The organism is Variovorax sp. CAN15 (assembly GCF_030462475.1).
In the GTDB taxonomy this organism is placed as follows: Bacteria; Pseudomonadota; Gammaproteobacteria; order Burkholderiales; family Burkholderiaceae_C; genus Variovorax.
The window spans coordinates 1-55,679 of record NZ_JASMRZ010000033.1 but is presented as its reverse complement, the minus strand read 5'-3'; the positions used below and the strand labels follow the sequence as shown (position 1 = coordinate 55,679).

The following is a 55,679-nucleotide window of genomic DNA, read 5'->3' as shown; positions in this document are numbered from 1 at the left end:
GGCCGCTCGAAAACGAGCCCTTGCGGGATGGGGACGCCTTTGTCCGGGTTTGGCGGGAGACACCCGCCGTTGGGTGCCGCCTGCCTGAAGGCCTTTGGGGCCTGCAAGACTTTCGCTTGCAAGCGGTGTGCCAGCCTTCGAAAGCCGGGGCTGCTATCAGTAAGGTAGCTGGGAGCGGCCTGCTCTCGCGGTGGCCGGACCTGCGGGGCCGGTCGGCGGGGCGAGCGCGCTCGGCACGGTTGTTGTGCGCTGCACCAAGTTGAACGCCCGCGCTCAGCGCGGCGCCGCGCGGTCGAGCATGGGCAGGTAGTCGGCCATCGCGAGCATCGACTCGGCCACGTCCACCAGCCTGCGCTTCTGGTTCATGGCGGTCTGGCGCAGCATCTTGTGCGCCTCTTCCTCGCTGAGGCGGCGGTGCGCCATCAGGAGGCCCTTGGCGCGTTCGACGATCTTGCGTTCGTTGAGCGAGGCGCGCACGGTCTCGAGCTCGTCGCTCATGGCCTGCAGGCGCTGCGACTGCTCGCGGACCATGTCGAGCACCGAGCGTTCCAGGTGACGTCCGAGCTGGGCGGGAGCCGCGGCCTGTGCATCGGCGTCGTCGAAGAAGAGGGCGCCGGCCTGCGGCGCGAGCGTGTCCAGCAGCTGGCGGTATTCGCGCAGCTCACCGCGGGCCTGCGCGGTCTTGTGCTCGCACAGCGCGCGCAGGTCGCTGGCGAGGCGTTCCTCGACGGTCTTCATGGCGTCGATGCGGCGGGTGCAGCAGTCGAACCAGATCTCGCTGAGCGCCACGTCGGCCGGCGCCGATACCCCGCCGCGCCGGCGAATGCGTTCGAGCTCGGCCACTTCGGCATCGGGCTGGCTGTCGCGCCAGAGCGCAAGCACGGTCTCTCCCGAGAAGTCGGTGAACACCTGGAAGCAGCGTTCCTGCGATTCGATCAGGTGCAGCCATTGCAGGCGCTGCGCCTCGTCGCTGTGGCCCAGCGCGAGCGCGGCTGCGCCGAAGGCGCGCTCCTGGCCGGCGAACTCCTTGCCCTGCATGAAGTTGAACATCGCGACCAGCAGGCGCGATATCTCGGGATCGGTGGCGCCGTCGGCCGCCTCGAACACCACCGAGAGCAAGCCCGCGACCAGCTTGGCGAAGGCGGCGGTGGACTGGGCCGGCTTGAGTTCCAGTGCCTCGATGCGCCGGCGCAGGGCGGGCAGGGCGTCGAGGCCCGGCAGCACCCAGGCGATGTGGCTGAACAGGCGCGCGTTGTTGCCGGCGTCGGCGCCGCGGTGGTAGTTGTCGGCCTCCAGCTGGTCGAAAACGGCGCGCGCCTCCTGCTCCAGAGCCAGGCATTCGGCGATCTGCGGGCCGCGCTGTTCGGCGAAGCGGCTGCCGCGCGAGGTGAGGAACATGTTCGACATGCCCCGCTCGCGCTGCAGCGCATGGACCAGGCGGCCGATCACGCCCACCAGCTCGCTCGTGCGGGCGAGCCTGTCCAGCTCGTCGATTTCGCAGCGGCGGGCGGCGATGAGGAAACTCAGTCCGGATTTCATGGTGGGGTGCGGCTCTGGCTGCATCACTGCAACATCCGTGCCTCTCGGGGCGAGGCGCGGGCGCGAAGAGGCCGCCGCTTGCCCCTTCGCGGGCGCCGGGCGAGGGGCGGCGCCTACACTCGGCGGCATGCTCTTGTTGGGAATCGAATCATCCTGCGATGAAACCGGCGTGGCGCTGGTCGAGTCGCACGGCGACGCGCTGCCGGTGCTGCGTTCGCATGCGCTGCACAGCCAGATCGCCATGCACCAGGCCTACGGCGGCGTGGTGCCCGAGCTGGCCAGCCGCGACCACATCCGCCGCGTGCTGCCGCTGACCGAGACGGTCATGGCCGAAGCCGGCCGCTCCCTCGACGAGATCGACGTGGTTGCCTACACGCGCGGACCGGGGCTGGCGGGCGCACTGCTGGTGGGCGCGGGCGTGGCCTGCGCGCTCGGCGTGGCGCTGGGCAAGCCGGTGCTGGGGGTGCATCACCTCGAAGGGCATCTGCTGTCGCCGTTCCTGAGCGCCGATCCGCCGGAATTTCCGTTCGTCGCGCTGCTGGTGTCGGGCGGCCACACGCAGCTGATGCGGGTGGATGGCGTGGGGCGCTACGAACTGCTCGGCGAAACCATCGACGACGCGGCGGGCGAGGCCTTCGACAAGGGCGCCAAGCTCATGGGCCTGCCATACCCGGGCGGGCCGTGGCTCGCGAAGCTGGCCGAGGGCGGCGATGCGGCGGCCTTCAAGCTGCCGCGGCCGCTGCTGCACAGCGGCGATCTCGACTTCTCCTTTGCCGGCCTGAAGACGGCCGTTCTCACGCAGGCCAGGAAGCTGGGCGGCGAGCTCGAAGCGCGCAAGGCGGACCTGGCTGCGTCCACGCAGGCGGCCATCGTCGAGGTGCTGCTGAAGAAGTCGCTTGCGGCGCTCGAGCAGACCGGGCTGAAGCGGCTGGTGGTGGCCGGGGGCGTGGGCGCCAACAGGAGCCTGCGCGAGCAGCTGAACGCCGCGTGCGCCAAGCGCAAGGTTCGCGTGCATTACCCCGAGCTGCACCTGTGCACCGACAACGGCGCCATGATCGCCATGGCTGCCGCGATGCGGCTGCAATCAGGCCTGTCGCAGGCGAGCGAGCGCTATGCCTTCGACGTCAGGCCGCGATGGCCCATGGCGTCGCTTTCGGTGCCTGAGACGGCGCTACCTGAGACTGCGTAATCGTTTGCTTTGACGGCCGGCCGATGGCCGGCAGCGGCAGCACGTCCAACACGTTGCGCCAGAGCTGGCGCCATTGCGGCCAGTCGTGGCCGCCCTCGATCGTGAAGACCTGTTCCGGCGGCAGGGCGTCCGCCAGCAACTTGTGGTTGCTGGCGAAGCGGTCTTCCAGCCCGAAGCCCAGGTAGAGCCGCGGCAGGTTCTTCGACGGCTTGGCCGACAGGTACTGCTGGAAGAATGGCCACAGCTTGCGGTCGGGCTCCTCGTCGGGCAACGGACCGGTGGGCGCCTGCCAGGCGCGCAGGCCGCCGGCCTTCTTGATCTCCGCGCCGAGCACGCGGCGCCCCAGGTAGGGTGCGAGCGCCACGATGCCGTCCACCGAGCCCGGCCGCGCCAGTTCGTGTATCAGCGCGCCGAAGCCGCCGATGGAAATGCCCACGAGCCAGATCGACTTGTAGCCCTTGGCGCGCTGCGGCTCGATGACCTCGGTGTGCAGGCGGTCGCTGAGCGTCTGTTCGTAGTAGTAGGAGACGTCCGCATCGACCAGCAGCGCATCGGCCGCCAGATGGCGTTCGCGCACCGCGGCGATGAAACCTTCGCGCTCGAACTCGTCGGGCTTCAGGTACGCGCCTGGCAGAAAAATCAGGAGCGTGTCGGATTGTTCGTCGGGATTTGCGGGCTGGAGATGTGTGTTCATGGTGCCTTGAGGGGGCACCCGAACCGCACCGTCCGGAAATCAGTGCGTTTACAAGACGCCCACGAAGAAGAAAGTTCTAAAAAAACGTCACATCATGTGACGTTAATCCAGCTCTATTGTGAATAAGGTGCTCGTTTAATGTCAAAAACCGAGCCTTACTGACATTTTCCTCTTGTGGGCATAGGCCGATTAGTTAATTTGCAGCTGCGTGGCCTGGCTCACCGGCACCAGCTTGCCGAGCTTCAGCGTGAGCACGCCGTTCTCGAGCTTCGCCTCGCTGGCGGCCACGTCGATGTCCTGCGGCAGCTCGTACGCGGCCTTGAACTGGCGCTTGGCTTCGGCCTTGCTCTCGATGCGCAGCACGGCGCCTTCGATGCTGATGGCGAGGTCTTCACGCGCAAAGCCCGGCACGTCGAGCGAGAGGGTCCAGCTCTTGTCGTCCTGCTCCACGAGGGGCGAGCGGCGGGTGCCTGCGAAGGCTTCCGCTGCGAAGCGCTCGAATGCGCGGTCGTAGGCGCGGGGCGCGAAGCGGGCGGTGCGAAGGGTAGGGGCGAAAAACATGGTGAAGAACTCCTGAATGAACACAATGGGGACAAGAAATGTGTGTCCCTTACACTGCGCGGCCGTTCCATCGTGAGTGCCGCTTGAGACCTCATCTAGGCCCAGCGGCACGCGTTTCAAGACAATGAATCCCCCCTTTAATTTGCGCCGCGAGGCCTTGAAATTCGCGGCGCTGGCGCTATGCGCGAAGCCCTTCGCGGCGCTTGCACAGGCTCCGGTTTCCGCACCTCCCGCACCTCCCGCACCCATCCGCCTGGCCCTCATCGAAAGCATGAGCGGGCCCTTCGCCAACACTGGAGAGGCCGTGTTCCGCAACCTGCTGTGGGCGGTGGAGCGCGTGAACGCGCGCGGCGGCGTCAGGCTGCCGGGCGTTCCCGCAGGCGCGCGGCCCCTGCAGCTCGACCGCTACGACAGCAAGGGGCAGAACGAGGAAGCGCTTTCCGCGCTGCGCGCCGCGCTGGACGACGGCGCGCGCATCGTGCTGCAGGGTAACTCGTCGGCCACTGCAGCGGCGCTGATCGATGCCATCGACAAGCACAACGAGCGCGATCCTTCGCGGCGCGCGATCTTCCTCAACTACGCCGCGGTCGACCCGGCGCTCACCAACGAGCGCTGCAGCTTCTGGCACTTCAGGTTCGACGCGCACGCCGACATGCGCATGGCCGCGCTGATGGACGTGATCAAGGACGACGCGGCGCTCAAGCGCGTCTACCTGATCGGGCAGGACTACAGCTTCGGCCAGGCTGTGCTGCGCGAGGCGCGCCGGCAGCTGGGCGCGCAGCGGCCCGACGTGGAGATCGCCGGCGACGAACTGCACCCCATGGGCAAGGTGAAGGACTTCGCGCCCTACGCCACGAAGATCATCGCCAGCGGTGCGCAGGCGGTGGTCACGGGCAACTGGGGCAACGACCTCACGTTGCTGGTGAAGGCTGCGCGCGAGGCGGGCTTCGGCGGCAGTTTCTACACCTTCTACGGCAATGCACTGGGCGCGCCGGCGGCCATCGGCGACGCGGGCATCGGGCGCGTGGTGGCGGTGGCCGACTGGTTGCCCAACGTGCAGACGGCGCAGTCGGAAGCCTTCTACCGGGCCTTCCGCGCGCGCTTTCCGAAGCCCGCAGACGACTACGTGCACATGCGGCTGCAGCTCATGGTCGAGGCGCTCGCACAGGCCATCGAACGCGCGGGCAGTGCCGATGCCTTGCCCGTGGCGCGTGCCCTCGAACAGGCCGACGTGAGCATGTACGGCCAGCGCGGGCGCATGCGCGCGGCGGACCACCAGTTCCAGCAGCAGCTCGTGGTGGGCGTGATGGACAGGCAGGGCAGGCCGGGCGTGCAGTTCGACGTCGAAGGCTCGGGCTACGGGTTCCGCGTGGTCAAGACCATTGCCGCCGAACGCGCCGAGTTGCCGACCTCGTGCAAGATGAAGAGACCTTGAACCCGATGACGAAGAACAGGAACTGCCGACATGCGTGAAGCCATCCACAACCTCGAAGCATCGAAGATCCGCGAAGTCGCCAATGCCGGCATGGGCCGCGACGACGTGCTGGCCTTCTGGTTCGGCGAGAGCGACGAAGTCACCCCCGAGGTGGTCCGCCAGGCGGCCATCGAATCGCTGCAACGCGGCGAGACCTTCTATGCCCACAACCTCGGCCTGCCCGAGCTGCGCGAAGCCATCGCGCGCTATGCCAGCGGGCTGCATCCGACGGTGGATGCCTCGCGCATCGCCGTCACCTCGGGCGGCGTGAGCGCGCTGATGCTGGCGGTGCAGGCGCTGGTCGACGCGGGCGACGAGGTGGTCGCCGTCACGCCGGTGTGGCCCAACCTCACGGCGCAGCCCGCGATCATGGGCGCGCATGTGCGCACGCTGCCGCTGGTGCCGGTGGACGGGCAGTGGACGCTCGACCTGCCGGCGCTGCGCGCTGCGGTCACGTCGAAGACGAAGCTGCTGATCGTCAACGCGCCGAACAACCCCACCGGCTGGACCATGAGCCGCGACGAGCAGCAGGCCGTGCTCGACCACTGCCGCCAGACCGGCACCTGGATCCTGGCCGACGAGGTGTACGAGCGGCTCTACTTCGAGCCCACGCCCAATGCCTGCGCGCCGAGCTTCCTCGACATCTCGAATCCGGACGACCGGCTCGTGGTCACGCACAGCTTCTCCAAGAGCTTCCTGATGACCGGCTGGCGCCTTGGCTGGCTGGTGCTGCCGCCGTCGATGGTGGACGGCATCGGCAAGCTGATCGAGTTCAACACCTCGTGCGCCAGCGTGTTCACGCAGCGCGCAGCCATTGCCGCCATCGAGCATGCAGGCGAGATCACGCCGCGCGTGGTGGCGCACCTGAAGCAATGCCGCGACACGCTGGTGCCGCTGCTGGCCGCGCTGCCGGGCGTCCAGGTGGCTCCGGCCAAGGGCGGGATGTACGCCTTCTTCCGCCTCGAAGGCTTCGGCGATTCGCTCGAAGTGGCCAAGCGGCTGGTGGCCGAGGCCGGCCTGGGGCTTGCGCCGGGCAACGCTTTCGCGCCCGAGGCGCAGGGCTGGCTGCGCTGGTGCTTCGCCTCGAAGGACCCGCAGCGGCTGGTGAAGGGCGTGGAGCGGCTGCGCGACTGGCTGGCGCGGCAGAAGTAACGCCAGCCGCAACAACAGCCGGCTGGGCGGCTGCAATTTCGTTCAATACGCGGCGCTGCCGGGCCGCGAAGCTCGGACCTTCTTTTCGAAGGCGGAAGGTCCGGGATGTCGCAACGGTTCAAGGGCATGGCGCTGTGCGCGCTGGCAATGGTCACGGTCGGGAGCACGGTGGTGGCCAGCAAGGTCATCGCGGCGGGGCTGCCGCCTTTCACCGCGACCGCGCTGCGCTTTGCGCTGGCGCTGCCGGTCTTTCTCGTGCTGCTGCGGCTGACCCGCACGCCATGGCCGTGGCCCGGTCGGCGCGACCTGGCGCTGCTCGTGTGCCAGGCGGGGCTGGGGAGCGTGGGCTACACGGTGCTGCTGATCCTCGGCGTGCGCTGGGCGCCGGCTGCCAGTGCGGGCGTGGTGGCGGGCACCTTGCCGGCGGTGGCTGCGCTGGTGGCGGTGATCGCGCTGCGCGAGCGGCCGGGGCGGTATCTGGTGGGCAGCATTGTGCTGGCGACGACGGGGGTGCTGGCGATCAGTTGGCCCGGGGTCGGCATGGTTGGCGGATCGAGCTCCCCTGCGGCGCTGGCGGGCAACCTGCTGGTGCTGGGCGCGGTGGTCTGCGAGGCGATGTTCATCCTGCTCAACAAGCGGCTACGGGTGCCGGTGCGGCCGCTGGCGCTGTCGACGCTGATGACGGCCTTCGGGCTGCTGCTTTCGCTGGTGCCGGCTCTTTTCGAGCGGGCCTGGGAGCATCCCCTGCCTGCCGAGGCGCTGGCCGGCGTCGCCTACTACGCGCTGGTGCCCACGGTGCTGGGCTTCGTGCTGTGGTTTGCCGGATCTGCCCGGCTGGACGGGGCGGAGGCGGCGTTGTTCACTGCTTTGCTGCCGGTTTCTGCGCTGGTGCTGGCGGCGCTGTGGCTGGGCGAAAGCATCAGCCTGGCACAGATCGGCGGGGCGGCCTGCGTGCTGGGAGCAGTGGGGCTGGCATCGCTCGACGGGAGGCCCACCCGGGCTTCCAAGGGGGTAAAAGGGCCGGGCGGGGCGGTCGGGCTATAATTCCAAGGCTTTGCATGCCGCAAGGCGCACGGCGAGGGCAGTTCCAGTCCTTGCCGCAAGTCAAACATCCCGGAACAAGGAAATCAACATGATCGCAGCCTCCATCAAGGCCGAAGTCGTCAAGGACAACGCCCGCGCCGCCAACGACACCGGCAGCCCCGAAGTGCAAGTCGCACTGCTGACCGCCCGCATCAACGAGCTCACCCCCCACTTCAAGACGCACGCCAAGGATCACCATGGTCGTCGCGGCCTGCTGCGCATGGTGAGCCGCCGTCGCAAGCTCCTCGACTACCTCAAGTCCAAGGACGCCGACCGTTACACCGCGCTGATCGCCAAGCTGGGTCTGCGCAAGTAATCCAAATCGCATGAAGAAACGCCTGGGTTAGTCCGCTAGCTCAGGCGTTTTTTACTTCGCGATCCACTTTCGGAGTGCCCAAACAGAGCGAAGCTGTGTCATTCCAATGAAGTTCCCGTCGAGCTTCGCTGGAATGGCATCGTGTTCTGAGAAGCCTCCGTTACCTGCGGACTCCATGTAGTTCGCTATCAAAACAGGAGCAAAACATGAGCCTCTTCAATAAAGTCACCAAGTCGTTCCAATGGGGCGGCAAGACCGTGGTCATGGAAACGGGCGAAATCGCCCGCCAGGCCAGCGGCGCAGTGCTCGTCGACATCGACGGCACCGTCATTCTCGCGACCGTGGTCGCTTCCAAGTCGGCCAAGCCCGGTCAGGACTTCTTCCCGCTGACCGTCGACTACATCGAGAAGACCTACGCCGCCGGCAAGATCCCCGGCAGCTTCTTCAAGCGCGAAGCCAAACCCAGCGAGCATGAAACGCTGACCAGCCGCCTGATCGACCGCCCGATCCGCCCGCTGTTCCCCGAAGGCTTCCTGAACGAAGTGCATGTGGTCATCCACACGATCTCGCTGAACCCCGAAGTCGATGCCGACATCGCCGCCATGATCGGCGTGAGCGCCGCGCTGTCGATCTCCGGCGTGCCGTTCAACGGCCCGATCGGTGCCGCCCGCGTGGGCTACATCAACGGCCAGTACGTGCTGAACCCGGGGCAGACCGCCCGCAAGGATTCGCAGATGGACCTCGTCGTCGCCGGCACGCAATCCGCCGTGCTGATGGTCGAGTCCGAAGCCCTGCAGCTCAGCGAAGAAATCATGCTGGGTGGCGTGGTGTTCGGCCACGAACAGGCCAACATCGCCATCGACGCGATCCATGAACTCGTGCGCGACGCCGGCAAGCCGGTGTGGGACTGGAAGGCGCCCGCCGAAGACGAAGCCTTCGTCGCCAAGGTCAAGGGCCTGGCCGAAGAAAAGCTGCGCGCCGTCTACCAGATCCGCAGCAAGCAGGCCCGCACCCAGGCCCTGCGCGAGGCCAACGCCAGCGTGCTCGAGGCCCTGAAGGCCGAAGGTACCGAGTTCGACTCCGGCAAGGTCTCCGACCTGCTGTTCGCCATCGAATCGAAGATCGTGCGCAGCCAGATCCTGTCGGGCGAGCCGCGCATCGACGGCCGCGATACGCGCACCGTGCGCCCCATCGAGATTCGCAACTCGGTGCTGCCCCGCACCCACGGCTCGGCCCTGTTCACGCGCGGCGAGACGCAGGCGCTGGTGATCACCACGCTCGGCACCGAACGCGACGCGCAGCGCATCGACGCGCTGGCCGGCGAATACGAAGACCGCTTCCTGTTCCACTACAACATGCCTCCCTTCGCCACCGGCGAAGTGGGCCGCATGGGCTCGACCAAGCGCCGCGAAATCGGCCACGGCCGCCTGGCCAAACGCGCGCTCGTCGCCGTTTTGCCGAACAAGGAAGAGTTCCCCTACACGGTGCGTGTGGTGTCGGAAATCACCGAGTCGAACGGCTCGTCGTCGATGGCATCGGTGTGCGGCGGCTGCCTCTCGATGATGGACGCCGGCGTGCCCATGAAGGCGCACGTGGCTGGTATCGCCATGGGCCTGATCAAGGAAGACAACCGCTTCGCGGTGCTGACCGACATCCTGGGCGACGAAGATCACCTGGGCGACATGGACTTCAAGGTTGCCGGTACGACCAACGGCATCACCGCGCTGCAGATGGACATCAAGATCCAGGGCATCACCAAGGAAATCATGCAGGTTGCACTGGCGCAGGCCAAGGAAGCGCGCATGCACATCCTGGGCAAGATGCAGGAAGCCATGGGCGAGGCCAAGGCCGAAGTCTCCAGCTTCGCTCCGCGCCTGACCACGCTGAAGATCAACCCCGAGAAGATCCGCGACGTGATCGGCAAGGGCGGCTCGGTCATCCGCGGCCTGCAGGAAGAAACCGGCACGACGATCAACATCGACGAAGACGGCACCATCACCATCGCCTCGACCGATCCGGAAAAGGCCGAGCTGGCCAAGAAGCGCATCGAGCAGATCACGGCCGAAGTCGAAATCGGCAAGGTCTACGAAGGCCCGGTCACCAAGATCCTGGACTTCGGCGCGCTCATCAACCTGCTGCCCGGCAAGGACGGCCTGCTGCACATCAGCCAGATCGCGCACGAGCGCGTCGAGAAGGTGACCGACTATCTGAGCGAAGGCCAGATCGTGAAGGTCAAGGTCCTCGAGACCGACGACAAGGGTCGCGTCAAGCTGTCCATGAAGGCCCTGACCGAGCGTCCGGCCGGAATGGAATTCAGCGAGCGCCCCCCGCGCGAAGACCGTGGCGACCGCGGCGAGCGTCGTGAGCGTGGCGGCGACCGAGGTGATCGCGGCGAGCGTGGCGGTGACCGCGGTGAGCGCGCTCCGCGCTTCAACAACGAGCAGCAACCGCGCAACGATGCTCCGGCCGGCGAGCAGCAGCAGCCGCAGCAAGCTCCGCGCGAGCCTCAGGAGTAAGAAGGGCGCAGCGGCGGCTGCTCGTGCGGCCGCCATTGCCATACCTTCATCTTTTGAACGTCAAGCTTCGCCCCATCTGCGGGCGTTGGAGGCCGAAAGACCATGAAAGCCATTGAAATCACTTCGTACGGCGCCCCCGAGGTGCTGCGCGTCGCCGAACGCCCCGACCCCGTCGCGGGCGCTGGCGAACTGCTGATCCGCGTTGCGGCGAGTGGCGTCAATCGCCCTGACGTGCTGCAACGCAAGGGGCACTACCCGGTGCCGCCGGGCGCCTCCGATCTGCCGGGCCTCGAAGTGGCCGGCGAGATCGTGTCGGGCGATGCGGCGGCGCTGGCCGAGGCCGGCTTCAAGGTCGGCGATCGCGTCTGCGCGCTCATTGCCGGCGGCGGCTATGCCGAACTGTGCGTGGCGCCCGTGGCGCAATGCCTGCCGGTACCCAAGGGCTGGAGCGACACGGAGGCGGCTTCGCTGCCCGAGACCTTCTTCACCGTCTGGAGCAACGTGTTCGATCGCGGCCGCCTGCAGAAGGGCGAGACGCTGCTCATTCAGGGCGGCTCCAGCGGCATCGGCGTCACGGCGATCCAGGTCGCCAAGGCGCTCGGCGCGACCGTGATCGTCACGGCCGGCAGCGACGACAAGTGCGAAGCCTGCAGGAAGCTCGGTGCCGACCATGCCATCAACTACCGCACCAGCGACTTCGTCGAAGAGGCGAAGAAGCTCACCGGCGGCAAGGGCGTGGACCTGGTGCTCGACATGGTCGCCGGCGACTACGTGGCACGCGAGATCGAATGCCTGGCCGAGGATGGCCGGCTGGTGATCATCGCGGTGCAGGGCGGCGTGAAGAGCGAGATCAATGCGGGCCTCGTGCTGCGCAGGCGGCTCACGATCACCGGCTCGACGCTGCGTCCGCGGCCCGTGGCGTTCAAGGGTGCCATTGCCAAGGCGCTGCGCGAGAAGGTGTGGCCGCTGCTTGAGAGCGGCGCGATCAAGCCCGTGATCCACAGCACCTTTGCCGCAGCGGGTGAGCCCAGTGGCGCGGCCCAGGCTCATGCGCTGATGGAATCGAACCAGCACATCGGCAAGATCGTGCTGACATGGTGACGAGAAGAACGCGATGACAACGAAGAAGAAACTGATCGCCGGCAACTGGAAGATGAACGGCAGCCTGGATGCCAACGAAGCGCTGGTGAAGGCCCTCCAGCAGGGGCTGGCCGCGAGCCCGGCTGCCTGCGACGTGGCGCTGTGCGCGCCCGCGCCGTATTTCGCGCAGTTGCAGTCGCTGCTGGGGGGCTCGCCGGCTCTGGCGCTCGGTGCACAGGACGTCTCGGCGCACCCGCAAGGTGCGTTCACGGGCGAGCAATCGGCTGCGATGCTGAAGGACTTCGGCGTGCGCTATGCGATCGTCGGTCACTCGGAGCGTCGCCAGTACCACGGCGAGAGCGACGAAGTGGTTGCCGCCAAGACCGCGGCCGCGCTGGCCAACGGCATCACGCCGATCGTCTGCGTGGGTGAGACTCTGGTGCAGCGCGAAGCAGGGCAGACCGAAGAGGTGGTCAAGCGTCAGCTGGCGGCCGTCATTCATGTGAATGGCCATTGCATCAGCGAAATCGTCGTGGCGTACGAACCTGTCTGGGCCATCGGCACGGGCAAGACTGCCACGCCGGAGCAGGCGCAGGCGGTGCACGCGGTGCTGCGCGCGCAGCTGCATCATGCGGCGAGCGAACATGCCGCCGGCATCCGCATTCTTTATGGCGGCAGCATGAACGCGGCGAACGCTGCGGAGTTGCTGGCGCAGGCCGACATCGACGGCGGCCTCATCGGAGGCGCGTCGCTCAAGGCGCCCGACTTTCTGCAGATCATTTCCGCCGCTGCGCGCTGAACGCGCGACGGCTGCATCAAATTAGGAGTAAGAACGAATGAACGTGGTCCTCAATCTTCTGGTCGGCGTGCAGATGCTGGCAGCCCTCGCGATGATCGGCCTCATCCTGATCCAGCACGGCAAGGGCGCCGACATGGGTGCCGCCTTCGGTAGCGGCAGTGCCGGCAGCCTGTTCGGTGCCAGCGGCAGTGCCAACTTCCTGTCGCGCACCACTGCAGTGCTTGCCGCGGTGTTCTTCGCGTGCACGCTGCTGCTGGCCTATTTCAGCCATGCGCGTCCTGCGGGCGGCGGTAGTCTTCTGGAGCGTGCTGCGGTGGGTGCGCCTGCTGCTCCGGCCTCCGGTGCGGCCAGCGAGATTCCCGGTGCGGCAGCTCCGAGTGCTCCTGCTTCGGCTCCTGCAGCCCCTGTTTCGGGTGCGGGGCAGATTCCGAGCAAGTAATCAACTCGTTTTCATGAGTTGCCCGTGAGAAATGGCTTCATTTCAGGGTAAACTCTAAATCTGTTCGGAAAGCCAAATTCCTCTCGCAGGTACCTCATGCCATCCGAACAGCAAAAACCGCGGTCGTGGTGAAATTGGTAGACACGCTATCTTGAGGGGGTAGTGGCGAAAGCTGTGCGAGTTCGAGTCTCGCCGACCGCACCAAATCTCATCGGCAGAAAACCTCATCCAGGGGTTCTTCCTGCCGGTGGCAAGCGGTGAAAAACTCTCGATGAATCTCGACTCCTACCTCCCCGTCCTTTTGTTCATTCTGGTCGGAGTCGGCGTAGGCGTCGCCCCTCAGGTCATCGGATACATTCTCGGCCCCAACAGGCCCGACGCCGCAAAGAATTCCCCCTACGAGTGTGGCTTTGAAGCCTTCGAGGATGCGCGCATGAAGTTCGACGTGCGCTACTACCTCGTCGCGATTCTCTTCATTCTGTTCGACCTCGAAATTGCATTCCTCTTTCCGTGGGCCATTGCGCTCAAGGAAATCGGCGCTGTTGGCTTCTGGGCCATGATGATCTTTCTCGCCATCCTCGTCGTGGGCTTCGCCTACGAGTGGAAAAAAGGCGCGCTCGACTGGGAATGACAAGGAAGAAACACGATGGCCATTGAAGGCGTTCTCAAGGAAGGCTTCGTCACCACGACGTACGACTCGGTCGTCAACTGGGCGAAGACTGGTTCTCTCTGGCCGATGACTTTCGGCCTTGCATGTTGTGCGGTGGAAATGATGCACGCGGGCGCTGCCCGCTACGACATCGACCGCTTCGGCATGCTGTTCCGGCCCAGCCCTCGCCAGTCCGATCTGATGATCGTGGCCGGCACGCTGTGCAACAAGATGGCTCCGGCCCTGCGCAAGGTCTACGACCAGATGCCCGAGCCGCGCTGGGTTCTCTCCATGGGTTCGTGCGCGAATGGCGGTGGCTACTACCACTACAGCTATTCGGTTGTGCGCGGCTGTGACCGCATCGTGCCGGTCGACGTCTATGTTCCGGGTTGCCCGCCCACCGCCGAGGCCTTGCTCTACGGCGTGATCCAGTTGCAGCAGAAGATTCGCCGCACCAACACCATTGCCCGCGCCTGAGAGATTGCCGACGATGACTGACTTTGCAATTTCGCCGGAGGTGCTGCGCGCCACCGTCGCCGAGACGCTCGGCGCCAAGGCCAAGAGTGTGACCGTCGCCCTGAATGAGGTGAATGTCGTGGTGGGCGCCGCCGACTACCTCGAAGCCGCATTGCTGCTGCGTGATGCGCCCGGCTGCCGCTTCGAGCAGCTGATCGACCTCTGCGGCATGGACTACTCCGACTACCGTCATGGCGAGTGGCAAGGCGAGCGCTATGGCGTCGTCTCCCATCTGCTGTCGGTGAGTCTCAATCAGCGCGTGCGCCTGACGGTTTTCGCGCCGAACGACGACTTTCCTGTGGTCGACTCCCTGCAGCCCGTGTGGAATGCCTCCACCTGGTTCGAGCGGGAGGCCTTCGACCTTTATGGCATCGTGTTCGAAGGGCACGACGACCTGCGCCGCCTCCTGACCGACTACGGCTTCATCGGCCATCCGTTCCGCAAGGACTTCCCGGTGTCGGGGCATGTCGAAATGCGCTACGACGAAGAGCAGAAGCGCGTGGTCTACCAGCCGGTTTCCATCGAGCCGCGCGAAATCACGCCGCGCGTGATCCGCGAAGACAACTACGGCGGCGGTTTGCACTGACTGATATGGCCGAAATCAAGAACTACACACTCAACTTCGGTCCCCAGCATCCGGCAGCGCACGGCGTGCTGCGCCTGGTGCTCGAGCTGGACGGCGAAGTCATCCAGCGCGCCGACCCCCACATCGGCCTGCTGCACCGCGCGACCGAGAAGCTCGCCGAATCGCGCACCTTCATCCAGTCGCTGCCGTACATGGATCGCCTCGACTACGTGTCGATGATGAGCAACGAGCACGCCTACTGCCTGGCCATCGAGCGGATGCTGGGCCTCGAAGTGCCTGAGCGCGCGCAGTACATCCGCGTGATGTTCGCCGAGATCACCCGGCTGCTGAACCATCTGCTGTGGCTGGGTGCGCATGGCCTCGATTGCGGTGCGATGAACATGCTCATCTACTGCTTCCGCGAGCGCGAAGACCTGTTCGACATGTACGAAGCCGTCTCCGGCGCGCGCATGCACGCGGCGTATTTCCGTCCGGGCGGCGTGTACCGCGACCTGCCAGACGCCATGCCGCAGTACAAGGTCAGCAAGATCAAGAACGCGAAGGCCATCGAGCGCCTGAACGAAGACCGCCAAGGGTCGTTGCTCGACTTCGTCGACGCCTTCTGCAAGCGCTTCCCGAAGATGGTCGACGAGTACGAGACGCTGCTCACCGACAACCGCATCTGGAAGCAGCGCACCGTGGGCATCGGCGTGGTCTCGCCGGAGCGCGCACTGAACCTTGGTTTCACCGGCCCCATGCTGCGCGGCTCGGGCATCGAATGGGATCTGCGCAAGAAGCAGCCCTACGACGTCTACGGCCGCATGCAGTTCGACGTGCCCGTGGGCAAGACCGGCGACTGCTACGACCGCTATCTGGTTCGCGTCGAGGAGATGCGCCAGGCCAACCGGATCATCCAGCAGTGCTCGGCCTGGCTGCGCGCCAACCCCGGTCCTGTCATCACCGACAACCACAAGGTCGCCGCGCCCGCGCGCGAATCGATGAAGGCGAACATGGAGGAGTTGATCCACCATTTCAAGCTCTTCACCGAAGGCTTCCATGTGCCCGAAGGCGAGGCGTATGCCGCCGTCGAGCATCCGAAGGGCGAGTTCGGCATCTATCTCGTGAGCGACGGCGCCAACAAGCCGTACCGCCTGAAGATCCGCGCCCCTGGTTTCCCGCACCTCGCCGCCCTCGACGAAATGTCGCGCGGTCACATGATCGCCGACGCTGTCGCGGTGATCGGCACGATGGACATCGTGTTCGGCGAGATCGACAGGTGAGAAAGAGCGAATGACTTCCTCGACCCACCACCATGACGCGGCGCCCTCGGCGCCGTTGAAGACTGCGATCCTCGAGCGCTTCGCGCGCGAGGTGGCCAAGTACCCCGAAGCAGGCAAGCAATCCGCAGTGATGGCTTGCCTGGCCATCGTCCAGCAGGACGAGGGCTACGTCAGCCTGCAACGCGAGCGCGAGATTGCCGAATATCTCGGCATGGCGCCCATCGCGGTGCATGAAGTGACGACCTTCTACAACATGTACAACCAGCACCCGGTGGGCAAGTTCAAGCTCAACGTATGCACCAACCTGCCTTGCCAGTTGCGCGACGGCGTCACGGCCCTCGTGCATCTCGAGAAGAAGCTCGGCATCAAGATGGGCGAGACCACGGCCGATGGCCTGTTCACGCTGCAGCAGAGCGAATGCCTGGGCGCCTGCGCCGATTCGCCTGTGATGCTGGTCAACGACCGCACGATGTGCAGCTTCATGAGCAACGAGAAGCTCGACCAGCTGGTCGACGGCCTGCGCAACGCCGCGCCGGCCACCAAGGGGGAGGCTTCCTGATGTCACCCGAACAAGTTCTCCAGCAGTTCCAGGCGACGGGCGTCCAGACCTGTTTCCACGATCGCCACATCGAGCCGCAGATCTACGCAGGCCTCAACGGCACCAACTGGCGCCTGGCCGACTACGAGGCGCGCGGTGGCTACCAGGCCCTGCGCAAGATCCTCACCGAGGGCCTCACGCCCGACCAGGTGATCGCCGAAGTCAAGGCCTCGGGCCTGCGCGGCCGCGGTGGCGCCGGTTTCCCGACGGGCCTGAAGTGGAGCTTCATGCCCCGCCAGTTCCCGGGCCAGAAGTACCTCGTCTGCAATTCGGACGAAGGCGAGCCGGGTACGTGCAAGGACCGCGACATCCTGCAGTTCAATCCGCACATCGTGATCGAAGGCATGGCCATCGCTGCTTACGCGATGGGCATCAGCGTCGGCTACAACTACATCCACGGCGAGATCTTCCAGACCTACGACCGTTTCGAGGAAGCCCTCGAAGAAGCGCGCGCCGCCGGCTACCTCGGCGACAAGATCATGGGCAGCACGTACAACTTCCAGTTGCACGCCGCCCACGGCTTCGGCGCCTACATCTGCGGCGAAGAAACCGCGCTGCTCGAATCGCTCGAAGGCAAGAAGGGCCAGCCGCGCTTCAAGCCGCCGTTCCCGGCGAGCTTCGGCCTGTACGGCAAGCCGACCACCATCAACAACACCGAGACCTTCGCGGCGGTGCCCTGGATCATCCGCAACGGCGGCCAGGCCTACCTCGAGTGCGGCAAGCCGAACAACGGCGGCACCAAGATCTACTCGGTGAGCGGCGACGTCGAGCTGCCCGGCAACTACGAAGTGCCCATGGGCACGCCGTTCTCCAGGCTGCTCGAGCTGGCCGGCGGCGTGCGCAAGGGCCGCACGCTCAAGGCGGTGATTCCCGGCGGTTCGTCGGCTCCGGTGCTGCCGGCCGACATCATGATGGCCTGCACCATGGACTACGACTCCATCTCCAAGGCGGGCTCCATGCTCGGTTCGGGCGCGGTGATCGTCATGGACGACAGCCGCTCGATGGTCGAATCGCTCAAGCGCCTTTCGTACTTCTACATGCACGAGTCCTGCGGCCAGTGCACGCCGTGCCGCGAAGGCACCGGCTGGCTCTACCGCCTCGTGGACCGCATCCACAACGGGCAGGGCAAGCCCAGCGACATGCAGCTGCTCGACTCCGTCGCCGGCGACATCATGGGCCGCACCATCTGCGCCCTCGGCGACGCGGCGGCCATGCCGGTGCGCGCCATGATCAAGCACTTCCGCCACGAGTTCGAAGCCCTGATCCCGGGCCAAGTCCCGACGGCGCCCGCCAAGGCCTGAGCGCGAGAAGAAACACACTCATGATCGAAATCGAACTCGACGGCAAGAAGGTCGAAGTGACCGAGGGCAGCATGGTGATGCATGCTGCCGACAAGGCGGGCACGTACATCCCGCACTTCTGCTATCACAAGAAACTCAGCATCGCGGCCAACTGCCGCATGTGCCTCGTGGACGTGGAAAAGGCGCCCAAGCCCATGCCGGCCTGCGCCACGCCCGTCACGCAGGGCATGATCGTCCGCACCAAGAGCGAGAAGGCCATCAAGGCGCAGCAGTCGGTCATGGAGTTCCTCCTGATCAACCACCCGCTGGATTGCCCGATCTGCGACCAGGGCGGCGAATGCCAGCTGCAGGACCTGGCCGTCGGCTACGGCGGTTCCTCTTCGCGCTATGAAGAGGAAAAGCGCGTCGTGTTCCACAAGGACGTCGGCCCGCTGATCAGCATGGAAGAAATGAGCCGCTGCATCCACTGCACGCGCTGCGTCCGCTTCGGCCAGGAAGTGGCCGGCGTGATGGAGCTCGGCATGTCGCACCGCGGCGAGCATTCCGAAATCGAAACCTTCGTGGGCGACACGGTCGACTCCGAACTCTCGGGCAACATGATCGACATCTGCCCGGTCGGCGCGCTCACGAGCAAGCCCTTCCGCTACAGCGCCCGTACCTGGGAACTGTCGCGCCGCAAGTCGGTGAGCCCGCACGACTCCACCGGCGCGAACCTGATCGTCCAGGTCAAGAACAACCGCGTGATGCGCGTGGTGCCGCWCGAGAACGAAGACGTCAACGAATGCTGGATCGCCGACCGCGACCGCTTCTCGTACGAAGCGCTCAACGGCCCGGAACGCCTCACGCAGCCCATGCTGAAGCAGGGCGGCCAATGGCAGCAGGTCGATTGGCAGACGGCGCTCGAGTATGTCGCCAATGGCCTGAAGCAGATCAAGGCCGACCACGGTGCGCAGAGCATCGGCACGCTGGTCAGCCCGCACAGCACGCTCGAAGAGCTGCAGCTCGCCGCCATGCTCACGCGTGAGCTCGGCAGCGACAACATCGACTACCGCCTGCGCAACGCCGAATTCGGCGCGTTCGAAGGCGTGCGCTGGCTCGGCACCTCGATCGCATCGCTCACGCTGGTGCAGCGCGCGCTCGTCGTCGGTTCGAACCTGCGCAAGGAGCATCCGCTCTTCGCGCAGCGCATCCGCCAGGCCGTGCGCAAGGGCGCTGCGCTGTCTGTGATCACGTCGGCCAGCCTCATGGCCGACCGCGACGCCTGGGCCATCGATGTGGCGCAGTCGTCCATCGTCGAAGCCGACCAGTGGGTCGAGGCGCTGGCCGCCGTGGCTGCTGCCATCGGCGAGACCAATGGCGCAGCCGCGCCGCTGGCTCCGAAGAATGCGCCGGACGCCGCTGCCAAGGCCATCGCGGCCTCGCTGCTCAGCGGCGAACGCAAGGCCGTGCTGCTCGGCAACGCCGCCGCCCACCACGCCCAAGCCAGCAGCCTGCTGGCGCTGGCGAACTGGATCGGCGCGCAGACCGGCGCCACCGTCGGCTACCTGACCGAAGCCGCCAACACCGTGGGCGCGCAACTCGTCGGCGCGTTCCCGAAGAACGGCGGCCTCGATGCCGGCCGCATGCTCGCCGCGGGCTCCGGCCTGAAGGCCGTGATGCTGCTGAACACCGAGCCGGTGTTCGACTCGGCAGCCGGCGCCGCCGCGGCCGATGTCATCGGCAACGCGCAAATGGTCGTCACGCTGAGCCCCTTCAAGGCCAACCTCGAGTTCAGCGACGTGCTGCTTCCGATCGCCCCGTTCACCGAAACGCCTGGCACTTTCGTCAATGCCGAAGGCCGCCTGCAGGGCTTCCACGCCGTCGTGAAGCCGCTGGGCGAAACGCGCCCGGCCTGGAAGGTGCTGCGCGTGCTGGCCAACCTGCTGGGCCTGCCCGGCTTCGCGTTCGAATCGACCGCCGAAGTGCTGGCCACCGTGGGCGACAAGGGTGCCGTGCCCGCGAATGCGCTGAGCAACGCCACGTCCGCCAGCGCGGTCGCTGCCGACGGTGCGGCTGCCGCTCCCGTGGTCGCGAGCATCTATCAGCTGGATTCGATCGTGCGCCGCGCGCCGTCGCTGCAACTGACCGCCGACGCGCGCAACGCATCGGCCGGCGCCAACGTGACGGCTCGTGCCGAGGAGGCACTGGCATGATCGTCGACACCATTCATGGCTTCGGCCAGGGCCTGGTGGCCGCGGGCTGGTGGACCGGCGTGGTCTGGCCGGTGGTCTGGACGCTGATCAAGATCATCGTCGTCGTCATTCCGCTGATGCTGGCCGTGGCGTACCTCACGCTGTGGGAACGCAAGGCCATCGGCTTCACGCAGATCCGCATCGGCCCGAACCGCATCGGCCCGCTGGGCCTGCTCCAGCCGATCGCCGACGCGCTCAAGCTGATGACCAAGGAAATCATTCTTCCGACGGTCGCCAACAAGGGCCTGTTCCTGCTCGGCCCGATCATGACCATCATGCCGGCGCTCGCCGCATGGGCCGTGATTCCCTTCGGCCCCGACGTGGCGCTGGCCAACATCAATGCCGGCCTGCTGTTCGTGATGGCCATCACCTCGCTCGAGGTGTACGGCGTGATCATCGCCGGCTGGGCATCGAACTCGAAGTACGCCTTCCTGGGCGCGCTGCGCGCCTCGGCGCAGATGGTGAGCTACGAAATCGCGATGGGCTTCTGCTTCGTCGTGGTGCTGATGGTCACCGGCAGCCTGAACATGACCGAGATCGTCAACGTGCAGGGCAAGGGCATGTTCGCCAACTTGGGCGTCGGTTTCCTGTCGTGGAACTGGCTGCCGCTGCTGCCGATCTTCGTCGTCTACTTCATCTCGGGCCTCGCCGAAACCAACCGCCACCCGTTCGACGTGGTGGAGGGCGAATCCGAAATCGTGGCCGGCCACATGATCGAGTACTCGGGCATGAGCTTCGCGATGTTCTTCCTGGCGGAGTACGCCAACATGTGGCTCGTCTCGATCCTGACCGTGGTGCTGTTCCTCGGCGGGTGGCTGCCCCCGTTCGAGTTCCTGAGCTTCATCCCGGGCTGGATCTGGCTGGGCCTCAAGACCTTCTGCGTGGTCACCATGTTCCTGTGGGTGCGTTCGACGTTCCCGCGCTTCCGCTATGACCAGATCATGCGTCTGGGCTGGAAGATCTTCATTCCAGTCACCCTCGTGTGGCTGGTCGTGGTCGGTGGCTGGATGCAGACGCCGTTCAACATCTGGAAATAACAGGGAGCGCCAACAATGTCTGCTGCGCACACTGCAACACCGTCCGCGCCTTTCTCGCTCAAGGACTTTCTGAGCAGCTTCATGCTGTTCGAGTTGTTCAAGGGCCTGGCCATCACCGGCAAGTACGCCTTTGCCCGCAAGATCACGGTGCAGTTCCCCGAGGAGAAGACGCCGCTGTCGCCGCGCTTTCGCGGCCTGCACGCGCTGCGCCGCTATGAGAACGGCGAAGAGCGCTGCATCGCCTGCAAGCTCTGCGAGGCCGTCTGCCCGGCGCTGGCCATCACCATCGAATCGGACGTGCGCGACGACGGCTCGCGCCGCACCACGCGCTACGACATCGACCTGACCAAGTGCATCTTCTGCGGCTTCTGCGAAGAAAGCTGCCCGGTGGACTCGATCGTCGAGACGCACATCTTCGAATACCACGGCGAAAAGCGCGGCGACCTGTACTTCACCAAGGACATGCTGCTGGCCGTTGGTGATCGCTACGAAAAAGAAATCGCAGCGAACAAGGCGGCTGACGCCAAGTACCGCTGATTCCGACCAGCCCGAACCCCGTACCAATTCGAATTCCAATGGACGTCAAGACCGGTCTGTTCTATCTGTTTGCCGTGGTGCTGCTGTTTGCAGCGTTCCGCGTCATCACCGCCCGCAACCCCGTGTACGCAGCGCTGTACCTGGTTCTGGCCTTCTTCCAGGCATCGGCCATCTGGCTGCTGCTGCGCGCCGAGTTCCTCGCGATCTCGCTCGTGCTCGTGTATGTGGGCGCGGTGATGGTGCTGTTCCTGTTCGTGGTGATGATGCTGGACATCAACGTCGACAGCTTGCGAGAGGGCTTCTGGAAGCACTTTCCGCTGGCGGCGGGCGTAGGCGCGCTGATCGCGCTCGAAATGGCTGCCGTGCTGATGGGCGGCTTCCGCCTTGGCGAAGCACGCGTCGCCAGCGGCGCGATGGCCGCCGACAGCTCGAACACGCTCGAACTCGGCAAGCTGCTGTATTCGCAATATCTGTATCCGCTCGAGATTGCCGCTGTCATCCTGCTCGTGGCCATCGTGGCAGCCATTGCCTTGACGCTGCGCACTCGAAAGGACAGCAAGTACACCAACCCAGCCGATCAGGTTCGCGTGAAGGCGCGTGACCGCGTGCGCATCGTGCAGATGCCCGCGACCCGCGCAGCCGAACCGGTGGCTGAAGCAGCAACTGCGGACGCGGCAAAGGAAAACAAGGCATGACGCTCACGCTCGGACACTTTCTTTCGCTCGGCGCGATGCTCTTCGCGCTGTCCGTGATCGGCATCTTTCTGAACCGCAAGAATCTGATCGTGCTGCTGATGGCCATCGAGCTGATGCTGCTGGCGGTCAACATGAACTTCGTGGCGTTCTCCCACTTCCTGGGCGACATGCACGGACAGATCTTCGTGTTCTTCATTCTGACGGTGGCCGCGGCCGAGTCGGCCATCGGGCTGGCACTGCTGGTGCTGCTGTTCCGCAACAAGTCGAACATCAACGTCGACGAACTCAACTCGTTAAAAGGATGATCCCCCAGTCTTCGCGCACTTCGTGTCGCTTCGCCAACCCCCTTCGGGGGCGCTGCGAGCAGCCCGGCAAAGCCGGTTCTGCGGCAGCTGCTGGGTTGTGCGCGTGTGATGTGCGGCCCTGGAGCCATTGAAAAGAACAAACGTATGAGTTCAACCCTTTCCGCATCCACACTGCTGGCCGTTCCGCTGGCACCCCTGGTCGGCGCAGCCCTCGCCGGCGTGTTCGGCACGAAGTTCGGCGGCAATCACATCGGCCGCAAGGTCACGCATTCGCTGACCATCCTTGGCGTGCTGGTCGCCTTCATCATCTCGGCGATGACGCTCAAGAGCGTGATCGCCGACGGCGCCCGCTTCAACCAGACCATCTACGAATGGATGGTGGTCGGCGGCCTGAAGATGGAAGTCGGCTTCATGGTCGACGGCCTCACCGCGATGATGATGTGCGTCGTGACCTTCGTGTCGCTGATGGTCCACATCTACACCATCGGCTACATGGAAGAAGACGAAGGCTACAACCGCTTCTTCGCGTACATCTCGCTGTTCACCTTCTCGATGCTGATGCTCGTCATGAGCAACAACATGCTCCAGCTGTTCTTCGGCTGGGAGGCGGTGGGCCTGGTGTCGTACCTGCTGATCGGTTTCTGGTTCAACAAGCCGACCGCGATCTTCGCGAACATGAAGGCCTTCCTGGTCAACCGCGTGGGCGACTTCGGCTTCATCCTGGGCATCGGCCTGATCGCCGCCTACGCCGGTACGCTGAACTACACCGAAGCCTTCGCCAAGGCGGGCACGCTGGCCGGCATCACCTTCCCGGGCACCGAGTGGATGCTTATCACGGTGATCTGCATCTGCCTGTTCATCGGCGCGATGGGCAAGAGCGCGCAGTTCCCCCTGCACGTGTGGCTGCCCGACTCGATGGAGGGCCCGACCCCCATCTCCGCGCTGATCCACGCGGCAACGATGGTGACGGCCGGCATCTTCATGGTGGCGCGCATGTCGCCGCTGTTCGAGCTGAGCGACACGGCACTGAGCTTCATCCTCGTGATCGGCGCCATCACCGCGCTGTTCATGGGGTTCCTGGGCATCATCCAGAACGACATCAAGCGCGTGGTCGCGTACTCGACGCTCTCGCAGCTCGGCTACATGACGGTGGCGCTGGGCGCCTCGGCCTACTCGGTCGCGGTGTTCCACCTGATGACGCACGCGTTCTTCAAGGCGCTGCTGTTCCTCGGCGCGGGCTCGGTCATCATCGGCATGCACCACAACCAGGACATCCGCTGGATGGGCGGCGTGCGCAAGTACATGCCCATCACCTGGATCACCTCGTTGCTGGGTTCGCTCGCGCTGATCGGCACGCCGTTCTTCGCCGGCTTCTACTCGAAGGACAGCATCATCGAAGCGGTGCACGAAAGCCACCTGTGGGGCGCGAACTTCGCGTACTACTCGGTGCTCGCCGGCGTGTTCATCACGGCGTTCTATTCGTTCCGCATGTACTTCCTGGTCTTCCACGGCAAGGAACGCTACGACCAGAACCCCGACGCGCACCATGACGATCATGGGCACGGTCATGACGATCATGGCCACGGCCACGGCCATGACCAGAAGCCGCACGAGTCGCCCTGGGTGGTCTGGCTGCCGCTGGTGCTGCTGGCCATTCCGTCGGTGGTGATCGGCTTCATGACGATCGAGCCGATGCTGTTCGGCGAATTCTTCAAGAACGCGATCTTCGTGGACGGCGCCAAGCACCATGCCATGAAGGAGCTGGAAGAGGGCTTCCACGGTCCCGTGGCCATGGCCATGCACGGCCTGACGACTGCGCCGTTCTGGCTGGCGCTGGCCGGCGTGGTGATGTCCTGGTACATGTACATGATCAACCCGGCGCTGCCGGCGGCGATCAAGCGCGCCTTCGGCCCGATCTACCGTCTGCTCGAGAACAAGTACTACATGGACTGGTTCAACGAGAACGTCATCGCCCGCGCCACGCGTGCCCTCGGCACCGGGCTGTGGAAGGGCGGCGACCAGGCCCTGATCGACGGTGCCGTGGTGAACGGTTCCTGGAAGATCGTGGGACGTATCTCTGGCGTGGTGCGCTGGATGCAGTCGGGCTACATCTACCACTACGCCTTCGCGATGCTGCTCGGCATCTTCATCCTGATGACGTACTTCGTCTGGTTCAAACGCTGAGCCTAGCGCTGGAGAAAAAGAAAAATGGGTTTGTTGAGCCTTGCCATCTGGGTGCCGATCGCATTCGGTGCCGCGCTGCTGGCGTTTGGCCGTGACGAGCATGCCAAGGGCGTGCGCTGGGTCGCGCTCGTCGGTTCCATCGTGAGCTTCCTGGTCACGGTCCCGCTGTTCACGCGCTTCCAGAACGGCACCGCCGCGATGCAGTTCGTCGAGAAGACGAGCTGGATCGCGCGCTTCAACGTCAACTATCACCTCGGGGTCGACGGCCTGTCGCTCTGGCTGGTGCTGCTGACGTCGTTCATCACGGTCATCGTCGTCATTTCCGCCTGGGAAGTGATCACCGAGCGCGTGAACCAGTACATGGGCGCGTTCCTGATCCTGTCGGGCTTCATGATCGGCGTTTTCGCCGCGCTCGATGGCGTGCTGTTCTACGTGTTCTTCGAAGCCACGCTGATCCCGATGTACCTGATCATCGGTATCTGGGGCGGCCCGAACAAGATCTACGCGGCGTTCAAGTTCTTCCTGTACACCTTGCTCGGCTCGCTGCTGATGCTGGTGGCGCTGATCTTCCTGTACAACAAGTCGGGCGGCAGCTTCGACATCCTGGCCTGGCACAAGCTGCCGCTGGGTTCGACCGCGCAGACCTTCCTGTTCTTCGCCTTCTTCGCCGCCTTCGCCGTGAAGGTGCCGATGTGGCCGGTGCACACCTGGCTGCCCGACGTGCACGTCGAGGCGCCCACCGGCGGCTCCGCCGTGCTGGCCGCGATCATGCTGAAGCTGGGTGCCTACGGTTTCCTGCGCTTCTCCATGCCGATCGCGCCCGACGCTTCGCACGAATGGGCCTGGCTCATGATCGCGCTGTCGCTGATCGCCGTGATCTACGTGGGCCTGGTTGCGCTGGTGCAGCAGGACATGAAGAAGCTGGTGGCTTACTCGTCGGTTGCCCACATGGGCTTCGTGACGCTCGGCTTCTTCATCTTCAACGAGCTCGGCGTGTCCGGCGGCATCGTGCAGATGATTGCGCACGGCTTCGTGTCGGGCGCCATGTTCCTGGGCATCGGCGTGCTGTACGACCGCGTGCACTCGCGCCAGATCGCCGACTACGGCGGCGTGGTCAACACCATGCCCAAGTTCGCCGCGTTCGCGCTGCTGTTCGCCATGGCCAACTGCGGCCTGCCGGGCACCGCTGGTTTCGTGGGCGAGTGGATGGTGATCCTGGGTGCCGTCAAGGCCAACTTCTGGATCGGCCTTGGCGCCGCCACCGCTCTGATCTTCGGCGCGGCCTACACCTTGTGGATGTACAAGCGCGTGTACCTTGGCCCGGTCGGCAACGACCACGTCAAGGAACTCAAGGACATCAATGCCCGCGAATTCCTGATGCTGGCCCTGCTGGCCATCGCCGTGCTGTGGATGGGCCTGTTCCCGAAGCCGTTCACCGACGCGATGGATGCCTCGGTGACCGAGCTGCTGCGCCACGTGGCAGTTTCGAAGCTGCCCTCCTGATGCCACGCTGAAGAAGAGAACGAGATGATTGACAAACTCAGCTGGGTCACGATCTACCCCGAAATCGTGTTGCTGGTCATGGCCTGCATCATTGCGCTGGTCGACCTGTCGGACACGAACCCGCGCCGTACCCGCACGTATGTGCTGACGCTTGCCACGCTGGCCGTGATCGCCGTGCTGTCGGGCCTGCAGGCCGCCGACGCCAAGACCATCTATGGTTTCGGCGGCATGGTCGTCAGCGACCCGATGGGCAACTGGCTCAAGTGCTTCGCCACCGTCGCCCTGATGGTCACGCTGGTCTACGGCCGTCCCTACGCGGCTGACCGCGAGATGCTGCGCGGCGGCGAGATGTTCACCATCAGCATGTTCGCGCTGCTGGGCATGTTCGTGATGATCTCGGGCAGCAACTTCCTGCTGATCTACCTGGGCCTCGAGCTGCTGACGCTGTCCAGCTACGCGCTGGTGGCCCTGCGCCGCGACAACGCGGTGGCCAGCGAAGCCGCCATGAAGTACTTCGTGCTCGGCGCCATGGCCAGCGGCTTCCTGCTCTATGGCCTGTCGATGATGTACGGTGCGACCGGTTCGCTCGACGTGAACGAGGTGTTCAAGACCATCGCCAGCGGCAAGGTGAATCATCAGGTGCTGGTGTTCGGCCTCGTCTTCATCGTCGCCGGCCTGGCCTTCAAGGTGGGTGCCGCTCCGTTCCACATGTGGGTGCCCGACGTCTACCAGGGCGCACCGACCGCGATCACTTTGCTGATCGGCGCGGCGCCCGAGCTGGCCGCCTTCGCGATCATCATCCGCCTGCTGGTCGACGCGCTGCAGCCGCTGGCCATCGACTGGCAGCAGATGCTCGCCGTGCTGGCCATCGCCTCGCTGCTGGTCGGCAATCTGGCCGCCATCGCGCAGAGCAACCTGAAGCGCATGCTGGCGTACTCGACGATCTCGCAGATGGGCTTCATGCTCCTCGGCCTTGTCGCCGGCTCGGACCAGCAGGGCACCTACAACGCCCAGTACGCCTACAGCGCCTCGATGTTCTACATCGTGACCTACGTGCTGACCACGCTGGCGAGCTTCGGCATCATCCTGCTGCTGGCGCGCGAAGGCTTCGAGAGCGAGGAGATCACCGACCTCGCGGGCCTGAACCAGCGCAGCCCGCTGTACGCCGGCGTGATGTCGATCGCGATGTTCTCGCTGGCCGGCCTGCCGCCGCTGGTCGGCTTCTACGCGAAGCTGGCCGTGCTGCAGGCGCTGATCGCCTCGGGCCACGCCATCTACATCGGCCTGGCCGTGTTCGCGGTGATGATGTCGCTGATCGGCGCGTTCTACTACCTGCGCGTGGTCAAGGTCATGTACTTCGACGCTCCCGTCACGGCCACCACCGTGTCGGCACCGCGCGACGTGCGCACCGTGCTCACGATCAACGGCGCGCTGATCCTGATCCTGGGCATCGTGCCCGGCGGACTGATGACGCTGTGCTACGACGCGATCGTGGCCACGCTGGCCCACTGACGCGGCCGACCTCGGGTGTCGCAAACCGCGTCGGTCTGGGTCGTTCTGCTGGTGGCCCTGGCGGCCGCCAACCTGCCGTTCTTCAACGACCGCCTGTTCGGCGTCGTGCCGCTGGCGACTGTTTCCAAGTCGCTCGCGGTGCGCCTCGCCGAACTGGTGGTCTTGTACTTTCTGGCCGGCGGCGTCGGGCTGCTGTTCGAGCGCAGGGCAGGGCAGATCGCGGCGCAGGGCTGGGAGTTCTATGCGGTGACCGGCGCGCTGTTCATCGTGCTGGCCTTTCCGGGGTTCACCTGGCGCTACCTGATGAAGCACAGGCATTGACACAGGTATTGATACAGGCATCGAGACTGGCAACGACGACATGACCACCAAGCCCACCGACACCGCCGATTCGCACCTGAAGGAAGAGCTCCTGAGCCGCGAGGAGCTGTTCGAGGGCAAGTTCCTGAAGGCCCGGCGCGACACCATCCGCCTGCCCGACGGCCACAGTGCCACGCGCGAATACGTGCTGCATCCGGGCGCGGTGGTGGTGATTCCGCTTCTCGACGACGGCCGCGTGGTGCTGGAGCGGCAGTTCCGCTATCCGGTCGGCCACGTGATGATCGAGTTTCCCGCGGGCAAGCTCGACGCGGGCGAGGACCCGTTCGACTGCGGCCGGCGCGAGCTGATCGAGGAAACCGGCTACACCGCGCGCGAATGGGCCTACGCGGGGGCGATGCACCTCGCGGTGGCGTATTCGACGGAGATCATCCACATCTACTTCTCGCGCGGGCTCTCGCTCGGCGAGCGGCAGCTCGACCACGGCGAGTTCCTCGACGTGTTCACGGCTACGCCCGATGAGCTGGCCGGCTGGTGCCGCGAAGGCAAGGTCACCGACGCCAAGACGTTGACCTGCACGCTGTGGCTGCAGAACGTCCTTTCGGGCGCATGGGCGCTGGACTGGCAGCCTGCACCCGCACAAGGCAGCGCGGGATAATCCGCGCCATGAAGGTACTCGATCTCCGCTGCACCCACGGCCACGGCTTCGAAGGCTGGTTCGCCTCGAGCGAGGACTTCGAGACCCAGCTGGCGTCCGGCCTGGTCGAATGCCCGGTCTGCGGCGACACCGCCATCGTCAAGCTGCTGAGCGCGCCGCGCCTCAACCTGGGCAATGCCAGGGCGCCGCAGGGGGCTGCCGCGGCTGCTCCCGCTGCTGCTGCTTCCAACGTTCCCGCCGATCCCTCGCCCGAAGCCCGCTGGATGCGCGCCGTGCGCGAGGTGCTGGCGAAGACCGAGGACGTCGGCGAGCGCTTTGCCGACGAAGCCCGGAAGATGCACTACGGCGAGACGCCCGAGCGCGGCATCCGCGGGCAGGCCACGCCCGAGCAGACCGAGGCACTGCTCGACGAGGGCATTCCGGTGATGGCGCTCCCTATCCCGGCGGCGCTGAAAGAAACCCTGCAGTAATAACTGACTGGGGAGCGCGGCTTGTTCAGGCCGTGAACTGGAGCGCGGCCAGCCGCGCATACACGCCGCCCTGTGCAACCAGCGCCGCGTGGGTTCCCTGTTCGACGATCCCGCCATGGTCCAGCACCACGATGCGGTCGGCTTTCTGCACCGTTGCCAGGCGGTGCGCGATCACCAGCGTGGTCCGGTTCTCCATCGCCGACTCGAGTGCTGCCTGCACCATGCGCTCGCTTTCCGCGTCGAGCGCGCTGGTGGCTTCGTCGAGCAGCAGCAGCGGCGGGTTCTTTAGGATCGCGCGCGCGATCGCGATGCGCTGGCGCTGCCCGCCCGAAAGCCGCACGCCGCGCTCGCCGAGGAAGGTGTCGTAGCCCTCGGGCAGGGCCAGCAGGAAGTCGTGGGCGAAGGCTGCGCGGGCGGCTGCCTGCACTTCCTCGGCCGTGGCCTCGGGGTTGCCGTAGCGGATGTTCTCGAGGGCGCTGGCCGAGAAGATCACCGCGTCCTGCGGCACGAGGCCGATGCGGGTGCGCAGCTCGGGCAGGGCCAGCGAGGCCAGCGGCGCGCCGTCGAGCAGCACCCGGCCCGTTTGCGGGTCGTAGTAGCGCAGCAGCAGCTGGAACACGGTGCTCTTGCCGGCGCCGCTCGATCCCACCAGCGCAACGGTTTCGCCAGGCGCGACTTCGAGGCTGAAGTCGCGCAAGGCCGGCGTGCCGGGGCGGGAAGGGTAGTGGAAGGTCACCGCGTCGAACTTGATCGCGCTCCCCGCGACGGGTACCGGCGCGGCCACCGGGTTGGCGGGGGACACGATGGCCGCGGGCGCGTGCAGCAGCTCCATCAGCCGCTCGGTCGCGCCGGCAGCGCGCAGCAGGTCGCCGTACACCTCGCCGAGCACGGCGGTCGCGCTGGCGAGGATGGCCACATAGAGGACAGTCTGGCCCAGGTGGCCGGCCGTGATATCGCCGCGCAGCACCGCCTGCGTGCCCTGGTAGAGGCCCCAGAGCAGCGCCGCCGAGGTTGCGATGATGATGAAGGCCACCAGCACCGATCGGGCCTTGGTGCGACGCACGGCGGTGCGGAAGGCGTTCTCGGTCGAGCCGCTGAAGCGCGCGGCCTCGCGGCCTTCGGCCGTGTAGCTCTGAACCACAGGAATGGCGTTCAGCACTTCGGCGGCGATGGCGCTCGAATCGGCCACGCGGTCCTGGCTGGCGCGCGACAGCTTGCGCACGCGGCGGCCGAACACCATGCTCGGCAGTACCACCAGCACGAGGATGCCCAGCACCTGCACCATCACGTAGGGGTTGGTCCAGATCAGCACTGCCAGGGCGCCCACGCCCATCACCGCATTGCGCAGGCCCATGCTCAGCGACGAGCCGACGACCGTCTGCACCAGCGTGGTGTCGGCCGTCAGGCGCGACAGCACCTCGCCGGTCTGCGTGGTCTCGAAGAAGGCGGGGCTCTGCTTGAGCACATGGCCGTAGACGGCGTTGCGGATGTCGGCCGTCACGCGCTCGCCCAGCCAGCTCACCGTATAGAAGCGCGCCGCCGAGAACACACCCAGCGCCACGGCCACGGCGAAGAGGGCGCCGAAGTGCTCGCGCAGCGCCATGGTCTGGGCGCCTTTGTCGGGGCTGATCAGGCCGTTGTCAATCAAGCTTCGCAAGGCGATAGGAAAAGCCAGCGTGGTGACCGCCGCCATCACCAGGAAGACGCCCGCCAGCACGATCTGCACGCGGTAGGGGCGAAGAAAAGGGCTCAGGCCCGAAAGCGATCGGGGCGAGCCCTTGGCCATGGAAGACGGTGGGGAGGAAGCCATGTGCCGATTCTACCGATCCCTTGCCTCTACAAAGGTAGCCTTGACAATAATTGCCGAGGCAACTAATATTTCGGCCATGAGCGATGCCAACACCCCTCAAAACCCGCCGGTGCCCCCCGGTGAGGAGCGTCGTGCACCCGTCGCCTTCTACAGCCCCGAAACATATCGCGCCGAGGAAAGCATCGGCTACCTCATGCGCCGCATCGTCACTGCGGTCGGCCAGTCGGTCGAAACCCGCATGTGCGAACCGGGCAGCCCCACCTATCCGCAGTGGGTGCCTCTCTACAAGCTGCACGTCGGCGCGGCCACCACGGTGGCCGAACTGGCCCGTGCCTGCGAACTCGACACCGGCGCCATGACGCGACTGCTCGATCGCCTCGAGGTCAAGGGCCTGTGCCGCCGGGTGCGCTCGCTCGAAGACCGCCGCGTGGTCAACATCGAGCTCACCGACGAAGGCCGCGCCGCCGCCAAGGAAGTGCCGCACGTGCTCAGCAGGGTGCAGAACGCGCACCTCGCAGGTTTCACCACCGAGGAATGGGAGCAGCTCAAGGGCTATCTGCGCCGCATCCTCGACAACGCCCAGGCCCTCGCGGCCCGTGGAGATAAAAATGACTGATTCCCTCGCCGTGCGCGCCGTGCGTCGCACTCCCGTCGTCGCCGCCGCGCTGCTGGTTGTCGCGCTTGCCGGCTGTGCCGACATGTCCGGCATCGGCTCGCAGGCCAGGTTGCGCGATGCGGCCTCCCTCGGCATCGCGCCCGACAGCGCCGCCGTTCCGGTGTCGCGGCTCGACAGCCAGTGGTGGCTGGCCTTCGGCGATTCGCAACTCAACTTGCTCATCGACCAGGCGGTGGCCGGCAACCCCAACCTGCAGGTCGCGCAGGCCCGCCTTGCGCGCGCGCAGGCCTCGGCCGATATCGCCGGCGCCGCGCTCAAGCCGCAGGTCAAGGGCGAGCTCGACCTGAACCGCCAGAAGTTCAACACCAACTACATCTACCCGGCGCCGCTGGGCGGCTCCACCCAGAACATCGGCCTGCTGCAGCTGGGCGCGAGCTGGGAACTCGACTTCTTCGGCAAGAACCGCACCGCACTCGACACCGCCATCGGCGCCACCAATGCAGCCGCCGCCGACGCCGACGCAGCCCGCGTGCTGCTGGCGAGCAACGTGGCCCGCAGCTACTTCCAGTGGGCTCGCCTGAACGACCAGCTCACCGTTGCCAAGCGCACGCTGGCTCAGCGCGACGAAACGCTGAAGCTGGTGCGCGACCGAGTCTCCGCCGGCCTCGACACCCGCCTCGAACTGCGCCAGAGCGAAGGCGGCCTGCCCGAAGCCCGCCAGCAGATCGAGGCTCTCAACGAGCAGATCGCGCTGCAACAGCACGCGCTCGACGCGCTCGTGGGCCAGCCGAACGTCACCACCTCGCTCAAGCCGCCGGTGCTCGACGGCGTGAAGCCGATGGCGCTGCAGGCGAACATTCCGGCCGACCTGCTCGGCCGCCGCGCCGACATCGCCGCCGCGCGCTGGCGCGTCGAAGCGGCCACCAGCGACGTGGCCAACGCCAAGACGCTCTTCTATCCCAACGTGAACCTCACGGCCTTCGTCGGCTTCCAGAGCCTGGGCTTCGGCAAGCTGCTGAAGTCGGGCAGCGAGCAGTGGGGCGTGGGCCCGGCCATCAGCCTGCCGATCTTCGAGGGCGGCAAGCTGCGCGCCAACCTGCGCGGCAAGTCGGCCGACCTCGACGCCGCCGTCGAGAGCTACAACGCCACCGTGATCGACGCGGTGCGCGACGCGGCCGACCAGGTGACCAGCGCCCAGTCGATCACGCGCCAGCAGGCGGAGCAGCGCGCCGCGCAGACCGCGGCCGAAGGCGCCTACGACATCGCCGTGCAGCGCTACCGCGCGGGCCTCGGCAACTACCTCAACGTGCTGACGGCCGAAACGGCAGTGCTGGCCCAGCGCCGCCTCGCGGTCGACCTCGCGGCCCGCGCGCTCGACACCCAGGTGGGCCTGGCGCGCGCGCTCGGCGGCGGCTGGCAGCCCCCGGCCACCGCCACGGCATCGGCTTCCTCGGCCCCGCTGAACTGACGGAAACAACCCGGATTCAGCCCGGCCCGACTTCTTCGTCTTCGGAAAGAACTTCATCATGAGCGACAACAACACTCCGACGCCCGCTGCTGCAGCAGCTTCCGCAGCCCCCGAGGCGCCCGCCGGCAACGGCAAGCGCCGCCGCGCCCTTACCGCGCTCGCCGCGGTGGTCATCGTCGCCGGCGGCGGCTGGGGCCTCTACGAATGGCTGGTCGCCAGCCACTACGAGGACACCGACAACGCCTACGTCTCGGGCAACGTCATCCAGATCACGCCGCAGATCGGCGGTACCGTGATGGCCATCAACGCCGACGACACCGACTTCGTGAAGGCCGGTCAGCCGCTGGTGAAGCTCGACCCCGCCGACGCCAAGGTGTCGCTCGAGCAGGCCGAGGCCGCGCTCGCGCAGGCCGTGCGCCAGGTGCGCACGCTGTACGCAAACAACGGCTCGCTGGCCGCGCAGGTCACGTTGCGACAGGCCGACATCGTCAAGGCGCAGAGCGACATCGCCAAGGCGCAGGACGACCTGCAGCGCCGCCGCGCGCTGTCGGGCAACGGCGCCGTCTCGAAGGAAGAACTCAACCACGCCGAGACCCAGCTCCAGACCGCCAGGAGCCAGCTCGCCGCCGCGCAGGCCGGCGTCGTCGCCGCGAAGGAAGCGCTGGTCAGCAACCAGTCGCTGACCGAAGGCACCAGCGTGGCCCAGCACCCGAGCGTGCAGGCCGCCGCCGCCAAGGTGCGCGAGGCCTACCTGGCCACGCAGCGCGTCGTCATGCCCGCGCCGGTCGACGGCTACGTCGCCAAGCGCACCGTGCAGCTCGGCCAGCGCGTCGCCGCCGGAACGCCAATGATGTCGATCGTTCCGCTCAACCAGCTGTGGGTCGACGCCAACTTCAAGGAAGTGCAGCTGCGCAACATCCGCATCGACCAGCCCGTGAAACTCACCGCCGACGTGTACGGCAAGAAGGTCGAGTACACCGGCAAGGTCGCCGGCCTGGGCGTGGGCACCGGCAGTGCCTTTGCGCTGCTGCCCGCGCAGAACGCCACCGGCAACTGGATCAAGGTGGTGCAGCGCGTGCCCGTGCGCATCGCGCTCGACCCCGAGCAACTCAAGGCCAACCCGCTGCGTATCGGGCTGTCGATGGACGCCGAGATCGACATCTCGCAAAAGAGCGGCAAGATGCTCGCCGACGCGCCGCGCGCCAGTGCCCTGGCGCAGACGACTGTCTACAGCCAGCTCGATCGGGGCGCCGACGCCGAAGTGGAGCGCATCGTCGCGGCCAACCTCGGGGGCAAGAGCGGTGCTCCGGCCACGGCCGCCGCACCCGCCAAGGCACCCGCCGCGCCCGCGGGCAACACGTCCGTGGCAGTGCAGGGCCAGCCGGGCTGATCGCGCGAGCGTTCGTCCGGACCTTTCTTCAGTCCAGGTAAACAGCCCGCCCCATGGCCACCGCTGCTCCTGCATACGTTGCGCATCCGCCGCTCGAGGGCGCAGCCCGCGTCTGGGGCACGGTTGCGCTTTCCGCGGCAACCTTCATGAACGTGCTCGATTCGTCGATCGCGAACGTGTCGCTGCCCGCCATCTCGGGCGACCTGGGCGTGAGCACCACGCAGGGCACCTGGGTCATCACCAGCTTCGCGGTGGCCAATGCCATCGCGGTGCCGCTCACGGGCTTCATGACGCAGCGCTTCGGACAGGTGCGCCTGTTCATGGCCAGCGTGATCCTGTTCATGATCAGCTCGCTGCTGTGCGGCCTGGCGCCGAACATGACGACGCTGATCGCCTTCCGCGCGCTGCAGGGCTTCGTCGCGGGGCCGATGATCCCGCTGTCGCAGGCGCTGCTGCTGTCGAGCTATCCGCGCGCCAAGGCGGGCCTGGCAATGGCCATGTGGTCCATGACCACGCTGGTCGCGCCGGTGATGGGGCCGCTGCTGGGTGGCTGGATCACCGACAACATCTCGTGGCCTTGGATCTTCTACATCAACATCCCGGTGGGCATCGTCGCGGCCGCCATCACCTGGGCGCTGTACCACAAGCGCGAGAGCGCCACGCACAAGGTGCCCATCGACGCCATCGGCCTCGCGCTGCTGGTGCTGTGGGTGGGCTCGCTGCAGCTCATGCTCGACAAGGGCAAGGAACTCGACTGGTTCCACTCGGCGCAGATCGTCACGCTGGCGGTGGTGTCCGTGGTCGGCTTCGCCTTCTTCCTCGTCTGGGAGCTGACCGACAAGCACCCGGTGGTCGACCTGTCGCTCTTCAAGCGCCGCAACTTCTGGTCGGGCGCCGTGGCGACAGCCGTGGCCTACGGCCTGTTCTTCGGCAACGTGGTGCTGCTGCCGCTGTGGCTGCAGCAGTGGATGGGCTACACCGCCACGCAGGCGGGGATGATCATGGCGCCCGTGGGACTGCTGGCCATCTTCTTCTCGCCGGTGGTGGGCCTCACGGTGGCCAAGATCGACCCGCGCCGCTACGCGACCTTCTCGTTCCTGGTGTTCGCGCTGGTGCTGTGGATGCGGTCGAACTTCAACACGCAGGCCGACTTCGTGACGATCATCATCCCGACGGTGATCCAGGGCATCGCGATGGCGTTCTTCTTCATCCCGCTGGTGACGATCACGCTGTCGGGCCTCACGCCCGAGCGCATCCCGGCCGCGTCGGGCCTGTCGAACTTCCTGCGCATCACCGCGGGCGCGATGGGCACCTCGATCACGACCACGCTGTGGGACAACCGCGCGACGCTGCACCACGCCCAGCTGGCCGAAACCATCAACCAGGGCAACAATGCAGCCACGAGCGCGATGGCCGGGCTCAACGCCAGCGGCTTCAGCACCGACCAGGTGCTGGGGCAGATCAACCGCCTCGTCGACCAGCAGTCCTACATGCTGGCGACCAACGACATCTTCTATGCGTCGGCGGTCCTGTTCCTGTTGCTGATTCCGCTGGTGTGGCTGGCAAAGCCGCAGAAGGGCGGGGCAGGCGGCGATGCTGCCGCAGGCGCGCACTGACCGAGTCCGACTCCCTCGCAACCCCCAGCCTCCGCAAGGAGCCTGGGGGTTTCCATTTCTGCTGCGCCTGTCGCTTCTACTTGCCCAGTGCCTTGAGCACGTCGTAGCAGGCGCCCATCGTGTGATAGTCGGTCTTGCCTGCAGGACTTTTCTCGTCGCTGATCTTCCCGTTCGCCGGCGTGAGGATGCGGTACCAGGCGCCGTGCCTGTGGTCGACGAAGTGCTCCCAGCTGTAGGCCCAGATGCTGTCGTACCAGTCCCAGTAGCCGGCCTCGCCGGTGCGCACCGCGAGCAGGGCGGCGGCGGCGAAGCTCTCGGCCTGCACCCAGAAATACTTGTCGCCGTCGCACACCTCGCCGTCGGGGCCGAACCCGTAGACCAGCCCGCCGTTGTCCGCGTCCCAGCCGCGGAACATGGCGGTGTCGAAGAAGTGGCGCGCGCGGGGCAGCGCCCAGTCGGCTTTGCGGTCCTGCGAGGCCATGTGGCCTTCGAGCTGCAGCAGCAGCTTGGCCCATTCCGTCAGGTGGCCTGTCTGGAAGCCCCAGGGCTTGAAGATGTCGGTCTTGTTGCCGCGGTTGAAATCCCAGTCGACCGACCAGTCCTCGCGGTAGTGCTCCCATACGAGCCCGTCGGCCAGCGATGCCAGCCGGCCGGTCACCGACTCGGCCACCGCCAGCGCGCGATCGAGGTAGTGCGATTCCTGCGTGGCCTCGAAGGCAGCCATCAGCGCCTCGCAGGCGTGCATGTTGGCGTTCTGCCCGCGGTAGGGTCCTACGCGCCAGTCGATCGTGGCCTCGTCGGCATACAGCTGATGCCGAGGCTCCCAGAAATGCTTCTCCATCAGCCCCCAGGTGTGCTCCAGCCCCGCATGCGCCTCCTCGATGCCGGCCATGAGCGCATGCGCGTGCGCGAGCAGCACGAAGTCCAGGCCGTAGCAGCGGTTGGTGCCGTCCTGCACCGTGGCGCGCCGCTCGTGCCAGTCGATCTGCCAGGCATAGCCGCCATCCTGCTGCCTGTGGGCACGCTCGATGAAGGCGAGGCCGTGCCGCGCGGCCGCGAGGTCGGCGGGCCTGCCGAAGCGCCGGTACGCCGTCGCGTGGTTGAACACGAAGCGCGTGCTGCTCACCAGGTGGCGGGTGCGCTGGTCGTACACCGTGCCGTCGTCCTTGAAGAAATGGAAGAAGCCACCCGTTGCGTCGAGGTTGCGCGTTTCGTAGAAGGCCAGCGTGCGCAGGATGTGATCGGTGAGGAAGTCGGGAGAGCGGAGGTTGGGCATGTGCGGCGATGTCGTTGTTCCCGTGGCAGCGGGCATGCCCGGCGCTTGCCGGCGCGGCCTTCGGCGTGATGAGTCCAGTGGCAGTTTAGGTTGGGGCCGCCGAAGCGGCGCGCTGTGCTTTCCCCGACGCAAGTCGGCGCTGCCTGCGCAACAAGCGGGCGGGCTTGGCCATGCGCCGGAGCGCGCTTTGTCGTCGAGGCGACAGTCGTGCGGAAGAAAGCCGCCGGAGCCTTGCGATGGTTGCACTGCAGCATAGGCATTTGCCCCAGTATGCAAGCCGGAGTCACCCACGAACAATCGGTCCGCGCTCGATGGTGGCGCATTGAGACGGACCGCATGACCCACATTCTTTTCACGAACCCGGGCGACCTCGCGAGATGAGCGACGTCATCCTCGAAACACGCCAGCTCACCAAGGAATTCAAGGGGTTCACCGCGGTCAGCAAGGTCAACCTGTCCGTGGTGCGCGGCTCCATCCACGCGCTCATCGGCCCGAACGGCGCAGGCAAGACGACCTGCTTCAACCTGCTCACCAAGTTCCTCGAGCCGACCACCGGCACGATCCTGTTCAACGGACAGGACATCACGCGCGAGCGCCCCGCGCAGATCGCGCGCCGCGGCATCATCCGATCCTTCCAGATCTCGGCCGTGTTTCCGCACCTCACGCTGCTGGAGAACGTGCGCCTGGGCCTGCAGCGCAGGCTGGGCACCTCCTACCACTTCTGGAAGAGCGAGAAGTCGCTCAAGCCGCTGGATGCCAGGGCGCGCGAGCTGCTGGCCGAAGTCGGCCTCGAGGAGCTCGCCGACGAACAGACCGTGAACCTGCCCTACGGCCGCAAGCGCGCGCTGGAGATCGCGACCACGCTGGCCATGGAGCCCGAACTCATGCTGCTGGACGAGCCCACGCAGGGCATGGGCCACGAAGACGTGCACCGCGTGGCCGAACTCATCAAGCGCGTGTCGGCCGGCCGCACCATCCTGATGGTCGAGCACAACATGAGCGTGGTCTCGACCATCGCCGACACCATCACCGTGCTGCAGCGCGGCGCCGTGCTGGCCGAAGGCCCTTACGCCGAAGTCTCCGCGAATCCCCAGGTCATGGAAGCCTACATGGGCACCACTGACGGCCAGTTGCAAGGGGCCCACTGACATGACCGCCGCACTCGAAATCAAGGGCCTGCAAGCCTGGTACGGCGAATCGCACGTGCTGCACGGCGTCGACATGGTCGTGCAGCCGGGCGAGGTCGTCACGCTGCTGGGCCGCAACGGCGCGGGCCGCACCACCACGCTGCGCGCCATCATGGGGCTCACGGGTGCACGCAAGGGCAGTATCGAGGTCAACGGCAAAGAGACCATCGGCATGCCGACGCATCGCATCGCGCACCTCGGCATCGGCTATTGCCCGGAAGAACGCGGCATCTTCGCCAGCCTCTCGTGCGAGGAGAACCTGATGCTGCCGCCCGAGCTCAAGGGCGCGGGGCAGGGCATGTCGGTCGAAGAGATCTACGCCATGTTCCCCAACCTCGCCGAGCGCCGCCACAGCCAGGGCACGCGCCTGTCGGGCGGCGAGCAGCAGATGCTGGCCGTGGCGCGCATCCTGCGCACCGGCGCCAAGCTGCTGCTGCTCGACGAGATTTCCGAAGGCCTCGCGCCGGTCATCGTGCAGGCGCTGGCCCGCATGATCACCACGCTGCGCGCCAAGGGCTACACCATCGTGATGGTGGAGCAGAACTTCCGCTTCGCCGCGCCGCTGGCCGACCGCTTCTACGTGATGGAGCACGGCCGCATCGCCCTGAAGTTCGGCGCGGCCGAACTCGAATCCAAGATGCCCGTGCTCACCGAGCTGCTCGGCGTCTGAGAGAAGCAGCCAGCCGATTCCGTCCACAAGACTTTTCTTCCGTCCCACAAAGATTCCTCCAGGAGACAACGCCATGAACAAGAAACTCGGCCTCATCGCCACCGCCATCGGCATCCTCGCAATGAGCGCGGGCGCCGCGCAGGCGCAGGAAAAAGTGAAGATCGGCTTCGTCACCGACATGTCGAGCCTGTACGCCGACCTCGAAGGCAAGGGCGGCGCCACCGCCATCCAGATGGCCATCGACGACTTCGGCGGCAAGGCGCTGGGCCAGCCCATCGAGCTGCTGGTCGCGGACCACCAGAACAAGGCCGACATCGCCGCCTCCAAGGCCCGCGAATGGGTCGACACGGCCGGCGTCACCATGATCTTCGGCGGCACCAACTCGGGCACGGCGCTGGCCACCGCCAAGGTGGCCGAAGAGAAGAAGCGCGTGTACTTCAACAACGGCGCGGGCAGCTCGGTGCTCACCAACGAGCAGTGCAGCCCCTACACCGTGCACTACGCGTACGACACCGTGGCCCTGGCCAAGGGCACCGGTGCGGCGGTGGTCGACCGCGGCGGCAAGAGCTGGTTCTTCCTGACGGCCGACTACGCCTTCGGCCATGCGCTCGAAGCCGACACCACCAAGGTGGTGAAGGAGAAGGGTGGCACCGTGGTGGGCGCCGTGCGCCATCCGCTGAACGCATCGGACTTCTCCTCGTTCCTGCTGCAGGCGCAGAACTCCAAGGCGCAGATCCTGGGCCTGGCCAATGCGGGCGGCGACACCATCAACTCGATCAAGGCAGCCAAGGAATTCGGCATCAACAAGACCATGAAGATCGCGGGCTTGCTGGTCTTTTTGAGCGACATCCACAGCCTTGGCCTGAAGAACACCGAAGGCCTGCTGCATACCACCAGCTGGTACTGGGACCTGAACGACCAATCGCGCAAGTTCGCCAACCGCTTCTTCGAGAAGACCAAGCGCATGCCCACCGACATCCAGGCGGCCGACTACTCGGCCACCATGACCTATCTGAAGGCCGTGACCGCCGCCAAGACCACCGACTCCGACAAGGTGATGGCGCAGCTCAAGAGCATGAAGATCGACGACTTCTACGGCAAGGGCCAGATTCGCGCCGACGGCAGCTTCATTCACGACATGTACCTGGTGGAAGTGAAGTCGCCCGCCGAATCGAAGAAGCCCTGGGACTACCTGAAGGTGCTGAAGACGCTGCCGGGCGACCAGGTCTTCACGACCAAGGCCGAGACGAAGTGCGCCCTCTGGAAGTGATGCTCGCCCCCAGGCTGCGCGCACTTCGTGTCGCTTCGCCATCCCCCTTCCGGGGGCGGGCCGGCCGCTTCGGGCGGCCGTGCGCGGCGGCCCCCACGACTTTCTGTTCGCCTATCAGGAGTTTTTGACCATGAAAAAGACGTTCGCGCTCTCCAGTCTGTCCCTTGCCATAGCGCTCGCCGCAGGCGCCGCACAGGCCCAGGACAAGGTCAAGATCGGCTTCATCACCGACATGTCGAGCCTCTACGCGGACGTGGAGGGCAAGAACGGCGCGCTTGCGATCCAGATGGCCATCTACGACTTCGGCGGCAAGGTCAACGGCATGCCCATCGAGCTGCTGCAGGCCGACCACCAGAACAAGGCCGACATCGCCGCCTCCAAGGCGCGCGAATGGATCGACACGCAGGGCCTGACGATGCTGTTCGGCGGCACCAGCTCGGGCACCGCCCTGGCCATGGCCAAGGTGGCGCAGGAGAAGAAGCGCGTATTCGTCGTGAACGGCGCGGGCAGCTCGGCGCTCACCAACGAGCAGTGCAGCCCCTACACCGTGCACTACGCCTACGACACCGTGGCGCTGGCCAAGGGCACGGGCAGCGCGGTGATTGCGCGCGGCGACAAGAGCTGGTATTTCCTCACGGCCGACTACGCCTTCGGCCAGGCGCTGGAGGCCGATGCCTCCAAGGTCGTGAAAGAGAAGGGCGGCACGGTGGTGGGCAGCGTGAAGCATCCGCTGAACACCTCCGACTTCTCATCGTTCCTGCTGCAGGCGCAGAACTCCAAGGCGCAGGTGCTGGCGCTCGCGAACGCAGGCGGCGACACGCAGAACGCGATCAAGGCGGCACGCGAGTTCGGCATCACCAAGACCATGAAGATGGTCGGCCTGCTGGTGTTCGTGACCGACGTGCACAGCCTGGGCCTGAAGAACACCGAAGGCCTGCTGCTGACCACCAGCTGGGACTGGAACCTCGACGACAAGACGCGCGCCTTCGGCAAGCGCTTCTTCGAGAAGACCAAGCGCATGCCAACCGACATCCAGGCGGCCGACTACTCGGCCACCATGACCTACCTGAAGGCCGTGCAGGCCGCCAAGACGGTCGACGCCGACAAAGTGATGGCAACCCTCAAGTCCACCCCCATCGATGACTTCTACGCAAAGGGCAACATCCGTGCCGACGGCCGCTTCGTGCACGACATGTACCTGGTGCAGGTGAAGTCGCCGGCCGAGTCGAAGCAGCCGTGGGACTACTACAAGGTGGTCCAGAAGCTCAAGGGCGACGAGGTCTTCACCACGAAGGCAGAAAGCAAGTGCGCGTTGTGGAAGTAATCCCCCAGGCTGCGCGCACTGCGTGCCGCTTCGCCAACCCCTCGTTGCAAGGGGCGCGGGCCGACCGTTTCGGGCGGCCGTGCGCGGCGGCCCCTGCGAAAAAGAAGAAACGGCCAGTGGTGTCCTGAACTTTCTATGAACATTTCCCTACCCGGCTTGTTGAGCCAGCTCCTGCTGGGGCTGGTCAACGGCTCTTTCTACGCCATCCTGAGCCTCGGGCTGGCGGTGATCTTCGGCCTGCTCAACGTCATCAACTTCGCGCACGGCGCGCTGTTCATGCTCGGCGCCGTCCTGACGTGGATGGCCATGGAGTATTTCGGCATCAACTACTGGGTGATGCTGATCGGCGCGCCCGTCGTCATCGGCATCTTCGGCGTGCTCATCGAACGGCTGCTCCTGCGCTGGATCTACAAGCTCGACCACCTCTACGGCCTGCTGCTCACGCTGGGCCTCACGCTGCTGATCGAGGGCGTGTTCCGCTCGATCTACGGCGTCTCGGGCCTGCCCTACGACGCGCCCGATGCGCTGTCGAGCGCCACCGACCTTGGCTTCATGGTGCTGCCCAACTACCGCGCCTGGGTGGTCGTGGCGTCGCTGGTGGTGTGCTTCGCCACCTGGTACGTGATCGAGAAGACCCGCCTGGGCGCCTACCTGCGCGCCGGCACCGAGAACCCGCGCCTGGTCGAAGCCTTCGGCGTCAACGTGCCGCTGATGATCACGCTGACCTACGCCTTCGGCGCCGGGCTGGCGGCCTTCGCCGGCGTGCTTGCGGCGCCCGTCATCCAGGTGTCGCCGCTGATGGGGCAGAACCTCATCATCGTGGTGTTCGCCGTGGTCGTGATCGGCGGCATGGGCTCGATCATGGGCGCCATCCTCACCGGCCTGGGCCTCGGCGTGATCGAGGGGTTCACCAAGGTCTTCTATCCGGAAGCTTCTTCCACGGTTGTGTTCGTGATCATGGTCATCGTGCTGTTGATTCGCCCCGCCGGCCTGTTCGGCAAAGAGAAATGAGGCGGACGGCATGAACATGAAAAAGATATCCACCGTCGTCTACGCGCTGCTGCTGCTCGCGCTGGTGCTGGCACCGTTCTTCGGCGCCTACCCGGTGTTCGTGATGAAGCTCATGTGCTTCGCGCTGTTTGCCGCGGCCTTCAACCTGCTGCTGGGGTTCACCGGCCTGCTGTCTTTCGGACACGCGGCGTTCCTCGGCGGCTCCGCGTACGTTGCGGGCCATGCGATGAAGGTCTGGGGCCTGACGCCCGAACTGGGGCTGATCGCGGGCACGCTCACCGGCGCTGCCCTCGGCTGGCTCTTCGGCGTGCTGGCGATCCGTCGGCAGGGCATCTACTTCGCGATGATCACGCTGGCGCTCGCGCAGATGATGTTCTTCGTCGCGCTGCAGGCCAAGTTCACGGGCGGCGAAGACGGCCTGCAGGGCGTGCCGCGCGGCAAGCTCTTCGGCGTGATCGACCTGTCGAACGACCTCACCATGTACTACGTGGCGCTGGTCATCGTGGTCGCGGCCTTCCTGCTGATCGTGCGCACCATCCACTCGCCCTTCGGGCAGGTGCTCAAGGGCATCAAGGAGAACGAGCCGCGCGCGCTCTCGCTGGGCTACGACGTGAGCCGCTTCAAGCTGCTGGCATTCGTGATCTCGGCCGCGCTGTCGGGCCTGGCCGGTTCGCTCAAGACGCTGGTGCTGGGCTTCGCCACGCTGTCGGACGTGCACTGGACCGCCTCGGGCCAGGTCATCCTGATGACGCTGGTGGGCGGCCTTGGCACGATCTCGGGCCCGCTGGTGGGCTCGGCCGTGGTGGTGCTGCTGGAGAACAAGATCGGCGAACTCGGCAACTTCCTCGCGCGCATCACCACCGTCGACTGGTTCAACACGCTGGGTGAATCGGTGACCATGGTCACGGGCCTCATCTTCGTGATCTGCGTGCTGGCGTTCCGCAAGGGGATCATGGGCGAGATCATCGCGTTCATCGACCGGCGACGGGCGAAGTAGCACAGGCGCGGACAAATGAAAAAGGGAGCCTCTTCGGCTCCCTTCCTGCTTGCGGCGCCGTAATTCAGCGCCTCAGCAATTGCCCTTCTTCGCCTGGCCGGGCGGGCAGAAGTCGCCGCGGTCGCGATCGTGGCCGTGCCGGTGATCGCGCTCGTAGCGGTCATGGCGGCGGTCTTCTTCCCACTCGCGTTCGCGGCGCGCTTCACGGCGGGCCTCGCGGCGCCAGTCGCCTTCGGTCCAGCGCCAGCCGCCGCGGTCCTCGATCCACCGGCCCGGGGCATAGACATAGCCCGCGCGCTCGGGTTGCCAGCCACCCGGGCGCCATCCGTAGGCACGGCCGTCCCAGACCCAGCGGCCCGGCACCCAGACGAAGCCGCCGCGCGGCGGCGGCAGGGGTTCGTAGCGCGGCGGGGGCGGGGCCGTCATCACCAGGCCGGGCACGTTGATGTTGACCGAGACCTGCGCGTTGGCGGCCAGGGGGCTCGCCAGGATGGAGAGCGCGCCGGCCGCGGCCAGCATTGCGATTCGGGTTTTCATGGTGGGGTTCCTCTGCATCGGGATGATTATTTATGGGAAATTTTCCCAACGCGCGTAGGAGGCGTTCGGTTGTCGTCCTTTGTCCGTGGCTACAACAGTTACAGCTTCAACGGCGCCGCGTATCCGGTCATCTCGAGGTAGCCGCGTCCCAATCGCCGCCCCTGCGCATCGAGCAGGTCGCTCACGCCCTCCCAGTACACGCCGCCGGTCGAGCCGCGGCTGTCCAGCTCCTGGTCGTCGAGCAGGGCGCGCACCTCGAAGCTGCCGGCGGGCGTCTGTACACGCCACCGCGTCGGGTACTTCGCCTGCGTCCGTGGGCTGTCCCAGGTCTTGAGGCTTTCGAAGCGCACTTCGTCGCTTTTGAAGATGCGGGCAGTGCCGTCGCGCTGCCGGTATGAGCCGCCGGCCCACAGCGCGCTGCCGTCGCTGCGCCGCAGGTGGAAGGCGGTGAGGGCGCTGCCGTCGTCGAGGTTCATGCCGATCCAGTCCCAGCCCACGGCCTCGGGATGCATAAGCGCCTCGCTCCATTCGTGGTCCAGCCATGCGGTGCCCGCGATGTCGAAGGCCTGGTTCTTCAGCGTGAGCTTGCCCTGTGCCTTGAGCTGCGGCTCGCTGTAGTAATAGCTCGCCTGCGACTCCTCGGGCCCTTTGCGCGAGAGCCCTGCCTTGCCTTGCAGCAGCACAGGCTGCGTGGGCGTGAAGCGCAGGTCGAGCGTGAATTCTCCCGCCGGAATGCGCGCCACATAGATGCCGTTCTCCCGGGCCAGCGCCCAGTCGCGGATGCGCACGTCGGTGTCATTCGCCGAGGCCTCGGCCACGCCGAAGCCCGCGCGCGCGATGCGCTGGTCGTGCAGCAGCACGCGGCCTTCGAGATCGGTGACGGCCGCGTGCGCGAACACCAGGTGCTTCGCCGCGAAGGCCGAGCGCATGCCCATCGCGGCGTCCACCCGCGAGCGGAAGAAGGTGACCTGGAAGCCGAACTCGCGCCCGGTGGATGTCTTCGCGTGGCCGGTGATGTACCACCACTCGGTACGGAGGTCGGGATGGCTGCCGAAGTCGCGCGGGAACTCGAGGCGGCGTTCGGGCAGTGCCCATGCGGCCAAGGGCCCCGATGCGAGCGCGGCAAGCAGCAGGTTCCGGCGCGAAAGGGAGAAGGAGGAGGGTGCTTGCTGCATGGTGTGCCAGTCTACGAATCGAGCCTTGCGGAGCGTGGGGGCAGGCGTGGGCCTACCAGTCTTCCTTCACCGCCAGCACCACGTCCTTGCCGGCGGCGGCGCGGCCCGCCATCCAGGCCGTGATGGTGCCGGCGGCGACCACCGCAGCGCACAGCGCCAGCAGCCGCTCCCATGGCACCAGCAGGTCCATGCTCCAGTGGAAGCTCTGCGGGTTCACCACCTTCACGAGCACCACCGACACGGCCAGCCCCAGGCCCAGCCCGGCGACGGCGCCGATGGCCGTCCACGCCGCGCCTTCGCCGGCTACCACCGCGAGCACCTGCCGGCGCGTGAAGCCCAGGTGCGCGAGCAAGCCGAATTCCTTGCGCCGCGCCAGCACCTGCGCGCTGAAGCTGGCGGCGATGCCGAAGAGGCCGATGGCGATGGCCACGGCCTGCAGCCAGTAGGTGACGGCGAAGCTGCGGTCGAAGATGCGCAGCGAGGTCGCGCGGATCTGCCCCACCGAGGCTATCTCGACGGAGCCGGCGTACGAATCGCCCTGGCCACGCTGGCCGGCCTGGCGCGCGGCCAGTTCGCGCACCGCCGCCTGCACCGCGCTTTCCGACGCGCCGGGCGCGAGCCACAGCGCCACGTCGCTCACGTTGCGCTCGCCGGTGATGCGCTCGAAGTCGCGCGCGTCCATGGCGATGGCGCCGAACTGCCGCGCGTAGTCGCGCCACACGCCCGCCACGAAGAACGAGGCCTGGGCCTTGCCCATGGCAGCCGACAGCGGCGCGAACACCGTGCCCGGCTTCGCGCCGTAGAGCTCCACCATCGGCTCGCTCACGTAGATGCCGACCTGCCCTGCGGGCACCGGCAGCGCGCTCCCCACCAGCGGCAGTGATTGCGCGGCCCCGCCTTCGAGGCTGCGCGCGATCAGCGTCACCGCCGGCCGCGCTGCATCGAGCTGCAGCGGCTGCGTGCGCAGCGTGCCGGTGCGCGCCACACCGGGCAGCTGCGCCAGCGACTGCACGAAGGCCGGCGCGAAGGTGGCGGTGTCGGTGCTGCTGCCGCCGCCGCTGTTGCCCCCGCGTCCGCCCGAAGTGGCTCGCACGTACAGGTCGGCCGGCAGCACCACGTCCAGCCAGTGCGTGACCGAGTCGCGGAAGCTCGCGACCATTACCGTGAGCGCGACCGCAAGGCTCAGGCTCGCGACCACGCCGCTGACCGCCACCGCCGCCGTGCCGCGCATGCGTCGGGCGCGCTCCACCGCCAGCATCGGCAGCACGCGCCGCGAGAAGAGCGGCGCCACGCGGTCGTACAGCAGCGCGATCAGCCAGGGCAGGGCGGTGATGCCGCCCACCAGCAGGCAGGCCACCGAGAGATACGCCGCCACCGGAATGCCGCCGATGGCCGGCAGGTTGGACAGCACCGCGCCCAGCGCGACAAGGCCGAGCGCTAGCCAGTGGCTGTTGCCCTGCGTGGGCGCCGCGCCCAGGCCCTTGAGCGTCTGCGCCTCGGGCAGCGATTGCGCCGCGCGCGCGGGCCACCAGCCGCCGACCAGCGCGGCCAGCACGCCGAGCCCGCCGTAGAGCAGGGCAGCGCTTGCGCTCCAGTGCAGCGTGGGCGCCACGCCCTCGAAGTACCCGCCACCCAGGTCACCACCCAGCACGCGCAGCGCGAACGCCGCCAGCGCCGTGCCCAGCGCGAGGCCGGCCACGCTTCCGATCAGGCCCAGTACCAGCGACTCGGCCAGCACCAGCTGCAGCCGTTCGCGCGGCGTGAGGCCGAGCACGCCGAGCAGCGCGAACTGCTGTGCGCGTTTGGCCACGCTGAGCGCCAGCACCGAGAACACCAGGAAGGCCCCCGTGAACAGCGCCACCAGCGCCAGCACCGTCAGGTTCACGCGGTAGGCGCGCGACAGGTTGCTCACGCGCTGCGCCGCGTCGCCGGGCTCGGCGAACTGCACGCCCGAGGGCCAGTCGGGCGACTTCTGCAGCGATGCGATGAAGGCCGCCCGGTCGGTGCCTGGCGCCAGCCTCAGATCGATGCGGCTCAGTTGGCCGATGCGGCCGAAGAGTTCCTGCGCCGCCGCGATGTCCATCACCGCGAGCGCCTTGCCGCCGGCGGCCACGTGGCCAGCCACCGCGAGGCTGTGCCAGGCGTCGCCGCCGCGCAGCCGCACCGTCTCGGCCTTGCCTTCGCCGGGTGCCTGCGCGGGCAGCCCCAGCGCATCGCGCGCCGCGAGGTTGAGGAACACCTGGCCCGGCGCAAAGAGCGCGAAGCGGTCGGCGCCCGCCGCGGGTTGCGGCATCAGCGCGGGCGCGATGGTCGGCAGCGCCAGCGCGTCGATGCCGATCACGCGCATCGGCACCTGCTGCTCGCCGGCCAATGCGAGGCCTTGGACCTCGACCACCGGGCTCGCCAGTGCCACCCGCGGATGTCGCGCGAGCCGCGCGAACACGGTCTCGTCGAAGCCGCCCTGCACGGCGCGCACTTCGAGGTCGGGCTCGCCGTTGACCGAGCGGACCGCGCTCGAGAACTCGTCGAGCGCCGAGGCGTTGATCAGCTGTACCGAGAAGGCCAGCGCAACGCCGAGCATCACGGCCAGCACCGCGGCCGCGTTGCGCCAGGGATGGTGGCGGAGTTCCTGCCATGAGAAGGTGCCGAGCAATGCGCGCATCGGGCCATTGTCGTCCCGGCGCGTGGGGTGTTCGCCCGGCGTGGCAGGATTGCGGCTCTTTCGACGACGCCCGAGGAATCCGACGATGCGGCTCCTGCCCCATGCCTTGCTGTACCGCTGCTGGCTCGTCGCCTGGCTTTTCGTCCCCCTGCTGGCCGGCAATGCCCTGGCGCAACTGCAGCCGCCGTCGCCGCAACAGCCTCTGACGCTGGCAAGCGATCCCGCAGCCCTCGCCAAGGCTGCACTGGGTGCCGAGCGGGGCACGCTGGTGGTGGGCACGCTGCGCAACGGTCAGGCGGCCTACGGCGCTGCCTACAACCCCGAGCCGCTGTCGCAACCCCGCGCCATCGCGTCCGCCAGCGCCGAGCAGCCGATGTTCGAGATCGGCTCAGTCACCAAGGTGTTCACCGGCCTGCTGCTCGCGCAGGCGGTGCAGCGCGGCGACCTGAAGCTGGACGACAGCGTCGGCGAGCTGCTCGCCGGCAAGGTCGACGGCCTCTCGCCCGCCGTGGCCTCGGTCACGCTGCGACAGCTCGTCACGCACACCGGCTGCATGCCGGTGATGGCCGACGGCGTGACCGGCGGCGCGCCGCTCGTCGAGCAGTTCCATACCTACGACAAGGCCATGTTCCGGGCCGCGCTCGCGCGTATCAGGCTCACTGCCGCGGCGCCGCCCTGCGAGGGCGCATACAGCAACTTCGGCATGGCGCTGCTCGGCCAGCTGCTGGCCGAGCACTACGACACCTCGTGGGGCGAGCTGGTACGCGCGCGCATCACCGAGCCGCTGGGCATGAACGACACCGTCATCACACTCGGCGACAAGGCCTCGCGCATGGCGCCCGCCTTCTCGGGTGAGCGCCGCCAGCCGCTCTTCGACATGCAGGCCTACGCGCCAGCCAGCGCGCTGCGCTCCACGGCCGCCGACATGCTGACCTTCAGCCGCGCCATCCTCGCGGGCGCCGCCGGCCCGCTGGGCCCTGCCGCCGCGCGCATGCTCACCCCGCTGGCGCGCTACGAGGGCGCCGAGATCGGCTACGCGGTGATGGTGCGCGGGCCCGAAGGAGGCCGGCGCACCTACTACCACGCAGGCGTCACCCGGGGCTACCGCACGCTGTGGCTGCTCGCGCCCGACACCGGCGAGGCGATGATCGTGCTCAGCAGCAATGCGCGCGCGCCGATGCAGTCGGTGATGCTGGCCATCGGCAAGAGCCGATATCCGGTGCCGACCGCGGAAGTGCCGATCGATGCGAAGCGGCTCGACGAATACAGGGGCGAGTACCGCGTGACGAAGACCCAGTCATTGAACTTCACGGTGCGCAGCGGCCGGCTGCTGGTTCGGGAGACGGGGCGCGGATACAACGCGCTCACGCCTACGGGCAACGACCGCTTTGCTGTGACTGCCATCGGCGCGCAGGTCATGTTCAGGCGCGATGCGGCGAACGCAGTGGTCGGGGTGTCGCTGGCGCAGGGTGGGAGCCAGCTCGATGCACGGCGGGTGGGGGAGGCTGCCACGCAGCCTGAGTAGTCGCCGGGCTTCGTCAGCCCGCCAGCGCGAGGAGCTGCCCGGCCATCTCTTCGATTTCCGTGCGCATCACGAGCTTGTGGAGCCAGTCCTGCGGAATACCCGCGACGCCATAGAAGGCGCCCGCCAGCTGGCCGCAGATGGCGGCCGTGGTGTCGGCGTCGTCGCCCAGGTTGGTGGCGGCGAGCACTGCTTGCTCGAAGGAGTCAGTGTTCGCGAAGCACCAGAGCGCCGCTTCGAGCGACTCGACGCAGTAGCCCGATCCCTTGATCTGGGCGACGGGCTTCGATGCATGGCTGCCTCGTGCCAGCGTCGCAACCTTCTCGCTCAGTGGTGCCAGCGGCGTGGACGTCAGAATGGCCGCCTTGCTTTCGCCCCGCAGCGCCGCGCGAAGCTGCAATGCGAAGAGCTGAGAGCATTCGATGGCCTCCAGCGCGCCATGCGTCGTGCGCGTGCTTTCGCCGGCCTGCTTCCAGGTGGCCTCGGCGCTCGCCGCGTAGAACATCGGCACCGGCGCGAGCCGCATCAGCGCTCCATTGCCGGCCGTGCGCGGATCGGGATCTCCGGCGAACGGATCGCCCGAAGCCAGGTAGCGGGTGAGGGCCCCCGACACCGTCAGGCCGATGTCGAAGCAGTTGCCGGTGCTGCTCATGTAGCCCACGCTGCGCCAGTTGCAGTAGCGGTTCATCTGGTCGACTGCGTCGAAGCCTTTGCAGTGGATCAGGCTCGCGGCGAGGCGCAGGGCCATCGACGTGTCGTCGGTCCATTCGCCCGCGATCAGCCCGAAGGGGCCGCCGCCGTGCATGCCGGTGACTGGGGCGAAGCTTCCGCGCGAGCGGAACTCGACCGCGGTGCCCACGGCGTCGCCGCAGGCCAGGCCGAGCAGGCAGCCTTGGTAGCGCTCGATCGCATTCATGACTGTTGCTGCCTGAGCGCCTCGCGCGCGGCCATCAGCGCGTAGCCCAGCAGATTGAGCCCCTTCCATTCGCGCGGGTCCTGCGCCAGGGGATTGTTCGCGGCAAGCCCGATGCCCCAGATCGGATCGACCGGGCTGGCCTCCACCAGCACCTGGTGGCCCGTGCCAAGCAGGAAGGCGCCGAGCTCCGCGTTCTGCGAGAACTTGGCGATGTTGCCCTGCGTCACGATGTCCAGGCGCGCGGCGACCCACGCGGCCTCGTCGAAGCCGCGTATTTCGCGGCCCAACTTCTTGGCCTCGCCAGGCGTGCGCGCGGCGAGGATGCGATCGCAGATCTCGTCGTCGCCGAACAGGCGCGCCTTGCCGGCCATCATGAAATGCTCGGCCGTGCGGTACGAGACGCCATCGACCTTGAACGCGGCCTCGAACCACTGGCTGAAGCAGCTCTTGTTCACGCCGGTCTTCGGCGCCTGATGGCCCCAGAAGAGAAGGAACTCCGGGCGATGGCCCTGCGCGAAGTACGCGGGCAGGTCGCGGGTGCTGCGAGGCGTGACGGTGGTGGTGTTCGTTGTTGTTGTCGTCGTCATTTGGAATTTTCCTTTTCGAAGCCGATTTCGAGCACATGCTCCACCGGCAATTGCAGCTCGGGGCTGTCGTCCTGCGCCAGCGGGCGCTGCGCGGCCACGAAGGCTCGCATATCGATGACCTCCAGCAACTCCTCGTGGGCGAACGCGGCCAGTGTGCGGCCGCGCAGACCCAGCTGGATCGCGCGGCGTTCGAGCTTGCCACCCTTCGGTGAATGATCCGGGTCCCATTGCAGGCGCACCTCGGAGCGCCCCACGGCTTCCTGCCAAGCCTCGCGGCTCGGGTAGCCGGCTGCACCGAAGGTCGAGGGCACCGCTTCGCGCACCACGTGCTCGAAGAACGCGCGGCGCAGCCGCAGGCCCAGAACGACTTCCTGGCCTTCCTTCGTACCCCAGCCGCTGCGATACATCATCCAGAGGAAGTTCGGCTTGATCCGGCTCATCCGCGAAAGGCTGAAGTCCGGACCGTCGAGCCGTCCGTGCCTGATGGCGTATTCGCCGATGGCTGGACGGTAGGCCTGGTAGACGACGACCGAGTTCGCGTCGTGGTGGGCGAGGATGTGCTGGCCGCTTCGGGGCCAGCGGGCGCGTTGGGCGAGGTGCGATTCGGTGAGTAGTGGTGTGACAGCGCTGTTGTTCATTTCGTTCTTCTTTCCTTGTTGTTCTTGTCTTGTAATTCGATGAGAGTTGCCCTGTACAACTAATCAAGGGTTGTATAGTACAACTAATAATCCCGCAGTCAAGCTCTTACGTGAACACGCCATCTTCCGCATTCCCGCCACTGACCTTCCCGCGCCCGCTGGTCACCGTCGACGTGGTGATGTTCACCGTGCTCGATGACGCCCTTCATGTCCTGCTGGTGAAGCGGCCCGCCGACACCGATGAGCCCTTTCCTGGCAAGTGGGCCTTGCCCGGCGGCTTCGTGAACATCGACGAGGACGCCACGCTGCTCGACTGCGCGCTGCGCAAGCTGCGCGAGAAGACGGGTGTGGTCACGCCTTACCTTGAGCAGCTCGGCAGCTGGGGCGGCGCTCAGCGCGACCCGCGGGGCTGGTCGGCCACGCATTGCTTCTACGCGCTGATTCCCGCGCAGGCGATGCAGTTGCGTAGCGGTGCGAACGCGGCCGAGGTGGCGTGGTTCGGGGTCGATGCCGCCTCGCGCAAGCGGCTGGCCTTCGACCATGGCGAGCTGCTCGATGCGGCCGTTGCCCGGCTGCGCAGCAAGGTCGAATACACCTCGCTACCGGCCTTCCTGCTGGAGGAACCATTCACGCTGCCGGCGCTGCAGCACACTTACGAAATCGTGCTGGGCAGGGCGGTCGACAAGAGCGCTTTTCGCAAGCGCATGCTCGATGGCGGATTCATGGAGGAGGCCGGCATGGTCACCGGCAGCCTGGGGCGGCCGGCCATGAGTTACCGGCTGCGCGACCGTTCGCAGGCGGCGCTGTTTCCGCGCACCTTCAACTCGACGAAGCAGTAGGTCGGCTCAAAGCCGGTCCGACATCGCGTGCAGATAAGCACGCACCGCCGCGTTGGAGCTCAGCCCGATGGCACGGTCGAACGCCTGCCGAGCCGCGGAGCGCGCACCGCCGGCCGCGAGCAGATGCGCGCGCGCCGCCCAGTACGGCTGGTAGTTCGCCACATCCTGTGCAGGAATGGCTTCCAGCGCCCGCAGGCCGATTTCCGGACCGCGCGCGTTCGCGAGCGCGCAGGCGAGGCTGACCTGCGCGCCGATGCTGGTCCGCAGCGCCAGCAGTCCCTCGTACAGCGACACCAGCGCCTCGGGCGGCACCGGCGCCCCCACGCGGCGTTCGCAGTGGGCCGACTGGATCGCGGCTTCGAGCTGGTAGGCGCCGAGCAACTTCATTTCGGATGCGCGGCGCAGGCAGAGCTCGGCCTCGGCGAGCAGGTCAGGGTTCCAGCGCAGCGGGTCCTGCTGGTCGAGCGGCACGTAGGCGCCGGTGTCGCTGCGCCGCGCGGCCATGCGGGCTTCGCAGAAGAGCATGAGCGCCAGCAGGCCCAGCGGTTCGGGCTCGGCGGGCATCAGGCCGCAGAGGATGCGGCAGAGGTCGATGGCCTCGGTGGTGAGGCCGCGGGGAAGGGCGTCGGCGCCGTCCACGTCGTCCCAGCCGGTGCCGTAGGCGGCGTAGATGCCGTCGAGCACGTCCTGCAGCCGCTGCGGCAGGTCTCGCGCCTGCGGGTATTCGAAGGGAATGCCGGCGGCGCGGATGCGGGCCTTGGCGCGAACCAGCCTCTGGCCGAGGGTGGAAGGCGCGGTGAGGAAGGCGCCGGCCATGCGCGCCGCGTCGAGGCCGAGCACGGTCTGCAGCATGAGCGGCGCACGCGCGGGGGCATCGACGGCCGGGTGCGCGCACACGAAGAGCAGGCGCAGCCGCTCGTCGGGGATGGCGCTGGCGCCATCGGCGGCGTCGTCGACTTCACCCGCGAGCAGCAGCAGGGTCTGCGTCGCCTGGTCCTGCACGCGGCTGTGGCGCCAGGCGTCGAGCTTGCGGTGGCGCGCCACGCTCAGCAGCCAGGCGTCGGGTTCGGCCGGGACGCCGTCCGCGGGCCAGCGCTCGAGCGCGCGGGCGAAGGCATCGGCGAGCGCATCTTCCGATGCGGCGATGTCGTGGGTGCGCGCCGACAGGATGGCCAGCAGCCGGCCATACGACTCGCGCGCCGCACGCTCGGCGGCTCTGTGAACCGCCGGGTCGCTCATCGGCGCACCTTCGTGCCTCGCACGGCGGTGCGAGCCTGCCCGAGGGAGCCCGGCGCGGCGCTCATGCCGCTGCGGCGGCCAGTGCGGTGGCCACGAAGACGGGCCGCACTTCCACCCCGCCGGTGGTCGCGCAGGGCGCGCGCGCCGCCCATTCGAGCGCGGCGTCGAGGTCGGGCACGTCGATCACGAAATAGCCGCCGAGCTGCTCCTTGGTGTCGGCGAAGGGGCCGTCCTGCACCTGGCGCCTGTCGCCGCGAATCCGCAGCGTGGTGCCGGTCATGGGTGGGAAGAGGCCGTGGCCGCCGAGCGAGATGCCCGACTGGCGCACCGCGTCGGCATACGCGATCCAGCTGGCCCTGTAGGCCTGCGCGGATGCGTCCTCGCGTTGCTCGAATTCGGCCGTCGGCTGGTAGAACATCAACATGTACTGCATGGTGTCTCTCCGTCAAGTAAAAGCGTGCTGAGCAGGAGCGCTCACCACAATGACGGCCAGCCGGCGAGCATTTCGACACGGGCTTCGTGCCGAGCAGAACATTTTTTACGCGAAAGCCTCCCGGTGCAACGGTGGCTGCACCGAAGCGAAAAGTTCTCGGCCCGCCTTCAGGCGGCCTCTGCCTGTGCCGCGGGGGCGAACAGGGTTTCCATCTCGTTGCGCAGCCTGTAGGCGGCGGTGGTGGTGTCGATGGCCACGTCGGCCCAGCTCAGGCTCTGGCCCTTTTTCACCGGGCGCACCAGCCTGATGTTGTGCGCCAGCCCCAGCGGCAGGCCGCCCAGGCGCAGCGAGCGCGCGGCAGGCAGCAGCTTGCCCCAGACGGTGTAGCCGCCTTCGCCGTCGAGCATCTCGCCGGCGGCCAGATCGCGCTTGGCGGTGGCGACCACGTCGGCGTTCCAGCAGTTGGCCACGCCCGTGGGTTCGCCGCGCAGCGCCACGCTGGCCACCGACATGCCCACTTCGAGCCCGATCAGGTGCCAGCGCTTGTAGAGAGTGAAGTAGCGCCCGCTCGGGTCGGTGTGGGCGTTGTATTCCTCGAAGCAGTTCTTGATGTACTCCGTCTCGGCTTCGACCGTGACCCACACGCCCATGCGGATGTCGTACGGGATCTTCCGCCCGTCGGCTTCCAGCGACGAGATCACCTCGACCATGCCCTTGCGCTCCAGCACGCCGCCTTCGCTCTTCGGCCGGGTGACGAAGGGAATGTCTTCCACGCTCGCGGGCGGGTAGAGCAGGCCGTCCGACGGCACGGCAAGGCCGGTGGCGTTGGCCACCGCCGAGCTTTCGATGGAAGGCTTGGAGCCGTCGAGGAAGCTGTTGAACATCTTCGGGTTGAGCCCGCCGCGCTTCGCCTGCTCGGGCGTGAGGCCGTAGTTGCCCCACACCGTCTCGGGTGTCGATTCGGTGAAGTGCGGCAGCCATTTGTGGCCGCGCCCGGCCGCCACCACCGGAAAGCCGCAGGTGCGTGCCCAGTCCACCAGGTCGCAGATCAGCGCGGGCTGGTCGCCGAAGGCCAGCGAATAGACCACGCCGGCCTGCTGCGCCCTGCGCGCGAGCAGCGGGCCGCAGAAGGCGTCCGCCTCGACCGTCACGTTCACCACGTGCTTGCCGTGCGCGAAGGCGTCCAGGCAGTGGTCCACCGCCGCGATGGGGTTGCCGGTGCACTCGACCACGATGTCGATGGAGGGCTCGCGTCACGGCCTGCCAGTCGTCGGTGATCCAGGTGGTGCCCTGCT

Annotated in this window: 51 protein-coding genes, 1 tRNA gene and 1 pseudogene; 39 read left to right on the top strand and 14 right to left on the bottom strand. The window is 66.8% G+C overall.

Annotated elements, in window-relative coordinates; all coding sequences use genetic code 11:
* Positions 1-273 precede the first annotated feature (273 nt).
* Positions 274-1,539 (bottom strand): nitrate regulatory protein, encoded by a 1,266-nt coding sequence (locus QMO14_RS19870; protein WP_301509177.1) that lies wholly within the window; start codon positions 1,537-1,539, stop codon positions 274-276.
* A gap of 127 nt (positions 1,540-1,666) precedes the next feature.
* Here QMO14_RS19870 and tsaD point away from each other — a divergent pair, with 127 nt between their 5' ends.
* Positions 1,667-2,728, top strand: coding sequence for a tRNA (adenosine(37)-N6)-threonylcarbamoyltransferase complex transferase subunit TsaD (gene tsaD, locus QMO14_RS19865; protein WP_301509176.1), 1,062 nt, complete (start codon positions 1,667-1,669; stop codon positions 2,726-2,728).
* On the opposite strand, the gene QMO14_RS19860 is transcribed toward tsaD, so the two are convergent.
* Positions 2,664-3,422 (bottom strand): alpha/beta hydrolase-fold protein, encoded by a 759-nt coding sequence (locus QMO14_RS19860; protein ID WP_301509174.1) that lies wholly within the window; start codon positions 3,420-3,422, stop codon positions 2,664-2,666. The genes tsaD and QMO14_RS19860 overlap by 65 nt on opposite strands.
* Before the next feature lie 189 nt (positions 3,423-3,611).
* Positions 3,612-3,983: an Hsp20/alpha crystallin family protein gene (locus QMO14_RS19855; protein ID WP_126018280.1), complete on the bottom strand. Its 372-nt coding sequence runs from the start codon at positions 3,981-3,983 to the stop codon at positions 3,612-3,614.
* A 124-nt stretch (positions 3,984-4,107) separates the two neighbouring features.
* Here QMO14_RS19855 and QMO14_RS19850 point away from each other — a divergent pair, with 124 nt between their 5' ends.
* From QMO14_RS19850 to QMO14_RS19725, 26 genes are all read left to right on the top strand, one after another.
* Complete coding sequence (locus QMO14_RS19850; RefSeq protein ID WP_301509169.1) at positions 4,108-5,418, top strand: branched-chain amino acid ABC transporter substrate-binding protein; 1,311 nt, start codon at positions 4,108-4,110, stop codon at positions 5,416-5,418.
* A 30-nt stretch (positions 5,419-5,448) separates the two neighbouring features.
* A complete protein-coding gene (locus tag QMO14_RS19845) occupies positions 5,449-6,609 on the top strand; it encodes a pyridoxal phosphate-dependent aminotransferase (RefSeq protein WP_301509167.1) in 1,161 nt (386 codons plus the stop codon).
* 105 nt (positions 6,610-6,714) lie between these two features.
* Positions 6,715-7,653: a DMT family transporter gene (locus QMO14_RS19840; protein ID WP_301509166.1), complete on the top strand. Its 939-nt coding sequence runs from the start codon at positions 6,715-6,717 to the stop codon at positions 7,651-7,653.
* An 88-nt stretch (positions 7,654-7,741) separates the two neighbouring features.
* On the top strand, positions 7,742-8,008 hold the full coding sequence (rpsO, locus tag QMO14_RS19835; protein WP_007837783.1) for a 30S ribosomal protein S15: 267 nt from the start codon (positions 7,742-7,744) through the stop codon (positions 8,006-8,008).
* 206 nt (positions 8,009-8,214) lie between these two features.
* On the top strand, positions 8,215-10,524 hold the full coding sequence (gene pnp / locus QMO14_RS19830) for a polyribonucleotide nucleotidyltransferase (protein ID WP_301509165.1): 2,310 nt from the start codon (positions 8,215-8,217) through the stop codon (positions 10,522-10,524).
* Between the two features lie 102 nt (positions 10,525-10,626).
* The gene (locus QMO14_RS19825) at positions 10,627-11,625 is read left to right on the top strand and encodes an NAD(P)H-quinone oxidoreductase (protein WP_301509164.1); all 999 of its coding nucleotides are present in this window, start codon (positions 10,627-10,629) and stop codon (positions 11,623-11,625) included.
* A gap of 13 nt (positions 11,626-11,638) precedes the next feature.
* The gene (gene tpiA, locus QMO14_RS19820) at positions 11,639-12,403 is read left to right on the top strand and encodes a triose-phosphate isomerase (RefSeq protein ID WP_301509163.1); all 765 of its coding nucleotides are present in this window, start codon (positions 11,639-11,641) and stop codon (positions 12,401-12,403) included.
* A 37-nt stretch (positions 12,404-12,440) separates the two neighbouring features.
* On the top strand, positions 12,441-12,842 hold the full coding sequence (gene secG, locus QMO14_RS19815) for a preprotein translocase subunit SecG (RefSeq protein ID WP_301509162.1): 402 nt from the start codon (positions 12,441-12,443) through the stop codon (positions 12,840-12,842).
* A 119-nt stretch (positions 12,843-12,961) separates the two neighbouring features.
* Positions 12,962-13,046: transfer RNA gene (locus QMO14_RS19810), tRNA-Leu, on the top strand.
* A 67-nt stretch (positions 13,047-13,113) separates the two neighbouring features.
* Positions 13,114-13,473, top strand: a complete 360-nt coding sequence (locus QMO14_RS19805; protein ID WP_301509161.1) for an NADH-quinone oxidoreductase subunit A — start codon at positions 13,114-13,116, stop codon at positions 13,471-13,473.
* 15 nt (positions 13,474-13,488) lie between these two features.
* On the top strand, positions 13,489-13,968 hold the full coding sequence (locus QMO14_RS19800) for an NADH-quinone oxidoreductase subunit B family protein (RefSeq protein WP_007837763.1): 480 nt from the start codon (positions 13,489-13,491) through the stop codon (positions 13,966-13,968).
* Between the two features lie 13 nt (positions 13,969-13,981).
* Positions 13,982-14,593: an NADH-quinone oxidoreductase subunit C gene (locus tag QMO14_RS19795; RefSeq protein ID WP_301509160.1), complete on the top strand. Its 612-nt coding sequence runs from the start codon at positions 13,982-13,984 to the stop codon at positions 14,591-14,593.
* 5 nt (positions 14,594-14,598) lie between these two features.
* Positions 14,599-15,852, top strand: coding sequence for an NADH-quinone oxidoreductase subunit D (locus QMO14_RS19790; RefSeq protein WP_301509159.1), 1,254 nt, complete (start codon positions 14,599-14,601; stop codon positions 15,850-15,852).
* 10 nt (positions 15,853-15,862) lie between these two features.
* On the top strand, positions 15,863-16,411 hold the full coding sequence (gene nuoE / locus QMO14_RS19785) for an NAD(P)H-dependent oxidoreductase subunit E (RefSeq protein ID WP_301509158.1): 549 nt from the start codon (positions 15,863-15,865) through the stop codon (positions 16,409-16,411).
* A complete protein-coding gene (nuoF, locus tag QMO14_RS19780; protein ID WP_301509157.1) occupies positions 16,411-17,751 on the top strand; it encodes an NADH-quinone oxidoreductase subunit NuoF in 1,341 nt (446 codons plus the stop codon). Before nuoE ends, nuoF begins: the two co-directional genes overlap by 1 nt.
* A 20-nt stretch (positions 17,752-17,771) precedes the next feature.
* The gene (nuoG, locus tag QMO14_RS19775) at positions 17,772-19,943 is read left to right on the top strand and encodes an NADH-quinone oxidoreductase subunit NuoG (RefSeq protein ID WP_301509156.1); all 2,172 of its coding nucleotides are present in this window, start codon (positions 17,772-17,774) and stop codon (positions 19,941-19,943) included.
* Entirely contained in the window at positions 19,943-21,019 is a 1,077-nt protein-coding gene (nuoH, locus tag QMO14_RS19770) for an NADH-quinone oxidoreductase subunit NuoH (protein WP_301509183.1), read from the top strand. The genes nuoG and nuoH overlap by 1 nt, the downstream gene beginning before the upstream one ends.
* Before the next feature lie 15 nt (positions 21,020-21,034).
* Entirely contained in the window at positions 21,035-21,556 is a 522-nt protein-coding gene (gene nuoI / locus QMO14_RS19765) for an NADH-quinone oxidoreductase subunit NuoI (protein WP_019653385.1), read from the top strand.
* A gap of 38 nt (positions 21,557-21,594) precedes the next feature.
* The gene (locus QMO14_RS19760) at positions 21,595-22,251 is read left to right on the top strand and encodes an NADH-quinone oxidoreductase subunit J (protein ID WP_301509155.1); all 657 of its coding nucleotides are present in this window, start codon (positions 21,595-21,597) and stop codon (positions 22,249-22,251) included.
* The gene (nuoK, locus tag QMO14_RS19755) at positions 22,248-22,556 is read left to right on the top strand and encodes an NADH-quinone oxidoreductase subunit NuoK (protein WP_019653383.1); all 309 of its coding nucleotides are present in this window, start codon (positions 22,248-22,250) and stop codon (positions 22,554-22,556) included. Before QMO14_RS19760 ends, nuoK begins: the two co-directional genes overlap by 4 nt.
* A 144-nt stretch (positions 22,557-22,700) precedes the next feature.
* Positions 22,701-24,740, top strand: coding sequence for an NADH-quinone oxidoreductase subunit L (gene nuoL, locus QMO14_RS19750; protein ID WP_301509154.1), 2,040 nt, complete (start codon positions 22,701-22,703; stop codon positions 24,738-24,740).
* Positions 24,741-24,764: 24 nt separating this feature from the next.
* The gene (locus QMO14_RS19745; RefSeq protein ID WP_301509153.1) at positions 24,765-26,243 is read left to right on the top strand and encodes an NADH-quinone oxidoreductase subunit M; all 1,479 of its coding nucleotides are present in this window, start codon (positions 24,765-24,767) and stop codon (positions 26,241-26,243) included.
* A gap of 24 nt (positions 26,244-26,267) precedes the next feature.
* Complete coding sequence (gene nuoN / locus QMO14_RS19740) at positions 26,268-27,755, top strand: NADH-quinone oxidoreductase subunit NuoN (RefSeq protein WP_301509152.1); 1,488 nt, start codon at positions 26,268-26,270, stop codon at positions 27,753-27,755.
* Between the two features lie 15 nt (positions 27,756-27,770).
* Positions 27,771-28,076 carry a DUF2818 family protein gene (locus QMO14_RS19735; RefSeq protein WP_301509151.1) on the top strand — a complete coding sequence of 102 codons (306 nt, stop codon included), beginning with the start codon at positions 27,771-27,773 and terminating at the stop codon, positions 28,074-28,076.
* Between the two features lie 40 nt (positions 28,077-28,116).
* On the top strand, positions 28,117-28,731 hold the full coding sequence (locus tag QMO14_RS19730; RefSeq protein ID WP_301509150.1) for an NUDIX domain-containing protein: 615 nt from the start codon (positions 28,117-28,119) through the stop codon (positions 28,729-28,731).
* An 8-nt stretch (positions 28,732-28,739) separates the two neighbouring features.
* Positions 28,740-29,201 (top strand): DUF1178 family protein, encoded by a 462-nt coding sequence (locus tag QMO14_RS19725; protein ID WP_301509149.1) that lies wholly within the window; start codon positions 28,740-28,742, stop codon positions 29,199-29,201.
* Positions 29,202-29,226: 25 nt separating this feature from the next.
* Here the strand turns inward: QMO14_RS19725 and QMO14_RS19720 are convergent, their stop codons facing one another.
* Positions 29,227-31,011 (bottom strand): ABC transporter transmembrane domain-containing protein, encoded by a 1,785-nt coding sequence (locus QMO14_RS19720; protein ID WP_301509148.1) that lies wholly within the window; start codon positions 31,009-31,011, stop codon positions 29,227-29,229.
* A gap of 76 nt (positions 31,012-31,087) precedes the next feature.
* Between QMO14_RS19720 and QMO14_RS19715 the strand changes: the two genes are divergently transcribed.
* Genes QMO14_RS19715 through QMO14_RS19700 form a run of 4 tightly spaced genes read left to right on the top strand, consistent with a single transcriptional unit; the run spans position 31,088 to position 36,101 of the window.
* Positions 31,088-31,627, top strand: coding sequence for a MarR family winged helix-turn-helix transcriptional regulator (locus tag QMO14_RS19715; RefSeq protein ID WP_301509147.1), 540 nt, complete (start codon positions 31,088-31,090; stop codon positions 31,625-31,627).
* The gene (locus QMO14_RS19710) at positions 31,620-33,095 is read left to right on the top strand and encodes an efflux transporter outer membrane subunit (protein WP_301509146.1); all 1,476 of its coding nucleotides are present in this window, start codon (positions 31,620-31,622) and stop codon (positions 33,093-33,095) included. Before QMO14_RS19715 ends, QMO14_RS19710 begins: the two co-directional genes overlap by 8 nt.
* A gap of 58 nt (positions 33,096-33,153) precedes the next feature.
* Positions 33,154-34,485 (top strand): efflux RND transporter periplasmic adaptor subunit, encoded by a 1,332-nt coding sequence (locus QMO14_RS19705; RefSeq protein ID WP_301509145.1) that lies wholly within the window; start codon positions 33,154-33,156, stop codon positions 34,483-34,485.
* Between the two features lie 53 nt (positions 34,486-34,538).
* Positions 34,539-36,101 carry a DHA2 family efflux MFS transporter permease subunit gene (locus QMO14_RS19700; protein WP_301509144.1) on the top strand — a complete coding sequence of 521 codons (1,563 nt, stop codon included), beginning with the start codon at positions 34,539-34,541 and terminating at the stop codon, positions 36,099-36,101.
* A 76-nt stretch (positions 36,102-36,177) separates the two neighbouring features.
* Here QMO14_RS19700 and QMO14_RS19695 read toward each other — a convergent pair whose 3' ends face one another.
* On the bottom strand, positions 36,178-37,377 hold the full coding sequence (locus tag QMO14_RS19695) for an AGE family epimerase/isomerase (protein WP_301509143.1): 1,200 nt from the start codon (positions 37,375-37,377) through the stop codon (positions 36,178-36,180).
* A gap of 377 nt (positions 37,378-37,754) precedes the next feature.
* On the opposite strand from QMO14_RS19695, the gene QMO14_RS19690 reads away from it, so the two are divergent.
* The 6 genes from QMO14_RS19690 (at position 37,755) to QMO14_RS19665 (ending at position 43,836) form a co-directional block, all read left to right on the top strand.
* Positions 37,755-38,525: an ABC transporter ATP-binding protein gene (locus QMO14_RS19690; RefSeq protein WP_301509142.1), complete on the top strand. Its 771-nt coding sequence runs from the start codon at positions 37,755-37,757 to the stop codon at positions 38,523-38,525.
* Between the two features lies 1 nt (position 38,526).
* Complete coding sequence (locus tag QMO14_RS19685) at positions 38,527-39,234, top strand: ABC transporter ATP-binding protein (RefSeq protein WP_301509141.1); 708 nt, start codon at positions 38,527-38,529, stop codon at positions 39,232-39,234.
* A gap of 73 nt (positions 39,235-39,307) precedes the next feature.
* Entirely contained in the window at positions 39,308-40,504 is a 1,197-nt protein-coding gene (locus QMO14_RS19680; RefSeq protein WP_301509140.1) for an ABC transporter substrate-binding protein, read from the top strand.
* Between the two features lie 130 nt (positions 40,505-40,634).
* Positions 40,635-41,828 carry an ABC transporter substrate-binding protein gene (locus tag QMO14_RS19675; protein WP_301509139.1) on the top strand — a complete coding sequence of 398 codons (1,194 nt, stop codon included), beginning with the start codon at positions 40,635-40,637 and terminating at the stop codon, positions 41,826-41,828.
* A gap of 135 nt (positions 41,829-41,963) precedes the next feature.
* Complete coding sequence (locus tag QMO14_RS19670; RefSeq protein ID WP_301509138.1) at positions 41,964-42,839, top strand: branched-chain amino acid ABC transporter permease; 876 nt, start codon at positions 41,964-41,966, stop codon at positions 42,837-42,839.
* Between the two features lie 10 nt (positions 42,840-42,849).
* A complete protein-coding gene (locus tag QMO14_RS19665) occupies positions 42,850-43,836 on the top strand; it encodes a branched-chain amino acid ABC transporter permease (RefSeq protein ID WP_301509137.1) in 987 nt (328 codons plus the stop codon).
* A gap of 72 nt (positions 43,837-43,908) precedes the next feature.
* Here the strand turns inward: QMO14_RS19665 and QMO14_RS19660 are convergent, their stop codons facing one another.
* The 3 genes from QMO14_RS19660 to QMO14_RS19650 form a co-directional block, all read right to left on the bottom strand.
* Positions 43,909-44,373, bottom strand: coding sequence for a hypothetical protein (locus QMO14_RS19660; RefSeq protein ID WP_301509136.1), 465 nt, complete (start codon positions 44,371-44,373; stop codon positions 43,909-43,911).
* 98 nt (positions 44,374-44,471) lie between these two features.
* On the bottom strand, positions 44,472-45,548 hold the full coding sequence (locus QMO14_RS19655; RefSeq protein ID WP_301509135.1) for a carotenoid 1,2-hydratase: 1,077 nt from the start codon (positions 45,546-45,548) through the stop codon (positions 44,472-44,474).
* A 52-nt stretch (positions 45,549-45,600) separates the two neighbouring features.
* Positions 45,601-48,210, bottom strand: coding sequence for an FtsX-like permease family protein (locus QMO14_RS19650; RefSeq protein WP_301509133.1), 2,610 nt, complete (start codon positions 48,208-48,210; stop codon positions 45,601-45,603).
* An 85-nt stretch (positions 48,211-48,295) separates the two neighbouring features.
* On the opposite strand from QMO14_RS19650, the gene QMO14_RS19645 reads away from it, so the two are divergent.
* Entirely contained in the window at positions 48,296-49,735 is a 1,440-nt protein-coding gene (locus QMO14_RS19645) for a serine hydrolase (protein ID WP_301509132.1), read from the top strand.
* 13 nt (positions 49,736-49,748) lie between these two features.
* Here the strand turns inward: QMO14_RS19645 and QMO14_RS19640 are convergent, their stop codons facing one another.
* Genes QMO14_RS19640 through QMO14_RS19630 form a run of 3 tightly spaced genes read right to left on the bottom strand, consistent with a single transcriptional unit; the run spans position 49,749 to position 51,873 of the window.
* A complete protein-coding gene (locus tag QMO14_RS19640) occupies positions 49,749-50,648 on the bottom strand; it encodes an ADP-ribosylglycohydrolase family protein (RefSeq protein WP_301509131.1) in 900 nt (299 codons plus the stop codon).
* Complete coding sequence (locus QMO14_RS19635) at positions 50,645-51,235, bottom strand: NADAR family protein (RefSeq protein ID WP_301509129.1); 591 nt, start codon at positions 51,233-51,235, stop codon at positions 50,645-50,647. Before QMO14_RS19635 ends, QMO14_RS19640 begins: the two co-directional genes overlap by 4 nt.
* The gene (locus QMO14_RS19630; RefSeq protein WP_301509127.1) at positions 51,232-51,873 is read right to left on the bottom strand and encodes a DUF4291 domain-containing protein; all 642 of its coding nucleotides are present in this window, start codon (positions 51,871-51,873) and stop codon (positions 51,232-51,234) included. Before QMO14_RS19630 ends, QMO14_RS19635 begins: the two co-directional genes overlap by 4 nt.
* A gap of 179 nt (positions 51,874-52,052) precedes the next feature.
* On the opposite strand from QMO14_RS19630, the gene QMO14_RS19625 reads away from it, so the two are divergent.
* Positions 52,053-52,712, top strand: a complete 660-nt coding sequence (locus QMO14_RS19625) for an NUDIX domain-containing protein (RefSeq protein ID WP_301509182.1) — start codon at positions 52,053-52,055, stop codon at positions 52,710-52,712.
* Between the two features lie 6 nt (positions 52,713-52,718).
* Here the strand turns inward: QMO14_RS19625 and QMO14_RS19620 are convergent, their stop codons facing one another.
* The 3 genes and pseudogenes from QMO14_RS19620 to QMO14_RS19610 all read right to left on the bottom strand — a co-directional run.
* On the bottom strand, positions 52,719-53,951 hold the full coding sequence (locus QMO14_RS19620; RefSeq protein ID WP_301509125.1) for an RNA polymerase sigma factor: 1,233 nt from the start codon (positions 53,949-53,951) through the stop codon (positions 52,719-52,721).
* A gap of 61 nt (positions 53,952-54,012) precedes the next feature.
* On the bottom strand, positions 54,013-54,384 hold the full coding sequence (locus QMO14_RS19615; RefSeq protein ID WP_301509124.1) for a YciI family protein: 372 nt from the start codon (positions 54,382-54,384) through the stop codon (positions 54,013-54,015).
* Between the two features lie 167 nt (positions 54,385-54,551).
* A pseudogene (locus QMO14_RS19610) lies at positions 54,552-55,679 on the bottom strand (NAD(P)H-dependent oxidoreductase); the annotation flags it as partial.

Excerpts from the sequence above, each read along its gene's own strand:
- QMO14_RS19800 (WP_007837763.1), top strand. The coding sequence starts at position 13,489 with ATGGCCATTGAAGGCGTTCTCAAGGAAGGCTTCGTCACCACGACGTAC.
- QMO14_RS19850 (WP_301509169.1), top strand. The coding sequence starts at position 4,108 with ATGAATCCCCCCTTTAATTTGCGCCGCGAGGCCTTGAAATTCGCGGCG.
- QMO14_RS19685 (WP_301509141.1), top strand. The coding sequence starts at position 38,527 with ATGACCGCCGCACTCGAAATCAAGGGCCTGCAAGCCTGGTACGGCGAA.
- nuoL (WP_301509154.1), top strand. The coding sequence starts at position 22,701 with ATGAGTTCAACCCTTTCCGCATCCACACTGCTGGCCGTTCCGCTGGCA.
- QMO14_RS19660 (WP_301509136.1), bottom strand. The coding sequence starts at position 44,373 with ATGAAAACCCGAATCGCAATGCTGGCCGCGGCCGGCGCGCTCTCCATC.
- QMO14_RS19700 (WP_301509144.1), top strand. The coding sequence starts at position 34,539 with ATGGCCACCGCTGCTCCTGCATACGTTGCGCATCCGCCGCTCGAGGGC.
- QMO14_RS19625 (WP_301509182.1), top strand. The coding sequence starts at position 52,053 with ATGTTCACCGTGCTCGATGACGCCCTTCATGTCCTGCTGGTGAAGCGG.
- QMO14_RS19825 (WP_301509164.1), top strand. The coding sequence starts at position 10,627 with ATGAAAGCCATTGAAATCACTTCGTACGGCGCCCCCGAGGTGCTGCGC.
- pnp (WP_301509165.1), top strand. The coding sequence starts at position 8,215 with ATGAGCCTCTTCAATAAAGTCACCAAGTCGTTCCAATGGGGCGGCAAG.
- QMO14_RS19710 (WP_301509146.1), top strand. The coding sequence starts at position 31,620 with ATGACTGATTCCCTCGCCGTGCGCGCCGTGCGTCGCACTCCCGTCGTC.
- nuoF (WP_301509157.1), top strand. The coding sequence starts at position 16,411 with ATGTCACCCGAACAAGTTCTCCAGCAGTTCCAGGCGACGGGCGTCCAG.
- QMO14_RS19640 (WP_301509131.1), bottom strand. The coding sequence starts at position 50,648 with ATGAATGCGATCGAGCGCTACCAAGGCTGCCTGCTCGGCCTGGCCTGC.
- nuoI (WP_019653385.1), top strand. The coding sequence starts at position 21,035 with ATGTCTGCTGCGCACACTGCAACACCGTCCGCGCCTTTCTCGCTCAAG.
- QMO14_RS19745 (WP_301509153.1), top strand. The coding sequence starts at position 24,765 with ATGGGTTTGTTGAGCCTTGCCATCTGGGTGCCGATCGCATTCGGTGCC.
- QMO14_RS19620 (WP_301509125.1), bottom strand. The coding sequence starts at position 53,951 with ATGAGCGACCCGGCGGTTCACAGAGCCGCCGAGCGTGCGGCGCGCGAG.
- QMO14_RS19725 (WP_301509149.1), top strand. The coding sequence starts at position 28,740 with ATGAAGGTACTCGATCTCCGCTGCACCCACGGCCACGGCTTCGAAGGC.
- QMO14_RS19860 (WP_301509174.1), bottom strand. The coding sequence starts at position 3,422 with ATGAACACACATCTCCAGCCCGCAAATCCCGACGAACAATCCGACACG.
- QMO14_RS19805 (WP_301509161.1), top strand. The coding sequence starts at position 13,114 with ATGAATCTCGACTCCTACCTCCCCGTCCTTTTGTTCATTCTGGTCGGA.
- QMO14_RS19870 (WP_301509177.1), bottom strand. The coding sequence starts at position 1,539 with ATGAAATCCGGACTGAGTTTCCTCATCGCCGCCCGCCGCTGCGAAATC.
- QMO14_RS19730 (WP_301509150.1), top strand. The coding sequence starts at position 28,117 with ATGACCACCAAGCCCACCGACACCGCCGATTCGCACCTGAAGGAAGAG.
- QMO14_RS19665 (WP_301509137.1), top strand. The coding sequence starts at position 42,850 with ATGAACATGAAAAAGATATCCACCGTCGTCTACGCGCTGCTGCTGCTC.
- QMO14_RS19720 (WP_301509148.1), bottom strand. The coding sequence starts at position 31,011 with ATGGCTTCCTCCCCACCGTCTTCCATGGCCAAGGGCTCGCCCCGATCG.
- rpsO (WP_007837783.1), top strand. The coding sequence starts at position 7,742 with ATGATCGCAGCCTCCATCAAGGCCGAAGTCGTCAAGGACAACGCCCGC.
- QMO14_RS19655 (WP_301509135.1), bottom strand. The coding sequence starts at position 45,548 with ATGCAGCAAGCACCCTCCTCCTTCTCCCTTTCGCGCCGGAACCTGCTG.
- QMO14_RS19680 (WP_301509140.1), top strand. The coding sequence starts at position 39,308 with ATGAACAAGAAACTCGGCCTCATCGCCACCGCCATCGGCATCCTCGCA.
- QMO14_RS19705 (WP_301509145.1), top strand. The coding sequence starts at position 33,154 with ATGAGCGACAACAACACTCCGACGCCCGCTGCTGCAGCAGCTTCCGCA.
- QMO14_RS19840 (WP_301509166.1), top strand. The coding sequence starts at position 6,715 with ATGTCGCAACGGTTCAAGGGCATGGCGCTGTGCGCGCTGGCAATGGTC.
- QMO14_RS19675 (WP_301509139.1), top strand. The coding sequence starts at position 40,635 with ATGAAAAAGACGTTCGCGCTCTCCAGTCTGTCCCTTGCCATAGCGCTC.
- secG (WP_301509162.1), top strand. The coding sequence starts at position 12,441 with ATGAACGTGGTCCTCAATCTTCTGGTCGGCGTGCAGATGCTGGCAGCC.
- QMO14_RS19690 (WP_301509142.1), top strand. The coding sequence starts at position 37,755 with ATGAGCGACGTCATCCTCGAAACACGCCAGCTCACCAAGGAATTCAAG.
- tpiA (WP_301509163.1), top strand. The coding sequence starts at position 11,639 with ATGACAACGAAGAAGAAACTGATCGCCGGCAACTGGAAGATGAACGGC.
- QMO14_RS19630 (WP_301509127.1), bottom strand. The coding sequence starts at position 51,873 with ATGAACAACAGCGCTGTCACACCACTACTCACCGAATCGCACCTCGCC.
- QMO14_RS19645 (WP_301509132.1), top strand. The coding sequence starts at position 48,296 with ATGCGGCTCCTGCCCCATGCCTTGCTGTACCGCTGCTGGCTCGTCGCC.
- QMO14_RS19795 (WP_301509160.1), top strand. The coding sequence starts at position 13,982 with ATGACTGACTTTGCAATTTCGCCGGAGGTGCTGCGCGCCACCGTCGCC.
- QMO14_RS19615 (WP_301509124.1), bottom strand. The coding sequence starts at position 54,384 with ATGCAGTACATGTTGATGTTCTACCAGCCGACGGCCGAATTCGAGCAA.
- QMO14_RS19760 (WP_301509155.1), top strand. The coding sequence starts at position 21,595 with ATGGACGTCAAGACCGGTCTGTTCTATCTGTTTGCCGTGGTGCTGCTG.
- QMO14_RS19855 (WP_126018280.1), bottom strand. The coding sequence starts at position 3,983 with ATGTTTTTCGCCCCTACCCTTCGCACCGCCCGCTTCGCGCCCCGCGCC.
- QMO14_RS19635 (WP_301509129.1), bottom strand. The coding sequence starts at position 51,235 with ATGACGACGACAACAACAACGAACACCACCACCGTCACGCCTCGCAGC.
- nuoE (WP_301509158.1), top strand. The coding sequence starts at position 15,863 with ATGACTTCCTCGACCCACCACCATGACGCGGCGCCCTCGGCGCCGTTG.
- nuoK (WP_019653383.1), top strand. The coding sequence starts at position 22,248 with ATGACGCTCACGCTCGGACACTTTCTTTCGCTCGGCGCGATGCTCTTC.
- QMO14_RS19650 (WP_301509133.1), bottom strand. The coding sequence starts at position 48,210 with ATGCGCGCATTGCTCGGCACCTTCTCATGGCAGGAACTCCGCCACCAT.
- QMO14_RS19845 (WP_301509167.1), top strand. The coding sequence starts at position 5,449 with ATGCGTGAAGCCATCCACAACCTCGAAGCATCGAAGATCCGCGAAGTC.
- tsaD (WP_301509176.1), top strand. The coding sequence starts at position 1,667 with ATGCTCTTGTTGGGAATCGAATCATCCTGCGATGAAACCGGCGTGGCG.
- QMO14_RS19695 (WP_301509143.1), bottom strand. The coding sequence starts at position 37,377 with ATGCCCAACCTCCGCTCTCCCGACTTCCTCACCGATCACATCCTGCGC.
- QMO14_RS19715 (WP_301509147.1), top strand. The coding sequence starts at position 31,088 with ATGAGCGATGCCAACACCCCTCAAAACCCGCCGGTGCCCCCCGGTGAG.
- nuoN (WP_301509152.1), top strand. The coding sequence starts at position 26,268 with ATGATTGACAAACTCAGCTGGGTCACGATCTACCCCGAAATCGTGTTG.
- QMO14_RS19670 (WP_301509138.1), top strand. The coding sequence starts at position 41,964 with ATGAACATTTCCCTACCCGGCTTGTTGAGCCAGCTCCTGCTGGGGCTG.
- QMO14_RS19790 (WP_301509159.1), top strand. The coding sequence starts at position 14,599 with ATGGCCGAAATCAAGAACTACACACTCAACTTCGGTCCCCAGCATCCG.